Genomic DNA, 57,671 nt, shown 5'->3' with positions numbered 1-57,671 from the left:
ACTTTCCCAGAAGACTACCAAGCTGAAAACTTGGCTGGTAAAGCAGCTCAGTTCAAAATCACTGTGAAGCAAGTTGAAAAATCAAAACTTCCAGAAATTGATGCTGAATTCTTAAAAATCTTCGGTGTAACTGAAGAAGAAGGCGTTGAGAAATTAAAAGCTGACGTTCGTAAGAATATGGAACGTGAAGTTCGCAATGGTTTACGTAACCAAGTTAAACAAGCTGCTTTTGATGCACTTGTTGCTGCGAACGAAGTTGAAGTTCCAACTGCAATGGTTGCTCAAGAAATTGACCGCCAACGTCAACAAATGGTTCAACAATTCACTCAACAATTTGGTGGTGCAGGCGCTCAATCTTTTGACAAGAGCATGCTTCCTGACGAATTGTTCAAAGAACAAGCAGAGCGTTCTGTTAAGCTTGGCGTATTAGTAAGCAAAGTTTTAGCTGATGCTAAACTTGAAGTTGACCAAGCTCGCGTTGATGCTTACATCGACGACATGGCTTCTTCTTACGAAGATCCAACTGAAGTGATTGAATACTTCAAAAATGATGCTCAACAACGTGCTCAAATCGAAGCAGTTGTATTAGAAGATCAAGTTGTTGATCACATCTTAGCTGGTGCTAAAGTGACTGACAAAGCTGTATCTTATGATGACTTATTGAAAGAACAACAAGCTCGCCGTATGGGCTAATCTTTTTAGAAGTTAGAAAAAGGCGCTTAGGCGCCTTTTTTGTTTTTCTTTATGTGGTCAATTTGAGTGCGACATTAAGTACTTAGGTATAAATAATATAATATTTCAGTGCGAACCTTTTGCAATTTGAGAAATTATCCCGCATATTGTTGCCATAGGTTAAGTCACAAAAAATTTAGGAATAAATAACGTATGTATGTTCCAACAATTGAAAATGCTTTAGTTCCTGTTGTGGTTGAACAATCTTCTCGCGGCGAACGTTCTTTTGATATTTATTCACGACTTTTACGTGAGCGCGTCATTTTTTTAACAGGTGAAGTTGAAGATAACATGGCAAATCTAATTGTTGCCCAAATGTTGTTTTTAGAAGCTGAAAATCCTGATAAAGATATCCACCTTTATATCAACTCTCCAGGTGGATCTGTGACAGCGGGCATGGCTATTTATGACACGATGCAGTTTATTAAACCTGATGTCGTAACATATTGTATGGGCCAAGCTGCTTCAATGGGTGCATTCTTATTAAATGCTGGTGCTAAAGGCAAACGCTATTGTCTAGAAAATGCCCGTGTCATGATTCACCAACCATTAGGTGGTTTCCGCGGTCAAGCATCGGATATTGAAATTCATGCGCGTGAAATTCTATTTATTAAAGAACGTTTAAACCGCTTAATGGCAGAGCATAGTGGTCAAGACTACGAAACTGTTGCTCGTGATACTGACCGTGATAACTTTATGACAGCACAGTCTGCTAAAGAATATGGTTTGGTTGATCAGGTGTTAAGTAAGCGTCCATAAGGACCTTCTTATATAAATAACTTGAGATGTTGAAAAAGATCTCCATTTAGTTATTTATGCAGTGCATCTTGCCCTAATATTTAAGATTCTATTTGTGGAGTGAATATGTCCGAACATCCTCAAGGACAAAAACATTGTTCATTTTGCGGTAAAACGCAGTCTGAAGTCGGGAAACTGATTGCAGGTGAGGACGCATATATTTGTAATGAGTGTGTGGATGTCTGCTTAGACCTTGTACAAACCAGCCAACAGGTTGAAGCAGGGGACTGGGCGAGTAAGGCATTGCCAAAACCACATGAAATACGTGCTGCGCTTGATCAATATGTAATTGGTCAAGATCTTGCCAAAAAGACATTATCTGTTGCGGTTTATAACCATTATAAACGCCTAAAAGTTGGTCATAATGGCCATGTGTCTAAAGAAGTAGAAATTGCTAAAAGTAATATTCTATTAATTGGACCTACAGGTTCGGGTAAAACTTTACTTGCGCAAACATTGGCTCGCCTTTTAGACGTTCCATTTGCAATGGCAGATGCAACGACATTAACCGAAGCTGGTTATGTCGGCGAAGATGTTGAAAATATTGTACAAAAACTTTTGCAAAAAGCGGACTACGATGTAGAGAAAGCTCAGAAGGGTATTATCTATATTGACGAAATTGACAAGATTACTCGTAAATCTGAAAACCCGTCAATTACGCGTGATGTTTCTGGTGAAGGTGTACAACAAGCATTGTTAAAAATGATTGAAGGTACAGTGGCTTCTATTCCTCCGCAAGGTGGACGTAAGCATCCGCAACAAGAGTTTATCCAAATTGACACCTCGAATATTTTATTTATTTGTGGTGGTGCATTTTCTGGTTTGGAAAAAATTGTACAGCAGCGTCAAGAGAAAGGCGGTATTGGTTTTACAGCTGATGTTAAAAACAAAGATGAAACCAAAAAACTTGCTGAATTGTTCCGTCAGGTTGAACCAACCGACTTAGTGAAATTTGGTTTAATTCCAGAATTCATTGGTCGTTTACCAGTGATTGCGACACTTGAAGAGTTGGATGAAGAAGCATTAATGCAAATTTTGACTGAGCCAAAAAATGCATTAACTCGCCAGTATCAATATCTTTTCACTATGGAAAATGTTGATCTGATCTTTGAAGATTCTGCATTGCGTGCTATCGCGAAGAAAGCACTTGAACGCAATACGGGTGCACGTGGTTTACGTTCTATTATGGAGAACGTGCTGCTTGAAACCATGTACGATTTACCAAGTCGTACTGACGTTGGAACAGTCATTATTAATGAAGCAGTCATTAATGGTGAAGCAGAACCTGTTTATAAAGCAGAGCGTCAACCTAAAGAAGCTGCAACGCATGAAAGTGTTGCTAAGGCAGATTTAAAGGTTATTGATTCGAAGTCTGCATAGAGATTTCATTCATCTAAAAAGCATGAATCGCGCGAGTGATTCATGCTTTTTTTGTTTTCAATTTATGTGCGTGGTGTTAATCTTAAAAATACAAAATACGCATAGTTTTGCGTTGTAAAAAATAAATCAAAAACAAAACGCTTTGAGGGATGCCATGCGTTATTTAATCGTATCTTTGTGCTGTGCCGGACTGTTTGTGGGCTGTCAAAGTTCATCTCATTTAGAAAAAAATACGGGTGAATTGACTGCAACCTTACCTAAAGTTGATGTTGAAAAAGAACCTGGTTTATTTGATCAATATCATGTGGGTGGTTTTGCTGTAGGTGGTTGGGTTAATCAAAAGTTGGGTCAGACTTTTGTTCCAGTCAAACCACAAAATCAACAAGCTGCTGTTGTCTATCTTTACCGACCAGACACGAAATGGAATCGTCAGGAAATTGCAGCGATAAATCTCTTTGTGAATGGCAAGCGTATTCCGAGTCTATTACATAATCATTATTACTGGATTGAATTGCCAGCAGGCACTTATCGTCTTTCTGCAAGCCGCCCTTTACTTGGTATTCATTTTCAAGAACCGAAATATATTGATATCACTGTTGAGGCGGGAACGTCTTATTATTTGAAATATGATGAAGAGAACAAAATGGACCGTGGTGAACACACTGGCCCATTTATGTTAATGCAAGACAATATTGGACGTAGAGAGATAGCATTTACTGAGCTTAAATCTTCTAGCTACAACTTTGTGGCTGAAGATGCTTCAGGAAAGATTCGATATAAACCACAGGAATTAAAGCCAGCCAAATATGATGAAAAATCAGATGTACATCTGATTAAGCCATTTAAATTATGGAATCCTTTAACTTGGTAAGGGCCTACAAAAGATAAAGAAAAGTTAAGACTTTTCTTTATCTTTCATGAGTGGGGCAAGAATTTTAAGCATTTCTTCTTGCATATGATCCCTTGCTTTAGGGTCATTAAAGGTCTGTTGTCCTAACTCCATCATGTATTCTGAAATTTGTCCCATAATCTGCACATTTTTACGTGTAATTGATTGGCCTTCGGGAGTTTTTAAAAATTTCAGATTAGCCTGAACTTCCTCTTCAGTATAAGTCTTTAAATAAATATCTTGTAAGGCTTGGGCAGTTTTAGGGTTGCTAATGAGCTGGTTGCTCGAATCTTTTAGAAGAGAACCTAACTTCTTCGCGGCCTCTTTTTCTTTTGGGCCTAAAGTTTTGATACCCGTGATATTACTAACGATCTGTTCTGCCTGTTGATCATAGTAAGGCGTTAATTCATTAATTGATTCTTTAAGTAGGTAATCAATTTGGCTCATTTGCATGAGTTCTTTGACTGAACTTAATTTGGCAGGAGAAGCAAATAAGCTTGTTGTAATACAGCTTAAGCAGAGACTGATTGAAAGATTTTTAAGAATAGGGCGAATAGTCATGAAATGACCTATATTCAATATATGGCGAGAGAGTGCATTTATTAATAGCACAGATTGAAGAAGCAATTGTTACAATTCTTTTCAGATTTTAAAATAAAAAAAGAATGCTAAAAAAAAGCACCGAATTCGGTGCTTTTCTTGATTAGCCAGCTGCTGCATCGACTACTGGAATTTTTCCAATTTTCGCTTGCCAGATTTTTGGAGCTACTGCGTGAATTGAAGTACCGTTTACATCAACTGCAACAGAAACAGGCATATCTTCAACTACGAATTTGTAGATTGCTTCCATACCTAAGTCTGCAAACGCAACCACTTCAGCTTCACGAACAGCTTTAGATACGAGGTAAGCCGCACCACCAACTGCCATTAAGTAAGTTGCTTTGTTGTCTTTGATTGCTTCAATTGCTGTAGGACCACGGTCAGCTTTACCGATCATACCGAATAGACCAGTATGTTCGAGTACTTTACGTGTGAATTTGTCCATACGTGTTGCAGTTGTAGGACCAGCAGGACCAACGACTTCATCACCCACAGGATCAACTGGGCCAACGTAGTAAATAAATTTACCTTTAAGATCAACTGGTAATTCTTCACCGTTGTCGATCATTTCAACCATACGTTTGTGTGCAGCATCACGACCTGTGTACATTGTTCCGCTAAGAAGTAATGTATCACCCGGTTTCCAAGAATCCATTTCTTCTTGAGTAATGGTATCAAGGTTTACGCGCTTAGATTGTGAAGAGTCCCAAGTTACTGAAGGGTAGTCTTCAAGTTTTGGTGCTTGAATATGAGCTACACCTGTACCATCAAGCTGGAAGTGAGCATGACGAGTAGCAGCACAGTTAGGGATCATACCAACTGGTTTACCAGCAGCATGACATGGGTAATCTTTAATTTTAATATCAAGAACAGTCGTTAAACCACCAAGACCTTGAGCACCAATACCAAGTGCGTTTACTTTTTCAAAGATTTCGATACGAAGTTCTTCGATTTTGTTCTCTGGTCCACGGCGAAGTAATTCGTCCATGTTAATTTCTTCCATGAGCGCTTCTTTAGCAAGCATCATGGCTTTTTCAGCAGTACCACCAATACCAATACCGAGCATACCTGGAGGACACCAACCTGCACCCATTGTTGGAACAGTTTTAAGAACCCAGTCAACAATCGAGTCAGATGGGTTAAGCATTGCAAGTTTAGATTTGTTTTCTGAACCGCCACCTTTAGCAGCAACAGTAATATCTACTTTGTTACCCGGAACGAGTTTGTAGTGAATTACAGCAGGGGTATTATCTTTTGTATTTTTGCGACCAAATGCTGGGTCAGCAAGTACAGATGCACGAAGAACGTTGCTGTTTTCAAGGTAACCTTGGCGAACACCTTCGTTTACCGCATCGTCTAAGCTCATTGTTAAATCAAATTTAACATCTAAGCCCACTTCAAGGAAAACATTAACAATACCAGTATCTTGGCAAATTGGACGATGACCTTCCGCACACATGCGAGAGTTAATTAGAATCTGTGCAATTGCATCCTTTGCGGCTTTGTTTTCTTCGCGATCATAAGCACGGCTCATCGCTTGGATAAAGTCTTGCGGGTGATAGTACGAAATAAACTGTAGGGCGTCCTTGATTGATGTAATCAAGTCATCTTGTTTGATAATCGTTGTCATACCAAAAAATCTCTTGAGCGGGCTGTTAGCTAGCGGGCTAAATTATATGACAAAAAGACAGGGTTGTGGGAGATTGGTTGATCTTTTGACCGAAAGTCGCATAAGAACATATTGAGGTGATTTAAAAGCCAGAAATCGGAGAGTTATTTATTTTTGAATGATTAAAATAAAAAAAGCCATTTGAGCGGACATCAAATGGCGAGAGGTAGTAAAGGTTAAAATTATATTAATTATTTGGCAGCGGCTTGCTGTTCTGCCTGAATTGCGGTTAATGCAATGGTAAAGACGATGTCATCTACTAATGCTCCACGAGACAAGTCATTAACAGGCTTGTTTAGGCCTTGCAGCATTGGTCCAACGCTCACAACATTTGCAGCACGCTGTACTGCTTTGTAAGTGGTATTACCTGTATTTAAATCTGGGAAGATAAATACATTTGCACGGCCAGCAACGCGTGAGTCTGGTGCCTTTTGACGTCCCACACTTTCAACTGAAGCTGCATCGTATTGAAGTGGACCATCAATCAGTAAATCAGGACGACGCTGCTGAGCAATTTGAGTTGCTTGCTGTACTTTTTCAACATCTGCACCTGTTCCTGAGGTACCAGTTGAGTAGCTGATCATGGCAATACGTGGGTCAATCCCAAAAGCTTTCGCTGAGTCAGCAGACTGAATTGCAATTTCAGCAAGTTGCTCTGCTGTCGGGTCTGGGTTAATTGCACAGTCACCATACACATAGACTTCATCTGGTAAAAGCATAAAGAAGATTGATGAAACTAGTGAATAATCAGGGGCTGTTTTGATGAGCTGGAATGCTGGGCGAACTGTATTTGCTGTGGTGTGTACCGCACCTGAAACTAAACCGTCGACTTGATCCAAAGCTAACATCATGGTGCCAAGCACTACGGTATCTTGAAGCTGTTCTTTCGCTTGAAGCTCGTTGAGTTTACCTTTACGTAGCTCAACCATTGGTGCAACGTATTGGTCACGAATACTATCAGGGTCAACAATTGCCAATTCGGCAGGTAATTCAATGCCGCGTGCTTTTGCAACATCCTGTACTACATCTGGTTTAGCCAGCAAAATACAGTCAGCAATACCACGTGCCTGACAAATTGCTGCAGCCTGAATGGTGCGTGGTTCATCACCTTCGGGTAAAACAATTCGTTTTTTCGCTGCAATCGATTTTTGCACCAGTTCGTGACGGAAAGCCGATGGCGACAGGCGAGGGGTAGCTGCATTGTTGCTGTGCTGTTTAAGCCATTCAACATCAATATGACTTGAAACAAATCGGGTCACTTGCTCAGCACGTTCAGTATCATCTGTTGGAATTTCATTGCCAAAATTAGATAAACGCTGAGCGGTTTCAAGTGTGTTTAAACGGGTATGTAAAATCGGCAACCCTTGTTTAATCGCACTTTGACAAAACTCTAAAAGCTCAGGTGCTGGCGCTTCTCGTTCTGTAAGTACTAAACCCGCTAGAGGAATACCATTACTAGTTGCCAAACTACTTGCAAGTAAAACGTCGGTACGCTCAGATGCGCTAATAATCAACTCGCCTGCAATGAACTTATTCAGTTCATATTCAATGCTTGAAGCAATTAAACTCGAATGCAAAATACGACGTGTTTTTGCTTCACCTTGATGTACCCATTGCCCATCAATGACATTTGCAATATCGAGAGTTCTTGGCACGCTTAGCGTGTTACTAAATGGAACCAGTCCAATGATTGGTAAATCGCTTGAGCCGAAATAACGATTATATTTTTGCAGTTCGGTCGTAAATTTTGCGATTTCTTCAGTCGGTCTTAATGATGGATCAAAAGCAACAGGAATTTGTGCTGTTTCTTCAGTTAACCCACGGGTACGCATAAAGAGTACACCAGCAGTACGATTTGAAGCTGCGCCGCCAAATTGACGTAAATGAGCATCTACTTTTTCTGCGGCTTTTTTCGGGTTTTGAATATCTGCTGTGCTGACCAGCACGACTTCTGCATCAAGTGCTTGTGCAAGACTTGCGTTGAGTTCACTGGCGAAGTGGTCTTGTCCGTTAGGTAATAAGCCTTCCACAATAATGACATCGTGGTCTGCTGCAACGCTACGGTGAAGACTAACAGCTTCTTCAAGTAATTCATCTACTTCCCCAGCGGCAATAAGCTGAGTTAATTTTTCATGCGAAATAGATTGAACAGTTTTACTTTGAAATAGATGACCAAATAATGAAGTGGTTCGGTCAAGATGCTCTTGGTCTTCTTGAGAAAATGGTTTTAAAAAGCCTGCTTTAATCCCGTTACAATCAAGTGCGTAAATCATGCCTAAACAGGCAGAGGTTAAGCCAACCCCTTCGCCTGTAGGAATCAATAAAATTGTATTCATATAAACCTATAAATAAATATCGAGTTTTCGCTGAGCTCTAATTAAGCAAGGCTTGCTACAGATGCTGTATTTTCTGCCGCTTCAACAACTTGACGAGTTTCTTTAGCAATACGACCTTCTTCATCTGTTGGAATGACCCAAATTTGTGGTCCTGTTCCATTGTCGATTCGGCCTTCAGTGCCACGTTTTAAGTTATTGTTTTGATCTTTATCAAGCTGCAAACCAAAATGAGGTAAATAAGCTAAGGTTTTTTCACGAATATAAGCTGAGTTTTCGCCAATACCACCCGTGAAGATTAAGCCGTCTAAAGTTGGTAAGCCACAGCTTAATGCAGCAAGTGATTTTGCAAGGCGATAGCTAAACACTTCAATTGCAAGACAAGCATCTTCATTACCATTTTCAGCAGCTTCAATCACTGTACGCATGTCATTAGACAGTTGAGATAAGCCTAGTAAGCCACTTTCGTTATTTAAAACTTTATCAATTTTTGCTAAATCCCAACCGAGGTTTTTCGCAAGGAAGCTATGTAAGCTTGGATCAACATCACCACTACGGGTTCCCATCACTACGCCTTCAAGTGGAGTGAGGCCCATAGAGGTATCAACACTTTGTCCATTCCACACTGCGCAAGTTGAACTGCCGTTTCCTAGATGCGCTGTTAGCCATCCACCTTTTTTCAGGCTACCTGCGAGTTCACTCGCTTTGTCAGACACATAGGCGTGGCTTGTACCATGGAAACCATAACGGCGGACGTTGTGGTCAGTATATAAAAACTTAGGAATTGCATAACGGTATGCATGCGGTGGCATGGTCTGATGGAATGCAGTATCAAATACGGCAACCTGAGGTAATTCAGGAAATAGACGTACGGTTGCGTCGATACCAATTAAATGTGCTGGGTTATGAAGCGGAGCCAAAGGCGTTGCTGCACGAATACGTTCAATAATTTCAGGAGTGAGTAATTCTGCTTTAGTTAAACTACCACCGTGTACAACACGATGTCCGATTGCTTGCGGTTTGTAGTTGGCAAGACGTGCAAGTAAAGTTTCTAAAGCTTTGGCATGGTCAGCATAAGGAATTGAAAGTTCCAGTGGTTCACCACCAACTGTAACTCCCTTAATACGAGCATCAGCTGCCCCCAAGTTTTCTGCTAAACCGTAAATACGGTCTTCACGACGCTCTGAAACCAGTGCGTATTTAATAGATGAAGAGCCGCAATTGATAACTAATACTGATATAGCCACGTTGAAATACCCAAGTCCTGATTTAAAATAGTTTTCCTAACTTCCTGTTCAAGATGTATTATTTTTTCATACAGATTGAACGGGTTGTCATGTTTTAACATGTGTTGTTTTTCTGTCCAAGATAGACTTTAGCCCATTAGACTTAAGCACTATCGACCATCAAATTATTTGTAACTAATATTTGTCCAGTATAAAGCTTAACCACTGTATTCCTTGTTTTTTTTATACGCATAGAAACGAGTTTTTTGTATATATTTATGAAAAAATAAACCCGAACGAAGGATGAATTTTAAATGGTAGAAACCAAACCGTTATTGAATAAGTGAGCTGGTTCTTTAAGTTAAATTTTAAGCATGTATTACAAATAATATACGTAATTGAAATTAAGTTTTGATGGTATTAAGGGCGTGAAAAAAGAACCTAATATGGATTTATAAGTACTAAAAATTAGAATGAAAGGCTCATCATTTATATATTGTTAAATATATTTTATTATGTTGATTTACAATAAATTTACCGTATTTTTGAGATTTGGTTTAGCTGTAAATATACCTAAATATTAAATAAGTTTTTTGTCTAAAATATAAACTCGTTATGTCTTTAAAGCTTGTACTGAGGCCATTACAGCAGCATTGGCTGGGGTTGCATGTCGCTTTTTGCCTGAATAATATTGTTCATCCTTTTTTCAAATGATCATAAAAAATATATCATTTGGTCTATTTTTCTTTTCCGGCTTATCCGGTTGTACAGGAGCGTCCAGCATGGACTTGCCGAATCCAATATTGGCAAAAGTGACCGAGCGTGTAATCGCCCGTAGTCAAAAAACTCGTTCTGCATATTTACAACGTATTGAACATGCACAAGGCAAATTTCCTGCTCGTGGGGCACTTTCATGCGCCAATCTGGCTCATGGTTTTGCCAGCATGGAAGACAATGAAAAATTAATTATTAAAGTAGGTCGTGAACCAAATATTGGTATTGTGTCGTCATATAACGAAATGTTGTCGGCTCATGCACCCTATAAAACATTTCCAGATTTAATTAAAACAGCCGCTCGTGAAAATGGTGGCGTGGCACAGTTTGCAGGTGGTGTTCCTGCAATGTGTGACGGTATTACCCAAGGTAATGCTGGTATGGAACTCTCATTGTTCTCTCGTGAAACGATTGCAATGAGCACAGCGATCGCATTGTCTCATAACATGTTTGACGCAGCTTTGTGTCTAGGTGTTTGCGACAAGATCGTGCCGGGCTTGCTCATTGGGGCTTTGCAGTTCGGCTATTTACCTACTATTTTTGTGCCAGCTGGCCCAATGACGAGTGGGCTATCTAACGATGAGAAAGCTAAAATTCGCCAGCAATTTGCAACGGGTCAAGTTGGTCGAGATGCTTTGCTAGAAGCTGAGTCAGCTGCTTATCACGGACAAGGGACTTGTACTTTTTACGGTACAGCCAACAGTAACCAGATGCTGATGGAAGTCATGGGCTTACATTTGCCAAGCGCTGCATTTGTTCATCCTCACACACCATTACGTGATGCACTTACCGCAGAAGCTGCGATTCGTGTACTTGATTTAACAGTTGAGCGTGGAAACTACACGCCGATTGGTCATGTTGTCGATGAAAAAGCAATTATAAACGGCATCGTGGCGTTACTCGCTACAGGTGGTTCAACCAACCATACTTTGCATTTAATTGCGATTGCTCGTGCCGCTGGCATCTTGATTGACTGGGATGACTTCGATGAATTGTCAGCTGTTGTTCCATTGCTCGCAAAAATCTATCCAAATGGTAAGGCCGATGTAAACCATTTCCAAGCTGCGGGTGGGGTTGCTTTCCTCATTCGTAACTTACTGGAAGCTGGCTTGTTGCATAACGATGTAACGACAGTGGCTGGTAAAGGTTTGCAACATTACACAAAAGAACCAAAACTGATTGATGGCAAGCTCACTTGGGTTGATGGTGTGGTTCAAAGCCTTGATGACAAAGTTCTACGTAGCATTGACGAGCCGTTTCAACCAGATGGCGGCTTGCGCTTAATGCAAGGTCGCCTTGGTCGTGGTGTTATCAAGATTTCTGCTGTTGCGCCAGAGCACCGTAAAGTTAAAGCTCCGGCAATCGTGTTTGATTCTCAAGAAGCAGTACAAGCAGCATTTGATCGTGGTGAGTTACACCGAGATTTTATTGCAGTCGTTCGTTTCCAAGGTGCGCGTGCTAACGGTATGCCTGAATTGCATCGGTTAACGCCTGTGTTGGGTGTTTTACAAGATCAAGGTTTCCACGTTGCTTTAGTTACTGATGGACGTATGTCTGGTGCTTCAGGCAAAGTTCCTGCGGTGATTCATTTATCTCCAGAAGCCTTGCTAAATGGGCCGATTGCTAAAGTTCAAACAGGCGATATGTTGATTATTGATGCTGAGGCCGGCGTACTTGATGTTGAAATAGATGAACAGACTTGGCAGTCGCGTCCTGTTGCGCAGCCAGAACATCAGGCAGAAAACGAAGTTGGCTTTGGCCGTGAATTATTTGGTGTTTTCCGTGCTGCTGCTGCGCCAGCTGAACATGGAGCATCTGTATTTGGTGCATTGGTTGGTGAAACTTCACCAGAGCAGATTTGAATCAAAGGAACTGAAAAATAATGATTAAAATTGAAGATATCGTCAAATTAGGCCCAGTCATTCCTGTATTGGCATTTGATTCTGCTGAGCAAGGTGAAGATGTATCACGTGCTTTACATGCTGGTGGTGTAAAAGTCCTTGAAATTACATTGCGTACCGCTGCGGGTCTTGCTGCTATTGAGCGTGCGAGCCAATTGGCGGATGACATTGTGGTAGGTGTGGGAACAATTACTAAGCCAGAACATTGTGCTCAAGCTAAAAAAGCAGGTGCTCAATTTGGTGTTTCTCCTGGTTTGACCAAAGATTTGCATTTGGCTGCACAAGATGCTGGCTTACCTTTACTACCGGGTGTGATGACACCAAGTGACCTGATTCAGGCGATTGAGTTGGGTTATGAGATTGTGAAGTTCTTTCCAGCTCAACAAGCAGGTGGAGTTGAGATGCTAAAAGCATTTTATGGTCCATTTCCAAACTTACGTTTTTGCCCGACTGGCGGAATTACGGCAGAGTCAGCGCCAGATTTCTTAAAACAACCAAACGTAGTGTGTGTAGGTGGTTCATGGTTAACGCCTAAAGCTGCTGTAGCTGCACAAGATTGGGCTGAAATTACTCGCTTAGCGCAAATTGCGAGTCAGTTGAGAGCACTGTAAATGTAGTCAATATTTATAAAAAATGAAGTGCATTCTATGTGCTTTAAGGCTGTATTGAGGTGGCCAGTTTGTGCTGGTCACACCTAAATATAAAAATTTAGTGTCTTAACAGTAGGATTACTGTGGTTGAAGACCTTTGTTTGGGCAGTGTGCCTAAATAGTATTATTCCAAGGAGAAGTATCACATGGAGACCGTTCAGGGTGGCATGTTGCTTATCTACACTGTAATCGCGATTATTGCATTGGTTGTCATGATCGCGAAGTTCAGAATTTATCCATTTCTTGTTCTTATTATTGTTTCACTCGGTTTGGCTTTGGCTGTTGGCATGCCAATGGGCGATATTGTTAAATCATACGAAGCTGGTACTGGTAAAACCTTGGGCCACCTTGCGATTGTAATCGCACTGGGAACAATGCTCGGAAAAATGATGGCCGAGTCGGGTGGTGCTGAGCGAATAGCAATTACCTTAATTAAATGGTTTGGTGAGAAAAATATTCACTGGGCCATGATGTTTATTGCGCTTATTGTTGGTCTTCCCGTATTTTTCGAAGTAGGTTTCGTTCTACTCATTCCAATTGCGTTCAACATTGCTAAGCGAACTGGTAAATCTTTACTGGTTGTTGGCTTGCCAATGGTCGCTGGTTTATCTGTTGTGCATGGCTTAATTCCACCACATCCGGCGGCATTGTTGGCTGTACAAGCCTATCATGCGGATATTGGTAAAACGATTGCGTACAGTTTAATCGTCGGTGTGCCAACAGCAATTGTTGCTGGGCCATTGTATGCACTTTGGATTAATAAGTACGTCAAATTGCCTGAAAATAACCCGTTAGCAAAACAGTTTATTGAAGCAGATACAAATAGAACTCGTGAGTTGCCAAGCTTTGGGATTACCTTATTTACGATTATGCTGCCAGTAGTGTTGATGTTAATCGGAAGTTGGGCAGATCTGTTCTTTGCGCCACAGACTTTCGCAAATGATTTACTACGTTTCATTGGTACTTCTGATATCGCATTGCTTATTGCTGTACTGGTCAGCTTTATTACTTTTGGTACGATGCAAGGCTTTAACCGTGAACAAATTGAAAAATTCTGCGGCGGATGTTTAGCTTCTATTGCCGGAATTATGTTGATTGTTGGTGCAGGTGGTGGTTTTGGTGGCATTTTACGTGACACAGGGATTTCTAATGAGATTGTGTCCACAGCCTTAAAGGCAAATTTGTCGCCATTATTGTTGGGTTGGTTTGTTGCAGCATTGATTCGTTTGGCAACAGGTTCTGCAACGGTAGCTATGGCTACAGCATGTAGTATTGTTGCTCCAATTGCAGCTACGGCTGGTGTCGCTGTTAGGCCAGAACTTTTAGTACTTGCTACAGGCTCAGGCTCATTGGTTTTCTCACATGTAAATGATGCGGGATTTTGGTTAATCAAAGAATATTTTGGTATGACCGTGGGGCAGACACTCAAGACTTGGTCCGTATTGGAAACGATCATTTCAGTATTGGGTTTATCTTTCACGCTACTGCTTAGCACTATTTTATAATTAAAGGTGAGTAATCCATGATTGTGATTGCAATGGGTGTCTGTGGAACAGGTAAAACCCTAATTGGTGAGTTGTTGTCAGAGCGTTTGGCTTGTGAGTTTCTTGACGGTGATACGCTTCATTCGGCTGCAAATAAAAGTAAGATGAGCCAAGGGATTCCTTTAACTGATGATGATCGTCTGCCATGGTTACAGGCGATTCGTCAGGTGATTGAAACCAAACAAAGAGATGGTGAAACAGCTGTATTTACATGTTCATCTTTAAAACGTATGTATCGCGATATTTTGAGAGGGCAAGACCAAAATATTAAGTTTGTGTACCTCAAAGGCTCTTATGAATTATTACAGGAAAGACTTGCAGCAAGATCAGGTCACTTCTTTGATCCATCATTGCTACAAACCCAGCTTGATACATTAGAAGAACCGGATCTTCATGAAGCAATAATGATTGATATTGCTTTGACACCTGAACAGATTGTTGCGCAAGTCATGCAGCAACTTGGTGTAGTTAGTGATGTCTGCCAAGAATAATCATAGAAAATTTTAAATAATAAAAATAAAAACGCCTGATATTGATCAGGCGTTTTTTTTGAAGTGTTAAATCGGTTATTGGCGAATTTGACCGTCACCTAACACAATCCATTTCTGAGAAGTTAAGCCTTCTAAACCAACTGGACCGCGGGCATGAATTTTATCTGTAGAAATACCAATTTCTGCGCCTAAGCCATATTCAAAGCCATCAGCAAAACGAGTTGAAGCATTAATCACAACTGAGCTTGAATCTACGCGAGCCAAGAACTGACGAGCCAACGTGTAGTTTTCAGTCACGATTGCATCGGTGTGATGTGAACCATATTTGTTGATATGGTCAATTGCTTCATCAATGCCACTCACTACCTTAACTGCAAGAATTGGCCCTAGATATTCGGTGTACCAATCTTCTTCTGTCGCTGGTTTTACAGATGCGCCCAAAATACGGCGTGTTTCTGGACAACCGCGAAGCTCAACTTGTTTTTCAGCATATAGTTCAGCAATGCGTGGTAAGAAAACATCTGCAATTTTTTCATCAACGAGCAGAGTTTCCATCGCATTACAAACGCCATAACGATGTGTTTTGGCATTTAAAGTAATTGGTAAAGCTTTTTGCAAATCTGCTTGTGCTTCAACGAATACATGGCAGTTACCATCAAGATGCTTAATGACCGGAATACGCGCTTCGTTAGTTACACGCTCAATTAAGCTTTTGCCACCACGTGGAACGATTACATCTACATATTCAGCCATGGTAATAAGATGACCAACTGCCGCTCGGTCAGACGTGTTAATCACTTGAACTGAATCTTCAGGTAGGCCAGCAACTTTTAAGCCATGCTTAATCGCTTCAGCAATTGCTTTATTTGACTCGAGTGCTTCTGAACCGCCACGTAAAATAATGGCGTTGCCCGATTTAATGGCTAAAGATGCAGCTTCAAGGGTTACGTTTGGACGTGATTCGTAAATCATCCCAACAACGCCTAAAGGCACACGCATTTTTCCAATTTGAATGCCTGTGGGGCGATATGCAAGATCAGTAATTTCCCCAATTGGATCGACAAGTGCAATCACATCTTTTAGCCCTTGCAACATTCCTTTAAAGCGTGCGGGCGTAAGTTCAAGACGATCAAGCAATGCGCTGTCGAGCTGATTGCTACGACCTTTATCCATGTCGATGTGATTCGCTGCCAAAATTGCTGCCTGATTATTTTCTAAAGCAGTATAAATAGCAGAGAGTGCATGGTTTTTTAGTGAGGTAGAAGCACTTGTAAGGACACGAGAGGCCTGACGTGCTTGTTGCCCAACTGTTTGCATATATTGTTCAATTGAATCTTGCATAGCATTTTTTAATCATTTACCAATGAGTAAGATAGTAGCAGTCAAATGCGGAACAATGAATGGCTTTTTTTGAAAAATGTGACCGCCATAAAAAAACATTTAAATATTTTGCAAACTATTAGCGACTTAAACAAGATGAGCGGTCATTTGAGCGATTGCGTATATTTCACACAATTGTTTAGAATGTTATTGTGCAATACAAACTAATACAAATTTTAAAGTTTTGTGCATAAAAGATTACGTGTTCAAGAAGGAACTCTTGCAGCATAAAAAAATTACAGCAAGGAGGAAGCAAGGATATGAATTCCATTATTCAAATGGATTCGGAGATCAACCAAGCTTATGCCGGTTTTGGCTTTTTCGATATCTACCATAGAGATAGTTTTAAACAACCTGCTCGTACCACATGGATTGACGGCTGGAAAATTGAATATATGGCGATTGCCGACCCAAAAACGATTCACAATACGCCAATTGTGATTGTGGGCGGAGCTTTCCAGAATTTTAATTCTTATAAATATTGTGTTGAACAATTGTTTGAAAGTGGTCCGGTCATATTAATTGATTTACCTTCTATGGGCGCAAATCAGCAAATTACCAATCGGGACACCGGAGTATCAGCGGGTACTTTAGAGCTACCTGATTTGTCTAAAATGTTGGGGCGCTGGTTAGATATTGTTGGACTACAAAAAGTTTCTGTGATGGGAATGTCTTTGGGGTCAGTAATCGCCTCTTGTTTTGCTTATTATCGTCCAGAATTAATGGATCGCATGATTTTGATGGGGGTTATGCAAAAGACCCGAAAAAGTTGGCGAATGATTTTGGAAGAGTCGCTTAAGCTCATGCAAGAAAACCGCATGGAAGAGTTTGGGCAAGCTGTAATTTTATATTTAGTTAATCATGCAAAATTAGATAAAACCCGTATGTCACCAACAGCCAAAAAATTATTTTTTAGGCAAATGGCTGAGTTTACGGGTACAGAGCGAGAACGTTATGAAATTAACTGTAATCGTCTTTTGCGGTTAACTGATGTACCCATTCCAGAGTGTAAAACGCTAGTTGCAGCAGGGCAGTACGATAGTTTTACTCTGCCTCATGAAAATGCAAACTTTGCTTTGCAATGCCCAGATATGGAATTTGCACTTATTGCAAACGCAGATCATGTACCTCAATTGCAGCGCCGTAAAGAAACCATGAGTTTGTTCACTTCATTTTTAAAAGGTGAATCTATCCAAAATTTGGATGGCATTATTCCTATGACACGTGAACAAATGCAAAAAATGGAACGCCGTGGTGAAGAGCGAGTTCGGGTTTTGCAACCAAAAACTCAACTTACTCACCGAGAGTCTGATGTGCAGGTTTCTGTAACGATCGTTGATGTCACTTTCTTCGGTATGTATTTAAAAATGGATGATGTTTCGCAGCTTGATTTTGTGAATGACCATCCACGTGATTTAGCACTACATTTAAAAGATGAAGAAGGTAGCTTTGCAATTGAGTGCTTAATTTTTGAAAGTACAGAGCAGGGGATTCGAGCTTTATTTAAACATGGTAGTTTCGAACTTGCTGATCGTTTAAGCCGTTTTATTGCTCGTCAAAAACAAGCAGTTTAATAATATAGTTATAGATGGAAGCTCGTTTATTTCGAGCTTCCATTTTTTATATTGGTTATTTTATTTGCGCGTGAATAGTCCAGACCAAGTCACCTAAATGTTGCTCATGATTATCTTGAGAAACTTGTCCAAAGAAAATTTGTGGTTGTTCCACGCTAACTTGATCGAACTCTGTATCTTTAAAAAAGTCTTCAACTTCTTTGGGACTTTTGAAGTGAAAACTAAACGAGCTTCGAGACATTAATTTCAATAACTTACTGCTATTCCAGATAATACTGGCAAGTTTGTTTTTAACTGGTTCAGGGTAGAGGTCAGTTAAATAATGGAACTTTTTAAAAGAAGTGCCATAGTGAGCAATTGATTGAATCAGCTGTTTTAATAAATTTTTATCAAAATAATTAATTAAACCTTCACTAATCACAACCAATGGGCGGTTCGGGTCAAATACTTCAAATGCTTGTGCAAAAGCTTCTGTAAATAAATCAACTGATAAAACTTCAGGTGCATTTTTTTCAATTTGCTGTAACGCATTTTGTTTGGTTTGTGCCATATCGGGTAAATCAAGCTCCCGATAGGTAATCGAAGGGTAATGCTGTCTAAACCACCAGCCACGTGGAGACAGGCCACATGCTATTTCTAGAACTTGTAAATCAGGACTTTCTTGAATGAGTTGTTCTAAGTGATGATCAAGCATGGTATGGCGTTGTTTGAGCGTCGTGCGCATGCTGCCGCCCACATATTTCTCTGCCCAAGACTCTATCGGATGAACCAAATATGCTAATGATTTGCCTTTGGCTGTAGCAAGTGCTTCATGAGAGATCCCCATTTGATACCAGATATAGCCTGTATAATGGGCTGTAAAAGAGATATGGCGGTGTTTTGAAAGTTGTTGTGTCATTCGTCCTGAGCTCGATTTATTGTTTTTCTGTGATCTTCATTGCCTAAGCACTATAAGATCTTGAATTGAAATTACGTCATTTAAGTTGATTAATACATCACGACGGAGTTTTACTATTTTAAATGTTTCATATCGGGATTAACCTTCGGTTCGACCTACTTTTGTTTTGGCAAAAGTAGGCAAAACCTGAGGTATGAATAGCAAAGATTAATTATCTTTGCCGTACCGTAAAACGAAAGCTATGCTTTAGTAAATGCTACGCACTTCGTTTGTCTTGCGCAATGCGAAAGCGCTAACGCTTTTGCATTGCTCAGGTTGCAGATGACGCTCCTACGTATTCATAATTTAGATCGAATTTTTAAACTCTTCAATGGCTGTTTTGACAGCTTGCCACTCGTCGCCAAGCGATAAGGTTTCACCAATCTGAATTTGTGGAATTTGACCACGCATTCGTTCAAGGCGTTCTTGGTTTGGTAGCTCTAGGTTTGCAATACCTTCGAGAGCTGTACATGCTGCACTACGGTCGTTACACACAAGTCCCATATCACAACCAGCAGTTAAAGCAGCTTGAATACGTGCATCTGCGCCACCTGCTACACATGCAGCTTGCATGCTTAAGTCATCAGAGAAAAGTACACCATCAAACTTCAAACGGTTGCGTAGAACTTCTTGAATCCAGAACGGTGAAAAACCTGCTGGATTTGGATCGATCTGATCATAAATCACATGTGCAGGCATGAGCGCATCAAGCTGAGGCATAAGCTTAATGAAGCTTTGCATGTCATGGTTGTAAATTTCGTCATAGCTACGGCTATCGATTGCAGCTGCAACATGAGAGTCGGCTTTTACGGAACCGTGACCGGGAAAGTGTTTGCCCGTGTTTGCCATTCCAGCTTTTTTCATGCCTTGCATAAACGCGCCTGCAAGTGGGGCAATATCCTCAATATTTTTAGAGAAACCACGGTCACCGATCACATCACTAATTGCATTGAGGTCTAAAACAGGCGCAAAACTAAAATCGATACCTACAGCCAAGACTTCAGTTGCCATGAGCCAGCCGCACTGTTCAGCTAGTTCAAGTGCTTTTTGAGGTTGAGTAATATAGAGGTCACCAAAACGACCCATGGCCGGTAATAAGGTAAAACCTGATCTTAGGCGCTGAACTCGCCCACCTTCTTGGTCGACAGCAATTAAAATATCTGGACGAATTTGACGCATGTGGTCCGTTAAGGCACGGACTTGTTGTGGAGATTCAATATTTCGTGCAAATAAAATCATGCCACCGACTTGCGGAGCGCGTAATAGTTCAATATCTTCTTGAGTAAGTTCTGTGCCGGCGATGTCCAGCATCAATGCGCCAATCATATTGGTTCCATTTGAATTTTGATTGAAAAACAATAAGCGAATTTTGCAATGTTTTGCTACATTTTGTCAGTACAGAATATGATAAAACTACACGGTATAAACAATTTAGTTGGTTAAGATTTTGAATCTGCTTAGTTCATATCGAAAACAGAGCGTGTAAGATAGGAACACCCAAGGAAGTATTAAAAATTTATGAAACTTCAAACTATAGCTTGTGCAGTAGCGATCGCGACTGGCGGTTTATTCTTCACTCATACGATGAATGAAGCGAGAGCAGCAACCAATACTGCTGTGGTTTCTCAATCGATCCAGCCAACGCAAGAACAGGCTTTGGTGGCTCGCCAACTGGCAACTTTAGTTGATCGCCAACATTATTTGAATATGCGTCTGGATGCGACGACATCAAATCGTATTCTTGATATGTATTTAGATAGTCTTGATCCGGATCACTCTCTATTTTTAGACGCTGAAGTTCAAAATTATAAAAAACTATATGGTTCAAATTTTGGTGCTTCTTTAAAAGCGGGGAATTTGACTGGACCGTTTGCCATTCACCAGCAATATCGCGAACGCTTAAAACAATTTTATGAGTTCATGTTGGCCGAGCTGAAACAGCAGCAAAATTTAAAACAGCCAAATAGCTATATTGAAGTTGATCGTGAAAAAGCGCCGTATTTTAAAACGTCTGCTGAGCAACAAAATCACTGGCGTAAAATGTTGGTTTCACAGTTAATCAATTTAACGATTAGCCGTGAAGAAGAGCAAGCGAAACAAAAAGCGCTTAAAGAAAATCCTTCACTTGCTGATGGTCAAGATTTAACTGGCCCAGAAGATTTAACACCAGCTCAGACCTTAACTAAACGTTATACGCGTCAACTTGAAAGAATTAGTCGTGTGAAAAGCGATGATGTGTTGGACAAAACATTGAACGCCATGTTGGCGACTTATGATCCACACAGTAACTATTACCCGCCAATCGATGCGATAGAATTGAATCGCCAAACCACCTTGCAGCTTGAAGGTATTGGTGTGTCGATTCGTCCAGAGCGTGGCAATGAAGATTACACCAAGATTGAAACCATTGTAGAAGGTGGTCCTGCAAGTAAGTCTGGTCAAGTGAAATCAGGAGATCGAATCGTTGGTGTCGCCCAAGAAGGCGAGAAAATGATTGATGTGGTTGGTTGGACAAGTTCTGAAATTGTTGGACTCATTCGTGGTAAGCGCGGAACTAAAGTTACGTTAAAACTTCTTGGTGCTGGCGCATCAATGAGTCAAGCACGTAATGTGACCTTAGTGCGTGATGTGATTCAAGAAGAAGATGCTGGTGTTCGTTCACGTACAGTTGAAGTGACACGTGATGGTAAAAAGCATGTGTTGGGCGTAATTGAAATTCCATCATTCTATTTTGACTATCGTTCACGTCGTGCGGGTCAACAATACCGTTCAGTTTCTGAAGATACTGCCAATGCTTTTGAAGCGTTAAAAGCGAAGAAAGTAGAAGGTATTATTATCGACTTGCGTAATGACCCAGGTGGTTCATTAGAAGAAGTTGCACGTATGCTGGGTCAAGTGATTAAGTCAGGTCCAGTGGTTCAAATTCGTGATGGCAATGGCAACGTAAGTGTTTTTGAAGACAACGATGGTGGTCAGCAAGTTTACACAGGTCCACTCGCTGTAATGGTGAACTTGGCATCGGCATCTGCAAGTGAGATTTACTCTGCTGCAATCCAAGACTATGAGCGCGGTATTATTATTGGTAGTACAACGACTGGTAAGGGTACAGCTCAGGTGCAACTTGATACTCTGGCATACGGTCAAGCGACTTTAACTCAGCGTAAGTTCTACCGTATTACAGGTGGTAGTACGCAAAATAAAGGTGTAGTGCCAGACATTAAACTCGTCGATATCTATAACGAAGAGTTTGGTGAGCGTAAATCGAAGAATGCGTTGAAGTGGGACACAATTCCTACAGCGCCATTTAAACGTGAAGGCTCTGTGCAACCTTATGTGGCCAAGTTGTCTCAATTCTCTGAACAACGTGTTGCTAATGATGCCCAGTTTAAATATCTAAATAAACGTACCGCGATTGCCAAAGTTACGAGTGATCAGAAACAAGTGGTGCTTGATATTGATAAACGCCGTGCAGAATTACTTGGTTTAGAGAAACAAACTTTAGATGCAGAAAATGAACGCCGTGCTGCAACTGGTCAAAAGCCTTTTGCAAACTGGGAAAGTTATCAAGCTTCATTAGATGCTCTAGCTGAATCTCGCGCTAAAATGAAAGCATCGCAACGTCCAGCGTTACCAGAGGAAGAAACTTTTGTGACTGAAGCTGCAAATGTACTCATGGACTATGCAAAATTGCAAAATCGCTAAGTATTACTAGGTCTTAATAGAAAAGCATGCTGTTATCAGTGTGCTTTTTTTATTTTTCATGTCAGTAAACTGTCACGCATTTATCATCAAAATGTCAAAAAAACTGCTTAATCTTTAAGCATGAAAATAAATACACTGATGGATGGCGCTATGCAAAGCTCATACGCGACAGCACTATTAAAACAACAGCAACTTCCTGAAAGCTTCCAATTCTTTTTTAAACAAAAGCAGCAGCTATCTAATACGCACTCATTGCATGATTTGGTGCGCCCACGTTTAAAAATTGCGATTGTAACGGAAACTTGGCCACCTGAAATTAATGGTGTGGCACTTTCATTATTACAACTATGCCAAGGTTTACAAAAACAGGGGCATAAGATTTTACTGATTCGTCCAGAGCAAAAAGCAAAATGCCATGACTTTACGCCAGAGCAAGAATGTCTGGTGATGTCGCAGGCGATTCCCAAATATCCGACTTTGCAATTTGGTTGGCCACAATATTTAAAAGTATCGAAAGCTTTTGAAAAGTTTGTACCTGATGTGGTTCATATTGTGACCGAAGGACCGTTAGGTTTAACTGCCATGCAAGCTGCTAAGGCAAAAGCTATTCCGGTTTCTAGTGGCTTTCATTCGCCATTTCAAGATTTTAGTCGATTCTTCGATTTGGCTTTTTTGGTTAAACCGATTCAAAAATACCTGTGCTGGTTTCACAACAATACTCAAGTAACTTGTGTGCCAAGTAAAGATACACAAGAAGCATTACGCGGTTTTGGCATTACTTGCCCGCTGGTTGTTGTTGGACGCGGCGTAGACACAGCGAGATTTACACCAAAGCATCGCTCTGAAAATTTGCGAAAGCAATGGGATGCCGATGAGAATACTCGCGTTATGCTTTATGTGGGGCGTTTGTCGCCAGAAAAAGAAGTGCAAGTGCTCATTGATAGTTATGCCAACTTACAAACTGTTCAGCCCCACAAAACGAAATTGGTTATTGTGGGAGATGGCCCGGATTTTGCTCGTTTAAAGTCATTACCTGAAGCGAAGGGTGTTATCTTTACCGGAAGTCTGAGAGGTCAAGATTTGGCTGCTGCATATGCAAGTGCAGACGTATTCGTATTTGCGAGTCAAGTTGAAACGTTTGGTAACGTAGTTTTAGAGGCAATGGCAAGCGGTTTACCAGTTATAGCGTATGATTATGCATGTGCACATCAATACTTAACCCATGGTGTGAATGGCTGGTTAAGCCCACTTGGACAAAAAAGCCACTTTATACAACAAATTTATCAGCTTCCTTCAGTACAACAACTTAGAGAAATGGGCGTGCAAGCCTGTCATAAAGTACAGCAAAGCGGTTGGCAACTTCCGGTTCAGCAATTGGAGCAGGCATTTTATCAGGTAGTGAAGGAGCCCTCGGTGGACTTCACCTAAGTATCCTAAAATAGGAGAATGACCATGAAATTTAAGAATGCAAAAATAAAAATACTCGATTTAGATTTAAGAGGCTGTTTATATCTTAACAATTTCTCTCACTCACAGCGTGTTGCCCTTTTCTTCAAAATCATCAGTCGTGTGGGTGACGGTCCATTTTGGTATCTAATGCTGGCAATCGTGTGGGGGATGCAAGGCATCACCTATAGCCTACAAATCATCTACTTGTTATTAGGTGGTTCTATTGGCACGGCAATCTATAAATTTTTAAAACATAAGACAACACGGCCTCGTCCTTATCAAGTGCATCAGGTGATTGTGCTCGGTGAGAGACCACTTGATCATTTTAGCTTTCCATCGGGTCATACACTTCATGCAGTGATGGTGACAATTGTGTTGGGTTATATCCAGCCCGCTTTGCTTGCGGCGATGTTTCCTTTCATGGTGCTTGTAGCCTTGTCTCGTATGGTGCTTGGTCTTCATTACCCAAGTGATGTGATTGTCGGTGCACTTATTGGCGCGGCGGTCGCGGGTATGATTATCTTTATGGCTCCACTATTGAATATCGCTTTATAAGTATCGGTAATTTTTATCAGCTTAAGCTATCGATTAGGTTTGTGGATTTGCTAAAGTACACAGTTCGTGATTTAGCAGATTAAACAGATAGGAGCCGCTATGGGCTTACGTTGGACAGATACGATTGATATTGCCATTGAATTGTCAGAAGCACATCCAGAAGTTGATCCGCAATGGATTCGTTTTACCGATTTACATGCATGGGTGTGCGCATTACCAGACTTCAATGATGACCCAAATAAATCGACAGAAGGATTGCTAGAAGGGATTCAAATGGCCTGGATAGACGAAGTTCGCTAAAAACAGTAGAAAAAATCGCAACTTTTACACATTCAAAGCTGATTATTGCCTATGACATCGGTATAATGCGGCAAATTTTTCAATGTTTAAATTTTAAAATAAAGGAGCCACTCATGGCTATTGAACGTACTTTGTCTATCGTAAAACCTGATGCAGTTTCTAAAAACCACATCGGTGATATTTTTGCTCGTTTTGAAAAAGCGGGTTTAAAAATTGTTGCGACTAAAATGAAACACCTTTCTCAAGCTGATGCTGAAGGTTTCTATGCTGAGCATAAAGAACGTGGTTTCTTTGGTGACTTAGTTGCATTCATGACTTCTGGTCCAGTTGTAGTATCTGTTCTTGAAGGCGAAAATGCAGTTCTTGCACACCGTGAAATCTTAGGTGCTACAAACCCTAAAGAAGCTGCTCCTGGCACTATTCGTGCTGACTTTGCTGTAAGCATCGACGAAAATGCTGCTCACGGTTCTGACTCAGTTGCTTCTGCAGAGCGTGAAATTGCTTACTTCTTTGCTGACAACGAGATCTGCCCACGCACTCGTTAATCGAAAGCATTCAAACCAGATAAGTGGTATACTACTTATCTGGTTTTTTTATTCTCTCAAGAGAATATTGTTTGATTCTTGAACAATATCTTCAGTTTTTTGACATGGTTTAGGTAAATACACATGAGTTCTGCAGAGGTCGTTTCATCTGAAAATCTTGATGGACAGCAGCAATCTTCGTCCAAGCTGGTAATTCCTGCTGCCGAAAATAAAGTGAATTTACTCGGCATGTCTCGTACTGAATTAGAAAAATTCTTTGAAGATATTGGCGAGAAAAAGTTTCGTGCCGGTCAGGTCATGAAATGGATACATCAATACTTCATTACTGATTTTGCTGAAATGACCAATATTTCAGGGAAATTGCGCGCGAAGCTTGAACAGATTTGTGAAATCAAAGCTCCTGAAGTGGTTCACCGTCATTATTCAAAAGATGGTACACGTAAGTGGGTTTTTCGTGTGGGTGATGGTGCAGGTTCTTTAGTTGAAACTGTATTAATTCCTGCCGAAGATAAAACAGGCTTGCGCAAGACTTTGTGTATTTCGTCACAAGTCGGTTGTGCATTAGACTGCTCATTTTGTTCAACAGGCAAACAAGGTTTCCAACGTGATTTAACGCCAGATGAAATCATTGGACAACTTTGGATGGCAAACTATTCTTATATGGAAGAAGTGCCAGTTGCCGAGCGTGAGCGTTCAGTGACCAATGTTGTGATGATGGGGATGGGTGAACCATTGCTCAATTATGATGCCGTATTAAGCTCAATGCAGATCATGCTTGATGACTTTGCTTATGGCATGTCTAAGCGTCGTGTGACTTTATCAACATCAGGTGTTGTACCTAAAATTGATCAACTTGCAAAAGACATTGATGTTGCTTTAGCAATTTCTTTACATGCACCAAACGATGAATTACGTAATGAACTAGTGCCAATTAATAAAAAATATCCATTGGCTCAGTTGATTGCAGCATGTCAGCGTTATATTGCTAAAGATGGTAATGAAAGTACGCGTAAACATGTGACTATTGAATATGTGATGTTAGAGGGTGTAAATGATCAGCCTGAACATGCACAGCAAATGATTAAATTATTAAAAAACTTACCAAGTAAAATTAATTTAATTCCATTTAACCCGTTCCCGCATGCACCATATGGTCGCTCGAGCCGAAATCGAATTATCTCGTTCCAAAAAACTTTGTCTGATGCTGGATTTGTGTGTACGATTCGTCAAACACGTGGTGATGATATTGATGCTGCATGTGGACAGTTAGTCGGTCAAGTCGCCGATAGAACTCGTCGTGCTGAACAGTGGCAGAAAAAAGTCACACAGCGTCAAGAGATTTTGCGTACACAGGGATAAAATTGAGGGCAGGCTTTGAGTACTCCAAAGTTAAAAACGGTATTATGTATGGGGGTTGCAGTTGCATTTCTGGTAAGTGGTTGCCAGACAACGCATGTGCAAAAGAAAGACCCAGAAAAAGCGGTAAAAGTGCGTACACAACTTGCTGCTGAACATATCCGTTCGGGTGACTTGGATTCGGCAAAGCGAGCTCTTGATCAAGCTTTAAGTGTAGATAGCCGCGATGCAACGGCAAATATGATGATGGGCATTTTACTACAGCAAGAAGGTAGTAAGCCGAACTTAGAAAAAGCAGAACATTACTTTAAACGAGCAATTTCATCTGAACTGGATAATGCTCAAGCACATAATAACTATGGTACGTACTTGTACCAAATGGAACGCTATAATGATGCGATCGAGCAATTTCGTATTGCTGGTACAACATTAGGTTATGACCAACGCTATCAGGCGTTGGAAAATCTAGGGCGTATTTATTTAAAATTGGGTGATGTTACGAATGCTGAAAAAACATTCAAACAAGCACTCCTTGCTAACCGCGATTCTTATATTTCAATGTTAGAGTTAGCGGAAATTTTTTATTTGCAGCAGCAGATTCCGGCTGCTACACAAATGTATGAACAATACGTTCGTACAGTGGGGCAGAAAAATCAGGGTGCAAGAGCACTTTGGATTGGTGTAAGAGTGGCTCGAGCCAATGCGGATAAAATGGGAATGCAAGTGTTAGTAAACCAGTTACGTGCTTTGTTCCCGGAAAGTCCAGAATATCAACGTTATTTGCAATTACAGTATAGTACTGAGGCCGTATGGAAATAAATCCTAATTCACAGCAGCCAACTGGCTCAAGCTTACCGACTTCTGCTTTAGGAAATATTCAACGTCCTGGTGAGTATTTACGTCAAATTCGAGTTGCTCAGAATAAAGAGTTAGGGCAAGTTTCTTCAGATTTAAACATGCCGGTTAAGACTCTAACTGCTTTAGAGCAAGATGATTACAAGTCATTGCCAGAAGCGACTTTTATTAAGGGTTATTACCGTTCATATGCAAAATATTTAAATACAGATGCGACGGCAATTATTCAGCGCTTTGATGAAATTTATGCAAATGATACTGGGCTTTTACCAAACCATGCCTTAAACAACTCACCGATTAAAATCATGGGTAAACTCCCTGGTTCTAATAGTGACCGTAATAAGAAATGGTTGAAGCGTGCACTTCTTGCAATCGTGGTTATTGCTGTTGTGTCATTAATTGTCATGGGTATTCAAAAATGGACTTCTAAGAAAGAAGATGCGGATTTACCTAAAGTAAATCAGTCTAGTGTTGAAGTTTTGCCTATGAAAGGAAATGCCACCTCAACAGTGGGTGATCAATTGGTGCTAAACTTTAACCGTCCAACGTCTGTTCATATTGTTGATGCAACAGGTAAAGTTTTGGCGACAGGCCGTCAGTCATCAACTTTAAACTTAAATGGCGAGTCTCCATTTCAGATTCGTCTTGATGATGCAACTGCGGTGTCATTAAGTTTAAACCAAGAACAGATTTCATTGTCTCCATATACGGTAAACGGTAAAGCTGAATTCCGTTTATCCCGCTAATACCATGAGTTGAGCGATACAATGATAGAGAACCCAATTAAACGTCGACCAACACGCAAAATTCGTGTTGGGTCGGTGTATGTCGGTGGCGATGCACCTATTAGTGTGCAAAGTATGACAAACACTGAAACTTGCGATGTTGATGCAACCGTTGCTCAGATTGAGCGTTGCGTTGATGCAGGTGCTGATATTATGCGTGTTTCGGTCCCATCTATGGAGGCTGCTGAGGCATTTGGCGCAATTCGTAAGCGCGTTTCAGTACCATTAGTTGCCGATATTCATTTTGACCATAGAATTGCCTTAGCAGTTGCAGATTATGGTGCAGACTGTTTGCGTATTAATCCGGGTAATATCGGGTCAGACCAGAAAGTTCGTGAGGTCGTTGCTGCGGCACGTCATCATGGTATTTCAATGCGTATTGGTGTGAATGCAGGTTCTCTAGAAAAAGATTTACAGAAAAAATATGGCGAGCCTACAGGGCAAGCACTTCTTGAATCAGCTTTACGTCACATTGATATTTTAGACCGCCTTGATTTCCATGAGTTTAAAGTTAGCGTAAAAGCCTCAAATGTGTTTTTAACCATGGATGCTTATCGCTTGCTTTCTCAGCAAATTGATAATCCATTACACCTTGGTGTTACCGAAGCGGGTATTTACCGTACGGGTACTGTGAAATCAGCGATTGCCCTTGGCGGATTATTGATGGAAGGCATTGGCGATACAATGCGTATTTCGCTTGCTGCCGAACCGGAAGATGAAATCAAGATTGGTTTTGATATCTTAAAATCGCTTGGTCTACGCTCTAACGGGATTAACTTTATTGCTTGTCCGAGTTGTTCTCGCCAAGAGTTTAATGTTATTCAAGTGATGCAAGCTTTGGAAGAACGTTTAGAAGATATTCGTACTCCAATGGATGTGTCAGTGATTGGTTGTAAGGTAAATGGCCCGGGTGAAGCAAAAGAAGCTGATATCGGAGTTGTTGGGGCTGCGCCTCGCTCATTGGTTTATCGTAATGGTGAGAAAAGCCATTTAATCGATACCGATCAATTGGTTGATGAAATCGAAACAATGGTTCGTCAACGTGTCCAAGAGCTTGAAGAAGCTAAATCTAAAGAAATTATTCGTAGTTCATCATGAGTTCAATTGTCGCAATCAAAGGTTTTAATGACGTCTTACCAACGCAAACAGTAGCGTGGAGACGTCTTGAGCAACATTTAGCATCGTTAATGGATGCTTATGGTTATCAACAAATTCGTTTACCAATCGTTGAACAAACGGGCTTGTTTAAACGTGCTATTGGTGATGCCACTGATATTGTTGAAAAAGAAATGTATACCTTTTTCGATAAAGGCAACCCACCAGAGTCATTAACTTTACGTCCAGAAGGTACAGCTGGTTGTGTTCGTGCCTTGGTTGAACATAATTTGTTGCGTGGCGCTACACCACGTGTGTGGTATATGGGACCTATGTTCCGTTATGAAAAACCACAAAAAGGGCGTTACCGTCAGTTCCACCAGTTTGGTGTAGAAACTTTTGGCGTTGCGACTCCTGACATTGATGCTGAATTGATTATGTTGACAGCTCGCTTATGGAAACGTATGGGCGTTGCTGATAAGGTTCAGCTTGAGTTGAATACTTTAGGCGAAACTGATGAGCGTACAGAGTATCGCAATGCATTAGTTGCTTTTTTAAATGAGCATAAAGATGCGTTGGATGAAGATTCTCAGCGTCGCCTAACAACAAATCCATTACGCATTTTAGATTCTAAAATTGAATCTACCCAGAAAATTCTGGAAAATGCGCCGAAATTGCATGATTTCTTAAAAGAAGATAGTTTGGATCATTTTAAGCAGTTACAAGATTATTTGACTGCTGCTGGCATCCAGTTTGTAATTAACCAGAAGTTGGTACGTGGTCTGGACTATTACAACAAGACTGTTTTTGAATGGACGACTACAGCACTCGGTTCGCAAGGCACAGTATGTGCTGGTGGACGCTACGACGGTTTAGTTGGTCAATTAAAAGGTAAGCCAGATCAATCTGTACCAGCTGTTGGTTTTGCGATGGGTATGGAGCGTTTATTGCTTCTGCTTGAGCAAGTTGAACAAGCTGAAGTTATTCGCGATTGTGAAGTCTTTTTGGTTGCAGAACCTGCTTATCAAACAAATGCTTTGATTTTAGCGGAACAATTACGTGACCAGTTAGAAGCTGCAAATAGCAGTATTCGAATCAAAACAGGTTCACAAGGCAGCATGAAAAGCCAGATGAAAAAAGCTGATCAGGCTGGAGCAATCTTTGCTTTGATTTTAGGGGAACGAGAGTGGGAAGCGCAGCAGTTTGCTATTAAAGAGTTAGCAACAGCTGAACAGTCACAAGTCGCAATTGCTGACCTCGTACCATTTTTAATCCAAAAATTTACAAAATAAACTGAACATCTGGAAAAGGACAATCACATGAGCTTAAGTGATGAAGAACAATTCGACAGCTTAAAGTCGTTCGCCAAAAAATATGGTTCTGCCATGATTAGCGGAATTCTCATTGCGTTGATTGCCTTTTTTGGGTGGACATACTGGCAAAAAAAGAATCTGGCAACTAGTCAGGTAGAAACTGCAAAAGTACAGCAGTTAATGGATGAGGCAAATGCGAGTGCCGATAATCCGAATGCTTTAAGTTCAGTAACTGCATCAGCAGATAAAATTGTAAAAGATGATATCGACTCTGTTCAGGCCATACAGACTCAGTTTGTATTAGCAAAATTAGCCTATGAAAAACAAGATTATGCTGCTGCTGAAAAAGCCTTAAAGAAAGTTGAAAATTCAAAAGTTAAAGATGAAGGTTTGATTCAAGTTGTAAAATTGCGTTTAGCAGATGCACAATTGGCGCAAAACAAATATGATGAAGCACTAAAAACTCTGTCTGGTAACGTCGATCCTGCATTTAAAGCAACGGTAGAAGAGTTACGTGGCGATATCTTTGTTGCTAAGAAAGATGTTGATTCTGCTAAAAAAGCGTATCAGGCAGCTTGGAATTCGTTACTAGAACGTAAACAAGAGCGACAAATTTTACAAATTAAACTCGAAAGTGTTGGCGTTTTAGTTGAAGATCCACAGATTGAGCGCCCAATTTTGGAAACACAGGTGGAAGAGTCTTAATGAATCAGAAATTCAAACTGCCTTTGGCAATTGCAATCGCATCGGCTGTACTGGTGGGATGTTCTAGTAATAAAGTAAAAGAAGTTAAACCAAATCCTCTACCGAAATTGACCGAGTCGAAAAAGACCTTAACGCCAGTGTTTTCGCGTAGTGTTTCTTCTACTGATAAAGCTGATCCATTACGTTTGCAACTTGATGCAAACGATGGTGTGGTTTTCACGCTTGATCCAAAAGGTGAAGTAGCTGCATATCGTGGTAAACAACGCATTTGGGAAAACAAAGTCAGCAAATTAGGCTTGAGCTCTGGTGTTGAAGCTGCTGAAGGAATTGTTGTTGTTGGTAACAGTAAAGGTCAACTCTTTGCACTAGATCAGGCAACAGGCGAACAGAAGTGGACTGCACAGTTATCTGGCGCATTGTTAAGCCCGTCATTGGTTCAATCTGGACGTGTTATTACCATTGCGAATGATGGTACTGTATTTGCGCATGATGCTACTTCAGGCCAACAAGTTTGGGCTTATAAGTTACCGAATGTTCAATTTAGTTTGCGTGGTCAGGCATCACCAGTAAGCCTTGATCCTCGTACTGTATTAATTGCTTCTGCGAATGCATATGTTTATGCAATTGATACCATTAGTGGTATTCCGCGTTTCCAACGTCGTGTTGCGGTAAGTGAAGGTCGTTCTGATATTCAACGTTTAATTGATATCGATGGTGATCCTACTGTAGCTGGACAGTTTATGGTAACGACCAGTTTCCAAGGTCAAGTGACTGTAACCGATCTTGCTTCTCAACGTGTCGTTTGGAGTGAAGATTCGAGCAGTACTAAACGTCCAGAAGTTTATGACAATAAAGTATTTGTCTCTTCAACAGATGGTAAGTTAACAGCTTACGATTTAGCATCTGGTGAAAAAATCTGGGAAAATGATAGTTTGTTAAATCGTCATTTAAGTAATCCAGTTGTGCTGGGACAAGATCTTGTTGTAGGTGATTTAGATGGCGTATTACATCTTGTTGAACCAACAACAGGTAAGTTAATTGGTCGTTCAAAAACAAGTGGTGAAGTTAACACATTACGTGTTATCGAGAATCAACTTTATGTTTCGACACGAAAAGGCGATTTAAGTATTTGGCAGAATCGTTAATTTCGTTCGCTTGTGCTAAAATAAGCGCTTAACAAATTATGCTGTTAAAAATATCGGGGTGTTTGAATTAAATCAGTTCAAAGCCCCGTCTTTTATTATGGTCATCTCTGACCTTAAAATATATCTCCTGTACTGTTTTTAATGCTCATGCCATGAGATATGGCTGGTCTTGAATTAAGGTTATTGTATGAAACCCGTTATTGCGCTCATTGGTCGTCCGAATGTCGGAAAATCAACGTTATTTAACCAGATTACCAAGAGTCGTGATGCACTTGTAGCCGACTTCGCGGGCCTGACTCGTGACCGTAAATATGGTGATGCGACTTATCAGAATAAGTCTTTCATTGTCGTTGATACTGGCGGTATTGGTGAAAATGAGGGCGGTATTGATAACTACATGGCCGAGCAGTCAAAAACAGCAATCAATGAAGCAGATATCATTATTTTTGTGGTTGATGCTCGTGCTGGTTTATTGGCTTCTGATGAGCAAATTGCCCGTGAACTACGTACTTTGGGCAAGAAAATTTATCTTGTTGCGAACAAGGTAGATGGCGTTCATGCAGAAGCGGCTTTGGTTGAATTCTACAAGCTTGGTATGGGGGAACCTTTACAAGTTGCTGCCAGCCATGGTCGTGGCGTGCAGCAAATGCTTGAAGATGTTCTTGAGAATGTTCCTGAAGACGAAAGTGAAGAAGAACATGACAAAGCAACAGGTTTACGTTTAGCTATTATTGGTCGTCCAAATGTTGGTAAATCTACCTTGGTCAATCGATTACTTGGCGAAGATCGTGTAGTAGCATTTGACCAACCTGGTACAACCCGCGATTCGATTTATATTCCTTTTGAACGTGATGGTCGTCAATACACATTAATTGACACAGCTGGTGTGCGTCGTAAGGGTAAAGTAGAAGAAATGATTGAGAAATTCTCAATTGTGAAAACGCTACAAGCAATTAAAGATGCACATGTGGTTGTGGTAGTTCTCGATGCTCGTGAAGGGGTTGTTGAGCAAGATTTACATTTAATTGGTTATGCGCTTGAAGCTGGGCGTGCCATGATGATCGCCATTAATAAATGGGATAACATGACCGAATATGATCGCAAACAATGTAAATTGGATGTTGATCGTCGTTTTGACTTTATTCCATGGGCGAAAGTACATCTTATTTCGGCATTGCATGGTACGGGTGTAGGGGATATGTACCCAACTATTCACCGTGCTTATGACTCATCGCATTTAAAAGTTTCACCTGCGAAATTAACCCAAATTTTGAATGATGCTACAGATGCACATCAACCGCCAATGGTGAGTGGGAAACGTATTAAAATGCGTTACGCGCATATGGGTGGACAGAACCCACCAACGATTGTGATCCATGGTAATAAGGTTGATAAGACTCCTGCGGATTATCGTCGTTACTTAGAAAACGTGTTCCGTAAAGTATATAAACTTGAAGGTACACCAGTTCGTATTGACTTTAAAACTTCTGAAAACCCGTTTGAAGGTCGTAAGAGTCAAATTGATGAACGTACTGCTGCGCGTCGTCGTCGCTACATTCAGAAATTTAAAAAAGCAGAGAAAAAATTTAATCGTTAAGCTTTTTAACGTTCAAAAACCCAAAGTTTTCTTTGGGTTTTTTATTGCAAATAAATGAGCACGTGCCAAGAGTTATGAAAAAGTGTGAGTATTAAACGTAATTTTTTGTAAATTTTATAACGAATGCTATAATCAGCATCTTTATAAAATAATTTATATTTCGACAGAATAACGCGGCTTAGGGTTCATTTTTTAGCATGGTAACATTACATCTTGCTCAGCTTATATTTACACATGCTCAGCCCTCCTACGCAGCTCTCGACTGCATCCCCGCGATGCAGCGTAGACGGTTATCGCCTTTAGCTAAACTTGCTTTAAATAGCGCGATCGGTGCATTAGATGGTAATAAAGCCGATTATATTGTTTGGGTGTCAAAATATGGTGATGAGGCCAAAACTTTAAATATCTTAAAAGATGTTTTAAATGAACAAACTCCATCACCTACACAATTTTCAACGTCTGTTCATAATGCAATTTCTGGGCTTTATTCTATTTTATGTCATGATGATACTCCCTCTACAAGCTTAAGCTGTTCATGGACTGAAAGTTTGATTGAGGTGTATGCACTTTTAAAGTCAATGACTGATATCAAGCGAGTCTTAGTCGTTGCTTATGATGAGCCATTACCTAATATTTATGCTGAGGCAGTCGATTTTCCTGCTTATGCTATGGCTGCTGTCGTTACTCTAGAGCAACCTAATTTACAAATTACTGCGTGGATGCATACAGATGAAGCAGATGCTCCTGCTTTTGCTCATTTTTGGCAGGATGCTGACCAGTTAACATCTGCATTTGGGTGGAACAAATGCTAAATCTTAAAAACCTCAAGCAAAAAAGTAATTATTGCTGGCGTGTGGCTGCTACTGGTTTTAGTTTTGCCAGTTTTGGACTGGGTGGTATAGCCATTGCCTCAGTGATTGCACCAGTACTAAATGCGACAACCTCTGATTCTGAAGAGCGTCAGCAGCGTGCACAAAATGTGATTAAACATAGTTTTAAAGGCTTTACCGAAATGATGGTCAAACTTGGCATCATGACTTATTCGGTAGAAGGCTTGGAAAAGCTACAAAATAGTCGTCAAGAGTTGGTGATTGCCAATCATCCGACTTTGATTGATGTTGTAGTACTAATTGGTATGATGCAGCAGGCTAATTGTGTTGTGAAGCAGTCTCTTTGGTCGAACCCATTTACCAAAGGACCCGTACAAAGCGCAGGCTATATTTTAAATGCAGGTTCTCAGCAGTTTGTTGAAGACTGTGTAAAGCGTCTAAAAGAAAACAATGCGGCTTCTCTTTTAATTTTTCCGGAAGGAACGCGCACTGAAAAAGGGATGACCCTCAACGAATTTCAGCGAGGCGCAGCCAATATTGCCATTCGCGCAAATGTACCAATTCGTCCAGTAATTATTACCTGCACACCATCCACATTAACCAAGAATGAAAAATGGTACCACGTACCATCTCAACCATTTCATATCGAGGTCAAGGTTTTAGATGCAGTGCAAGTATCAGATTTGTTAGACGATTTAACAGTAGGACCTAAACAAGTTCGTCAGTTAAGTCGTAGTTTTTATAAAATTTTTGATGAAGAGTTATCTTGAAATGAGCAATCTTGCTGATGAACTAAAGCAAATGATTATTGATGTTTTGGCACTTGAAGATATCACTATTGCGGATATTGATACAGAAGCGCCACTATTTGGAGAAGGTTTAGGATTAGACTCGATTGATGCACTTGAGTTGGGACTAGCTTTGAAAAAGCGTTACAACATTCATTTAAATGCAGAGTCGGATGAAACCAAACAGCATTTTAAATCAATCCAGAGTTTGGTTGCTTTAGTTGAAGCACAACAGAAGTCATAAGGAGCGTGATGATGTTATCTCAAGAGCAAGTATTAACTAAACTCCGTGAATGGATGGAAGATTTGTTTGAAATTGAACCGGAGTCTGTTCAACTCGATTCGAACCTTTATTCAGACCTTGATGTCGATAGTATTGATGCGGTTGATTTAGTTGTAAAAATTAAAGAGTTAACAGGTAAGCAAGTAAAGCCTGAAGACTTTAAAAATGTGAGAACCGTACTTGATGTTGTGACGGTTATTCAGAACATGACTGCTGAATGAAGTTTATTCTTAAAGGGATAATAACAGCACTTTTTGTGCTGTATCCCTTTATTGTGGGTTGGAGTTTGACACACGGTCAATTCATTTGGGTAAGCCTATTACTCATCGGGTTGGGTGTCGTCAGACTTTTTGGTAAAGGTAACTCTTTATTATGGCCTTTAACCGGTTTTGCTATTGTTTGTGGCAGTCTGAGCTTATTGTCACATAATCATGCGTGGTTAAAGTTATATCCAGTTGGTATGAGTTTAGGCGCATTAATTATTTTTTCGCTGACACTCATCAAGCCGCCGTCTATGATTGAGCGCTTTGCCCGACTCGTTGAACCTGATTTACCTGATTCTGGGGTGCAGTGGACCAGACAGGTGACTAAAGTTTGGTGTGTTTTCTTTTTTTGTAATGCACTGATTGCGTTAAGCACTGTGCTTTTTACCTCAACTCAGGTTTGGGTCATTTATAATGGCTTTATTTCTTATGTGCTGATGGGCATTTTGTTCCTTGGTGAATTTATTTTGCGTAAGCGACATCAGCGTTTACATTCTTCAAATCATTAATTAAAAACTATGTATTGCCATTTTCAGAAATTCATCGATTCAGCTCAGCCACTTTGTATAGACGATGCTCTGCACTCGACCAGTTTTAATTACTTTTGGCAGGATGTGGCCTTACAAGCTACTGCAATTGCTCAAATGGAAAATCTAACTTGGGCTTTATGGGAAGCGGATAGCTATGAATTTCTGGTTTTATTCTTTGCTGCTTTGCTAGCGAAAAAACAAGTACTTTTACCACCAAATCGAGTACGTGAATTAGAACAGGATTTTGCAGCACAGCAGGTTTATTTTTTAAAGCGCCAAAATACTGAAAAAGTTGTTCCTTCATCTTTAACCTTAGACGATGCTTTTTTAGAGCAGGCGCAACTCTATTTTTATACATCAGGTTCAACTGGTGAACCTAAAAAAATTCCAAGGACACTCAAACAATTACTCAACGAAGTCCAAGGGTTAAGTCAAAGCTTTAGTTTTGATGAACATGCAATCGGGATTGCAACGGTCAGTCATCAACATATTTATGGATTACTGTTTAAATTACTGCTACCACTTGCTACTGGTCGAAGTTTTTATGTGCCTCAAATGGCATTCCCAGAAGATGTGGTACAAGCTCAAAAACAATTAGAAACGTTGGGATTAAGCAATTATTTGATCTCAAGTCCTGCATTATTAAAACGTTGGACAACCGATGTCATTTTACAACACTGCCAAATGGTCTTTAGTTCTGGTGGCAAGCTAGAAAGTGGTGTTCGCCCTTTCTTAAATCGTCCGATTATTGAAGTTTTGGGAAGTTCGGAAACTGGTGGTATTGCCCATCGTGCTAAAGATGAAGATGCTTGGATTGCATTTAGTAATGTGGCTATTCGGATTGAAGAGCAACAGCTTATGGTCAAGAGTAATCATGCCTATGAGGATGATTGGATTAGCACAGGTGATGGCGCTGCATGGACCGATGCAACATGTCAGACCTTTAAGTTGATGGGGCGTACAGATCGAATTGTAAAACTTGAAGAAAAGCGCTTGAGTCTAGACGCGATTGAGCAAAGTATTCAGGCTCTAGATGTCGTAAAACACTGTCATGTATTGGTACTTGAGCATGAGCAACGTCAAATATTGGGTTGTATTGTTGTTCTGACAGAACAAGCTCGTGAGCAATTACAACAGCACGGTAAGTCCGCTTTTGTCAGCCATTTAAAACAACAATTAAAAGACAGCTTGGAAACAATCGCGATTCCTCGTCAATGGCGTTTCCTTAGCCAGTTACCACAAAATACTCAGTCCAAACTCAATAAAAACTATTTGAAAACTCTATTTAAGCCTATGTTACAACCCGTGGTGCTGTCACAGTCTCAAAATTCAGATGACTACATTTGGGAGTTGGAATTTCCACCTGAATTAGCATGTTTTAAAGGGCATTTCCCAACACAACCGATTTATCCTGGGGTTGGGCAAATAGGCTTTTTACAACATTTTGCTAAATCAATTTGGTCTGATTTGAGCTGGTGTCAGGGGTATGAGCAGTTAAAATTTCAAAACCTGATTCGTCCGTATGCCGTGGTACAACTCAAGCTTGCTCGAAAAGAGCATAAAGTGAGTTTTGAACTACGTGATTCAGAACAGATTCTGGCTTCAGGGCGATTATTATTTGCCTTGCAAACAGAAGTAGAGGATTAAAAATGCAGTCCAATTACGGCTTTGTTGTTCCGGTTTATAATCATCCACATTATTTAGCAGATTTGATTTCTTATCTGGACAGTTTTCATCTACCGATAGTGTTGGTCAATGATGGTAGTGATGATGCGTGTAGCCAAATTTTAAAAGCATTGGCCGAGCAATATTCCCAAATTCACTTAATTGAACATGAGGTGAATAAAGGTAAGGGACAAGCCGTAATGACTGGTTTACGTGCAGCCTATGAGCTTGGTTTAAGCCATGCATTACAACTCGATTCAGATGGTCAACACTGCTGGGATGACATTCCAAAATTTATTGAGCAGTCTCGACAACATCCAGATGCAATGGTAATTGGTCAGCCATACTTCGATGCCTCTATTCCCAAAAAGCGCTTATATGGCCGTTACATTACTCATTTTTGGGTTTGGTTAAACAGTTTGTCTTTTGAAATTAAAGACAGCATGTGCGGGTTTCGCGTGTATCCGCTCGAGAGCACAGTAAAGGTGTTAAATAGTGCTAAATTTCAGCCGCGTATGGGCTTTGATAGTGAAATTTTAGTGCGTTTAAAATGGGAAAATACCCCTTTTATTAATGTCCCGACACCTGTGGTTTATCCAGAGCAGGGTATTTCTCATTTTCATGCTTGGCGAGATAACTTAGGTCTGAGTAAAGCACATGCAACTTTGTTCATGGGCATGCTGATTCGCCTACCGAAGCTGTTAAAGCAAAAACTGCAAGGTTAATTATGACAGATTCAGCTTCACCAAAATGGAACGACATTAAAGAGCGAGGCGGTATGTTGCCCCTTATGCTCGTGTTGTGGTTTTACCGTTTTGGTGGACGTTGGTTATGCAAGTTGGTGATGTACTTCGTTATTATGTGGTACTGGTTATTTGCTGCCACTGCACGACAGGCTTCCTTACTTTATTTACAAAAACTGCATCATTTTGCTGGATCACAGTCGCCTTTTAGCCACCAACCAAATTGGACAAATAGCTATGCGCATTTCATGCAATTTGGCGAATGTATTTTAGATAAGATTGAGGGTTGGCTAGGTAATATTCCTGAGCAGGAACTGCAAGTTTTTGGGCACGATAACTTCTCTCAGCATTATCAAAAAGGTGCTCTGATTATTGTCTCTCACTTTGGCAATATTGAGTTGCTTCGAGCCATTAAGTCAGAGCATCCGCAGAAAATTAATGTGCTGGTTTACCAAAAGCATGCGACAAAATTTAATGAGTTTTTGAAAAAAATAAATGATAAGGCCGATGTTTGTCTTTTATCAGTTGATGAGCTGGGTATTGAAACTGCCATGCTATTGCAAGACAAAATGCAGCAAGGCGAGTGGGTCATTGTGGCGGCAGATCGAGTGCCTGTGCAGTCAGATCGTGTACAGCATGTTGATTTTTTAGGAGAGTCAGCAGCTTTCCCACAAGGTGCATGGATTTTAGCAAATTTACTCAAAGTGCCTGTTATTGCGGTGTTTTGCTATCGAGTACAACAGCAGTTTCAAGTGCATATTCATTCAATTGCTGAACAGATCAATTTACCTCGTGCTAATCGTATTGAAAGTATGCAAACCATCACTAAAACCTACGTTGCCGTACTAGAACAGCATTGTCTGCGTGCCCCTTATCAATGGTTTAATTTTTATAATTTTTGGACGAAATAACATGCGTGTGTTAACCGTAGGTGAACAACCACTGAGTATTGAAGATGTCGTTTCTGTAGCCAGAGGCGAATGTCAGGTTGCTTTACCAGAAACGTCTGAGTGGCGTGAACTGATTCAAAAAGGTGCTGATTTTCTCGATCAGCTCCTTGAAGAAGAAGGGGTTATCTACGGGGTGACCACGGGTTATGGTGATTCATGTTTGGTTGAAGTGCCATTACATCAGGTTAATGAACTACCGCTACATCTTTCACGCTTTCATGGTTGTGGTTTAGGTGAAAATTTAGATGTCATCACTGCACGTGCAGTAGTTGTGACACGTTTATGTTCATTGGCTCGCGGTTATTCAGGCGTGTCGTTAGCACTACTTGAGCGCTTGGTTTGGTTGCTGAATGAAAATGTAATACCAGTCATTCCCTCTGAAGGTTCAGTCGGGGCAAGTGGTGACTTAACACCGTTGTCTTATATTGCGGGAACTTTAGTCGGCGAGCGTGATGTCTATGTCGATGGGCAAATTGTTCCTGTTGCTCAAGTCTATATTGAAAAAAATATGCTGCCTTTAACGCTTAGACCTAAAGAAGGTTTGGCGCTCATGAACGGCACTGCGGTGATGACGGCAATTGCTTGTTTGAACTATAAAAAAGCAGAGCAAATTGCACTTGCAAGTACTTTAATTACTGCTCTAAATATATTGGCATTAGAAGGTAATCCTAGTCATTTTGATGAAGTACTGTTTGCACAAAAACCGCATCCGGGACAGCAGCAAATTGCCAAGCAATTACGTGACTGGCTGAACAGTGAAGTACAAACAGCACATCAAAGTCCACGCTTGCAAGACCGTTATTCGTTGCGCTGTGCACCACACATCATTGGTGTTTTTGAAGACTCAAAAGTATGGTTACGTCAGTTTATTGAAAATGAACTGAATTCAAGTAACGACAATCCATTGATTGATCCAGTCGGTATGCGTGTGTTGCATGGCGGTCATTTTTACGGTGGACACATTGCACAAGCAATGGATAGCTTAAAAATTATGATTGCCAATATTGCTGACTTGATGGATAGACAGATTGCACAACTAGTCGATCATAAAATGAATCATGGTTTACCACGTAATTTAACGGGTGCAACGGCTGAACGTTTGCCACTGAATCATGGTTTTAAAGCGGTACAAATCGGAGTATCGGCGTGGACGGCTGAAGCCTTAAAAAACACTTTGGCAGCTTCAATTTTTTCACGTTCAACCGAATGTCATAACCAAGACAAAGTTAGCATGGGAACTATTGCTGCGCGTGATGCGAGCCGAGTAATTACCTTAACACAGCAAGTCATTGCAGCGCTGTGCTGTGCAAGTGTGCAGGCGATTCACTTGAAAGGCCTCACCACACAGTTAAGTCCAACATTGCAGGCATTTATGCAATGGACCTTACAAAGCTTTGCATTTGTCGAAGAAGACCGACCATTACAAACCGAATTACAACAGATTGTTGATCGTTTAGACCAACTTGAACTGTTTAATCAACCAGAATTTATGGGATAAGGTGAGCCAATGCATGCAGATGTAATCATTGAAATTCCATTTCATGATGTCGATACCATGAATGTGGTTTGGCATGGACACTATTTAAAATATTTTGAGATTGCGCGCTGTAAATTGCTCGATCAATTTCATTACAACTATATGCAGATGAAAGAATCAGGCTATGCATGGCCTGTGATTGAAAGCCATGTTCGCTATGCATACGGTATTGAGTTTGAACAAAAGATTCGGGTTCGGGCCATTTTAAAAGAATGGGAAAACCGTTTGAAAATTGATTATTTGATTTTTGATGCTGAGTCAGGAAAACGTTTAACCAAGGGTTATACCACACAGGTAGCGGTGAATATTGAAGCTCGTGAAATGTGTTTTCAATCGCCACAGGTTTTGTTTGATCGCTTGAATGCATGGTCTGAGTTTCAACCGAAGAGGAATACGTGATGTCTCAATTCATCAAAACTTTAGGTTTAGGTGCTGCTGTTTGGATGAGCAGTTTAAGTGCGGTCTATGCAGCGCCAACACAGATCACTCAAATTTTTCAGCAATTGTCACAGTCTCCTACGGTTCGTGCTGATTTTGAACAGCAAAAAAAATTGCCATCGTTGAATAAAACTTTTGTATCGAACGGCTCTTTGTTGTTCTCAAAATCTTATGGTGTAGCGTGGCAAATCAAACGACCTGTGCAAGCAGATTTGATTGTTACCCCAACCAAATTGGTACAGAAAACTCAGCGTACATTTAGCCAAATACAAGTTGATCAATCGCCATATAGTTCGGTCGCGACTTTATTCTTACAACTCATGTCTGGTAATGAACAGGCTTTGGCAAAGAATTTTAATGTGGTAAGTGCGAATTATAGTCCAGCGGGTTGGAGCATGAGCTTAACTCCGAAAAGTAGCTTGTTTAAAAAGTTATTTGTGCGTGTTGATGCTCAAGGTCAACAGTACGTCAACCAAATCGTGATTACCGAGAAAGCGAATAATTTAACGACCATTCGCTTTAGTCACCAGACTTCTCAACCGACGACTCTAACGGCTGCTGAGCATGCGATTTTCCAACTGGCAAAATAAGTTCACCGCGCTTTGGTTAATTGCTCTGCTATTGGTTGCTGTGGGGCTTGGCGTGACGTGGCTGAATAAAGATATTCATATTCAAACTAATATTTTTGCGTTATTGCCTAAAGTTCAGCAAGACCCAGAACTTGCACGTACTCAGCAGTACATGAATGAGCAACTCAACAATAAAGTATTTGTGGTGGTAGATGCCAAAGATGAAGCTGCGATACAACAAGCGACTCATTTCTTAACAGCGCAGGCCAAGCAAAGTCAGTTGTGGCAACCGTTGAAGCCACAACTTGATTTTGATCAATTTGCAAAACAGTTGTATCAACATCGCACAGGCTTGTTGAGTGCTCAAGATCAAGCCTTATTGCAAAAAAAGGACTATGCTGCGCTGACTGAACAAAGTCTGATGCAGATGATGAGTCCAGGCATGCCTGTCACTGCCGAGTCACTTAAGCAAGACCCGCTATTATTGTTCCCTCGTTATGCTATGCAGTTGGCAACCCCGTCACAACAAGATATTGAAATGGAGCAGGGCTTTGCCACGATTCATCATGAGCAAGGTATCTCTCGGCTTTTCGTATTACAGTTGACGCAAAGCCCATACAATATTGATTACCAAGAACAGACCTCTACTTGGATTGAGCAAACTAAGCAAAAGTTAGCTGCAATGGGATTAAAATCTCATTGGACTGGAACTATTTTATTTTCAAATTTTGGGACGCAATCGGCTAAACAGGAAATCTCAACCATTGGTGTTGGCTCGACACTGGGATTAATTTTTCTGGTTTGGTTCGGCTTTCGCTCACTGCGACCTTTGGCGACCGAGTTTATTGCAGTTTCGACTGGAAGCTTTGTAGCATTTGCGGTCACACATTGGGTGTTTGGTGAAATTCACCTGATGACATTAGTGTTTGGTGCAAGTCTAATTGGTGTCTGTGTCGACTTTTCATTTTATTTTATGGCGATGCAATCGCAGCATAGAAAGCTTGGTGGTTTTCAAATTTTAAAACCACTATTACCAAGTTTGTTTATGGGCTTAATGACCACATTGGTTGCTTACATCTTTTTGAGTTTTACTCCGTTTCCTGGGTTCAAGCAAATTGCAGTCTTTTCAATTGTAGGATTAACTGCGGCATGGATCAGCAGTGTACTGCTATTACCAAGATTACCTGCACTCAATGCCCAACCAGCAATAAAAGCATTGTCGTGGATTGGACAAGCACGGTTATGGTTTCAACAGCGTGCCAAAATTCGTTATGGCTTGATTGCAGTCATTTTAGCAGTAGGTACAGTGAGTCTTTTCTATCTTAAAAGTAACGATGATATTCGTAATTTACAAGGTATGGACGCGAGTTTAAAGCAGCAAGACCAAGCGGTTCGTGAGCAATTTGGTCAGCAACAAAGTAGTGATTATTTTGTGGTGCGTGCAGCATCGGCAAATGAAATGCAGCAACAAGAGCAGCAACTGATTGGGCAATTACAACAGTTGCAAAAAAACGGAAAAATCAGTGGATTTCAAGCTTTAGGTCAATGGGTTCCACCATTGGCAGAGCAGCAAAATAATCTACAACTATTAAGAAATATTCCAAAAGCGACTTTGCAGCAGTATGCACAAAGCATGGGGCTAAATGTTAATGATGTTTTACAGTGGCAACAGCAACTGGCGACACAACCGTTATTAGATTTTTCTGTATTTAAAGATCACCCATTAGCTTTTTTACAACCTCAAGCCAATGAGCGATTAGTGATGGTGACAGGGGTAAAACAACCTGAAGTGTTAAAGCAGCTTCAGAATGAGCATATACATTTCCAGCAACCGATTACCGAGATGTCGCAAATGTTTGCTGAACATCGAGTACTGGCTCAACATCTTCTGATTTATGCCTTAATTGGTCTGGCGGTTGGTTTAGCGCTTATTTATGGACTAAGTTCGATTGTGCCATTGGTTCTGCCAGTCAGTTTGGCTTTACTGAGCACTTTTGCTATTCAGGCATGGTTAGGTGTCGAGATTAACCTATTTAGTATTATGGCGACTTTCCTGATTATTGGGATTGGTGTTGACTATGCAATTTTCTACCGACATGGACATGATCATCCACAAGTAGTTGGAATGGCATTATTTTTATGTATGATGTCGACCTTACTCGGCTTTGGATTACTTTCATTTAGCCATACTTATGCAATTCATTGTTTTGGTTTAACGGTTTTATTCGGGGTTATTTTCTCGTTTATCTATGCGACTTTACTCACCCCAGCAGATGAAAAACATATTGTAAATTTACAAGACCATTCATAATTTGAATAAATTAAAAAGGAAGTTGTGCTATGAGCACTATAGAAAAAATTGATGTCGTGATTATTGGGGCTGGGCCATCAGGTAGTTCTGCTGCTGCACTTCTTCGAAAAAAGGGCTATACCGTTACGGTCATTGAAAAACAGCATTTCCCTCGTTTTTCGATTGGTGAGTCATTGCTACCACAGTCTATGACATTTTTAGAAGAGGCTGGTTTATTAGAAACAGTCCGTGAGCATGTTGAGCAATATGCTTTTCAATTTAAAAATGGTGCGGCTTTTCTACGCGGTAAACAGCGTAGCTTTTATGACTTTACAGAAAAATTTACGGATGGTCCGGGAACAACTTGGCAAGTTCGCCGTGCAGATTTTGACAACCTACTAGCAAAACAGGCTCAAGTTTATGGCGCAGATATACGCTTTGGGCATGAGGTTTTAGATGTTGATGTTGCATCTGAACAGCCTGTACTTACAGTAATTGATGAAGAACAACAGCGTTATCAGATTCAAACTAAATTCTTGTTAGATGCGAGTGGCTTTGGGCGGATTTTGCCAAAGTTATTAGATTTAGAAAGCCCATCAAATTTTCCGGTACGACGTGCGCTGTTTACCCATATTGAAGATGGAATTACAGATGATCCAGAGTTTGATCGTAATAAAATTTTAATTACTGTCCATGAAAAAGATCACCGTGCATGGTATTGGCTGATTCCATTTGCAGATGGACGGGCTTCTTTCGGGGTTGTTGCAGAACAAGATTTTTTTGATAAATACACGGTCAAAAATGCTGAAGATAATGAACCTGAGGCAATGTTTAAGCGTATTTTGGGTGATGAACCAAGCTTGTCACATGTCTTGCGCCATGCAAAGTTTGATACACAAGTACGTACTTTGGTGGGCTACTCAGCGAATGTAAAACATTTGGCAGACCGTAACTATGCGCTATTAGGTAATGCGGGTGAGTTTCTTGATCCGGTCTTTTCATCAGGTGTGACGATTGCTCTTAAATCTTCAAGTTTGGCGGTTCCTTTGGTTGAGCGAGTTTTGCAAGGTCAGCAAGTCGACTGGTTAGAAGAATATGAAAAACCATTACGCCGCGGCATTCAGGTATTTCGTGCCTATGTTGAGTCATGGTACGAAGGCGAGTTCCAAGATGTAGTGTTCTCGCAAAATCAGAATGAAGGTATTCGCCGTATGATTTCTTCATTATTGGCTGGTTATGCGTGGGATGAAAAAAATCCAATCCATAAAAATGCCAAACGTAGACTCAGCACCTTGGCAGAATATTGTCGTGAAGGCTTGGCGCAAGAACAGGTACTTGAGGGATAACCATGCAACGCAAATGGGCAACGATATTACTCAGTAGCTTTATATTTTTAAATGGTTGTCAGGTTATGCCACATGCTAAAGGGCTGCAAAGTCCTCTATGGCAGGCTCAGACTTATCAAAGGCAAGATCAAGTTGAAGTTCAGTGGAAGCAGCAAAGTTTTAGCTTCTTGTTATATCAACAGCAAAAGGGTGCTGTACTGGATATGGTCGCTTTAAGCCTGACAGGCCAGCAATTATTTAAGTTACAGTTTGATGGGCATCGGGTTCATGTTGAACAGCGTATTGATCAAATGCGTTTATTGCCTTTTGAGTTTGTGGTGCGTGACCTTTTGTTTGCGACATACCCTCAGTTTTCGCATTTAGGGCAGCAAGCTGTAGAGATGAAACAACAAGCAGACAAGCAGGTTGTTTATATTGAAAAGCAACCTGTGTTGCAGCTTAAACAGGGACAAGGAAGCATTGAATTGATTAATGAACAAGTCCCTTATACCATGACGTTGAGTTCGATTGAGAACACCTTACAGTCAGAAGAAAGTCCTACGCCATGAAACATTTACCTTCAGAAAATGCAGCTCCAATGGCAGTAGGCATACAATTTAGTGTTGGTTTATCTGCATTAGGCTGCGAACTTAATCAAATTAAACAGGCATTAGAACAGCCGCAGCAAACCTTGAGTTTGCGTAATGATTTAATCGCTGATCGTGATGTTTGGGTCGGACAATATACGCATCCATTATGTTCGAGCGTACCTGATGCTTTGTGGTCTGTAGATTCACGTAATCTACGTTTTGCATTAACCGCATTATCTGAAATTGAAACAGAGTTAAAAGCCTATACAGCATCCTTTGAAAATAAACGTTTGGCGATTGTGGTGGGCACATCGACTTCTGGTATTGCAGATAATGAATTATTACTTAAGCAATATTTTCAAGGGCAAACCGATCTATCGATATCTCATTATCCTCAAGAAATGAGCTGTTTAGCGAAAGCATTACAGCAGTACTTAGGATGGGAAGGGCCAGCATATACGATTTCGACAGCTTGTTCTTCAAGCGCTAAAGCATTAGCTGCAGGGCAGAGATTACTTCACGCAGATTTAGCCGATGTTGTGCTAGTCGGTGGCGTCGATACCTTGTGTAAGTTGACTCTAAATGGGTTTAATAGCCTAGAAAGTTTATCTGAACATATTTGCCAACCCTGCGGTCTAAACCGTGATGGTATTAATATTGGTGAAGCCGCTGCGTTTTTTGTACTAAGTAAAGAACAAGCACCTGTCATGTTAATGGGGGCGGGTGAGTCCATGGATGCATGGCACATTTCAGCCCCGCACCCTGAAGGTAAAGGTGCCGCTTTAGCTATGCAACGTGCATTAGATATGGCACATATTTCCGCTCAAGAGGTGGGTTATATCAATTTGCATGGAACAGCAACTCCACAAAATGATGCAATGGAAATTAAGGCTGTAAGACAAGTTTTTGGGGATTACCCAGTGGCTTTAAGTAGTACAAAACATAAAACGGGACATTGTCTAGGTGCAGCGGGTGCCATCGAAGCTTTTGTTTGTGAGCAAGTTTTAAAAGATCAAAGTTGGTTGCCTTTACATCAAAGTGTTGAGATTGATCCAGATTTGGCTGACCAAAACTATGTGCAAGAAGCTGAACTAAAACAATCCATTCGCTATGTCATGAGTAATTCTTTCGCTTTTGGGGGAAGTAATATTAGTCTTGTTTTTGGAGTGAAGCCCTAGTGAAACTGGATGCAATTCAATATATTCCTCATGAGCAACCGATGGTATTTATTGACCATTTAACCGAGGTTGCAGAAGGGCGAGCGCAAGCAGAACTCACGATTACGCCAGAGCTGATGTTTTGTGAAGCAGAAGGTTTGCCGACATGGGCAAGCATTGAAATTATGGCACAAACGATTAGTGCTTATTCAGGCTGGCAAGGTCAGCAGTCAAAACAAGCGCCAAAAGTCGGTTTTTTATTGGGAACGCGTAAATTAAATTTACCAATCCCTTACTTCGCCTTGGGTTCACGATTGATCATTCAAATAGAACAACAATATTTTCATGAAGGACTTGGGCAATTTTCCTGTGAAATTCAATATGCTGAGCACTGCATTCAAGCAACGTTAAGTGTATTTGAGCCAACAGAATCACCATTTGAATAACCACAAAGAATTAGGAATACATTGTGACAAGACGAATTTTAGTAACAGGTTCAAGTCGAGGAATTGGGAAAGCGATTGCATTACAACTAGCAAAGGCTGGTTTTGATGTGACCGTACATGCACGTTCGCGTCAGGCAGAGGCTGAGCAAGTCGTACAAGAGATTCAAGCATTAGGACAAAATAGCCATTATCTAATGTTTGATGTAAATGAACGCCAGACGGTTCAACAAATTTTAGAACAAGATGTAGAGAAGCATGGCGGATTCTATGGCGTTGTATTGAATGCAGGTCTTACCCATGATGGAGCTTTTCCTGCACTTACCGATCAAGATTGGGATGAAGTTATTTCAACGTCCCTAGACGGTTTTTATAACGTATTAAAACCATTAGTTATGCCAATGATTCATTTGCGTAAAGGTGGTCGTATTGTCACCTTATCTTCGGTTTCTGGGATTATGGGTAACCGTGGTCAGGTTAACTACAGTGCTGCAAAAGCAGGTTTGATTGGTGCGACCAAGGCTTTGGCACTCGAATTGGCGAAGCGAAAAATTACTGTGAACTGTGTTGCACCAGGGTTGATCGAGACTGAAATGGTGACAGAGGAAGTCAAAGAACATGCGCTTAAAATGATTCCGTTGCAACGCATGGGACAGGTCGATGAAGTGGCGAGTGTGGTGAAATTCTTGTGTTCAGATGAAGCTTCTTATGTAACCCGACAGGTTATTTCTGTAAATGGGGGACTCATCTGATGAAACGTGTGGTCGTGACGGGAATGGCAGGAATTACCTCTTTAGGTGAAACCTCCGATGAGATCTTTGCTCGATTTGACGCTGCCAAAAGCGGTATACGCTACATGCCAGAGTGGGAGCAATATGTTGATCTTCGGACGAAGCTTGCTGGCCCTGTTGAAACATTCCATGTTCCAAAACATTTTAACCGTAAGGTTACCCGTGGGATGGGGCGTGTAGCGCTCATGTCTGTGGTTTGTGCGGAAACTGCCTTACAAAATGCTGGTTTGCTTGGGCATGAAATTTTGTCTAGTGGCGAAGCCGGTGTTGCTTTTGGTTCTTCTGCGGGTAGCGTAGAGGCCGTGGGTGAGTTTGCTAGCATGTTGCTTCATCAAAGCATGAGTAAGATCAACGCAACAACCTATATTCGTATGATGGCCCACACAAGTGCGGTGAACATGACCGTATATTTTGGTCTAAAAGGCTTAACTTTACCGACCTCAAGTGCATGTACTTCTGGCTCTATGGCCATTGGGCAAGCCTATGAAGCGATTAAATATGGCAAACAACAGGTCATGATTGCAGGTGGTGCTGAGGAACTTAGTGCAGCAGGTGCAGCGGTTTTTGATGTATTGTTCGCGACCAGTGGCATGAATGACCAACCAGAAAAAACACCGCGTCCATTTGATGCTAAGCGAGATGGATTGGTGATTGGTGAAGGGGCAGGCTGTTTAATTTTAGAAGAATACGAACATGCCAAAGCTCGAGGTGCTCATATCTATGCAGAGGTGATTGGCTACGGTAGCAATACTGATGGTCAACATGTAACTAAACCAGACGCCGAGATGATGGGGCGCTGTATGCAATTGGCACTTAAAGATGCATCTGTAGACGCAAAAGACATCGCTTATGTAAATGCACATGGCACCTCAACTGATCAGGGGGATATAGCTGAAAGTCAGGCGACAGCAACAGTTTTAGGACGTAAACCAATCAGCTCTTTAAAAAGCTACTTTGGACATACGCTGGGGGCGTGTGGAGCTATTGAAGCTTGGCTGAGCATTGAAATGATGAATCGTGGCCGTTTCATTCCAACTTTAAACCTAGATGAAATCGACCCATTGTGTGGTGATCTGGATTATATCGTTCAGCAGCCGAGAACTTTGGATGCTGACATTATTATGAGCAATAACTTTGCTTTTGGCGGAATTAATACTTCGCTTATTTTTAAACGTGTTAAACAATAAGGAACACAACAATGTTAAATAAAAAACTTTTATTTGTAGCAATGCTAAGTGCGGGTTTTACTGCCACTGTTCAGGCTGGAGATGAAGTACATCAGTTAAATTTTAAAGAAGCTGTAGACCGTGCAGTTGCAGATGGGACTTTAGATGGTTCAGTAAAGTTTTATTTAAAGGGTACAAAGACTGGCGGTAAAATTATTCAAAAAGATGCGGTAACCAATAAAAAAACCAATGGTTTTGGTAAGTCAGCAGCAACGTCTTGTGACTGGGTTTTACGTTCAGCACTGATCCAAATGCAAAACAATGCTAAAGCACAAGGTGCAAACGCTGTTACCAATATTGTGAGCTATTTTAAAGCCAATGAAACTACAAGTACGACAACTTACGATTGCTATAAAGGTGCCATGATGGCGGGTGTTACCTTAAAAGGCGATGTGGTTAAGTTCTAATTAATTTTAAATAAGGTCGGGATAATGTCTAAACGTAATATTGAAGTCTACACACAGACATTGTCCCAGCTTCTTTTAAAATCTAAACAAGATTTTCCAGACTTTCGTACATTTAATCATTATAAAAAACAGCAAATACATAATATTAGAAACGAGCTGATAGCACAGAAATTACAAATTAAAATAACGGATTTGGAGTTTGCAAAGCATGAGCATGGCAAGCCCTATTTATTGAATCACGATTTAAATTTTAATCACTCTCATAGCCAACAATATTATGCTTTAGCGATGAGTCAGCATGTTAAAGATATCGGTATAGACGTTGAAGAGTTAGACCGTAAAGTACGTTTGGAAGCTCTAGCGCAGCATGCATTTCATCCTGATGAATATGCAACATGGCAAAGTCTAGAACAAGATAGAGAATATTGGTTTAAAGTCTGGACGACAAAAGAGGCTGTTCTAAAAGCTTCAGGCCTTGGTATCCGTTTAGATTTAAATACTTTAAATACTCAAGCACATCCTACAGACCGTGGCGGAATATGTTCTCATCCACTGATCGGGACATTTGCTTATCAAAACTTCGTTGTGGGTAATATGATTTTAACAGTGGCATGGCGCTCAGCATTATCTTGCCGTGGTTTTCAATTTCCTATAATTAAGCTTCATTCACTTGATGTTTAATAAGCGAATAGCAGACATAAAAAAACCGCGAATTACGCGGTTTTTTTAGTTTAGAGCAAGCTATAAAATTAAGCTTGACCTTCAACAGCTTGAGCGCGTTGCATATTCGCTTCGAACTCTGCATCAAAGTTGATTGGTGTAAGAAGTAACTGTGGGAAGCTACCTTTAGTCACTAAATCATTTACCGCTTCACGTAAGAACGGGAACAAAATATTTGGGCAATAAGCGCCTAAAATATACGGTAAGCGATCTTCTTCGATGTTATCAATCAAGAAAATACCTGATTGAGTGATATCTACAATGAACGCTGTTTCGTTGTCGTTATCGGCTTGTACCACAACTTTTAAAGAAACTTCAAAATGAGTTGGATCAATTTTTTCTGCAGCAGAAGAAAGATTGATATTGAGTTCAGGTTGCCATTGTTTAGTAAAAACCTGCGCCCCAGGAACCTCAAAAGAAATATCTTTTGTATAAATACGCTCTAAAGCTAATTGTGGTTGAACTTGTTGTTCTTCGCTCATTGTTTTTTCCTTAATATGGATGCGAGATTAAGCCAATAATTCGTCGAGTTTACCTTCACGCTCTAAAGCATAAAGTTGGTCAAAACCACCAATAAACTGATCGTTAATAAAAATTTGTGGGACAGTACGATGATTAGTGCGTTGCATTAATTCAACACGTACTTCCGGTGCTTCAACAGAAAGATTTACTTCTTTGTAAGCAACACCTTTACGCTCAAGTAACTGTTTAGCACGAACACAATACGGGCATACAGAAGTTGAGTAAACAATGACATTTGCAGCCATAATAATTCTCCTTAAGCTTTTGGTTTGCTTTTTACAAGAGGTAAGCCTTGTGCTTTCCAGTTACTAATGCCACCATCGAGTCGATAGCTGTCATGGTGAGCAACTTTTTGCAAAGCACTACCAGCGACTTGCCCGAGGTTGCAAATAAATACTAATGGACGGTCACTTGCTTTTAATTCATCAGCATGACTTGCAATTTGGCTGAAAGGAATATTGCGGCTACCACTAATATGACCTTCACGGAAGTCTTTACTATCGCGCAAGTCGATGAGTATGGCATTTTTCGCTTTCACTAAAATACCAAGCGACTGTGGTGAAATTTTACGACCGTTACGTTGACCTTCAAAAATGAAGAACAACACGACCAAGACTCCGAGCGTACCAAACAAAATGGGGTGATTCCCCATAAACTCTAACCAGCGTTCCACAAGTCACCTAAAAAAAATTAAAAACAAAATTGACCTAGAGTATAGCGTATATAGATGGTGATCAAAATCACCACTTCAAGGGCAAAGCGGACAGAAAATTAGTTTTTTTGCTGTGCTTCTTGAATCTCATCATTTAAACGCAAAAAGCTATCTAGGCGCCGTGGTAAAATTTCACCAGATTCTACAGCATGTTTTAACCCACAGTTCTTTTCATGAGTATGGGTGCAATTACGGAATTGGCAAGAACCCAAATGTGCTTCAATTTCTGGAAAGCCCATACGAATTTTTTCTAAATCAAGATGCCAAAGCCCAAATTCACGAATTCCCGGTGAGTCGATTAACGCCCCATTTTTACCGAAATTCATTAAACGTGTAGAGGTTGTTGTGTGCTGACCAAGTGCAGAGTTTTCAGAAATAATATTTGTTTTTTGCTCTGCTTCTGGAATGAGCACATTAATTAAAGAGCTTTTTCCTACACCTGACTGGCCAACGAAAGCTACTGTTTCGCCATCTAAACGTTCAGATAAAGCAGAGATATCTCCCTTTTTAGACTGACAAATCATCACCTCATAACCCAAAGTTTTATATTCTTCTAATAGTGTGAGAATTGGGTCATTTTCGGTTAACAAATCAGACTTATTGAGGACTAAAAGAGCAGGAATATTAGCATCTGCACAAGCAACTAAATAACGGTCAATTAACGTTGGTGCAGGTTCAGGAAGTGGTGAAAAGACAATCACAATCAAACTGATATTTGCTGCCACAGGTTTAACTTTGTGATAACGGTCTGGACGGGTAAGTAAAGAGGTACGAGGGTGAATGGCTGTAATAATACCTAAACCCGTGTTTGGGTCAGCTTGCCATTTAACTCGATCACCAGTCACAAGTAATTCTAAGTTTGTTCGAGTATGACAGCGCCATACGCTTTTGAGCTCGATAGGTTTCCAGAAAGGTTCTGGCTCTCCTTCGGCAACTTGAGGTTTTTCTGGGTGATGCTCAGGTACAGAGAGTGCTTGTACTTCAAGTTGGCGGCCATAATGTTGTACAACGAGTCCGTCCAGATCTTGTGAAGTATCAGCCTCTTCTTGGCGAGTTTTGTGCTGTTTTTCAATACGACGTTGCTGTTGTTCAGTTAAACGACGCTTACGAATTAAAGCCATTCATATCCCAAAAAAACCACTGTTTGAAGATGGCAAAAATAGCATGAAGCGGCTATAGAATTACAGCGCAGATGCAAGAAATTTGCTACTATTGATGTTTTTACGGCATTTTAGAACGTACATACATGAGCAGTACTTTAAATACACGATTAATTTGGATTGATCTGGAAATGACCGGATTAGATACCGATAATGACCAAATTATTGAAATCGCAACAATTATTACAGATGATCATTTAAATGTACTTGCCGAAGGTCCGGTTTTAGCCGTTCACCAGCCTGACCGTATTTTAAATGCAATGGATGAGTGGAATACCCGCCAACATGGGCAGTCTGGTCTGATTGAACGAGTTCGTCGCAGCAAATTAACAGCTCTTGATGCTGAGTTACAAACTTTAGAATTCCTAAAAAAATGGGTGAATCCAAAAGTTTCACCGATGTGTGGTAACTCGATCTGTCAGGATCGCCGTTTCTTACACCGTCTTATGCCTGAACTTGAGCAGTATTTTCACTACCGTAATCTTGATGTATCTACGGTAAAAGAACTTTCAAAACGCTGGCGCCCTGAAATCATGAGCGGTTTGAAAAAGAATGCATCGCATTTGGCAATGGATGATATTCGTGACTCGATTTCTGAGTTGAAATACTACCGTGAATATTTTTTTATCATGAACACTGACGGTAAAGATTAATGACTTTGCCTGAGTGATATGAAAGGGAGGCTATTGCCTCCTTTTTTATTGTTTAAAGGGGATTGTTACAATAATGCCGATCGCCTGATTTGGCTTTCATATTCATTTTGCTTAAAATGATGTTTTAAATTTTTATTATAAAAAGAGAGCATTTATGCAAAGTAATAACCCGATACTGACCCGTGTTGAAACGGTCAGTGACTATAGTCAACCGATGACTGTGCAAGGTGCGATTCAAAAATCTGTAATGTTGACAGTTATTGCTGCTGCGGTGGGTGTCGCTTTATTTTTCTATGCAGCCTTTACTGCAAATGTTGGCATTGCTTACGCGGCTTCAATTGTGGGTGCAATTGGTGGCTTGGTTTTAGCTTTAATTACAACGTTTAAACCAACGACCGCGCCAACATTGGCAATTCCGTATGCCTTATTTGAAGGGGCTTTTTTAGGTGGTATTTCTTTTACTTTCCAGTTGAAATACCCAGGTGTTCCTCTTCAAGCTTTATTAGCGACTTTCGTTACGACTTTGGTGATGTTTGGTCTATATAAGTTCCAAATTATACGTGCAACTGAAAAGTTCAAGTCAGTTGTAATTTCTGCATCTTTGGCGATCTTTATTGTATTTATCGTCCAGATGGTCATGCGTTTAGCATTTGGTTCAAGCGTTCCTTATATTTTTGAAAGTAACTGGTTAGGCATTGGCTTTGCTGCATTTGTTGCAGTGATTGCTTCACTTAACCTGATTTTAGATTTTGATTTAATTGAAACTAATGCAGCATATCGCGCACCAAAATTCATGGAATGGTTGTGTGGTATCGCATTACTTGCAACTTTAGTGTGGATGTATATTTCTTTCTTACGCTTACTTGGCTTATTGTCTGACGACTAAGATTGAATTCATCGAGAAGTCGCTCCTTATCAGGAGCGATTTTTTTTCGTGCGATTTTTGAAAAAAGATGCATTATGCAATTTCGAAAACCGCTGAATATTGGCATTATGCTTGAAATTGTTTTGAGTGAGATCGGCATGACACAAGGACTTTTAGCAGGTAAGCGCTTTTTGATTGCAGGCGTTGCTAGTAAATTATCAATTGCTTTTGGTATTGCACAAGCATTACACCGTGAAGGTGCAGAGCTTGCGTTTACTTATCCAAACGAAAAATTAAAAAAACGTGTGGATGAATTTGCTGAGCAATTCGGTTCTAAGCTTGTGTTTCCATGTGATGTTGCTGTTGATGCTGAAATTGATAATGCATTTGCAGAACTTGCAAAACATTGGGACGGTGTAGACGGTGTTGTGCACTCAATCGGCTTTGCACCTGCACACACGCTTGATGGTGACTTCACTGACGTGACTGACCGTGACGGTTTTAAAGTTGCTCATGACATCAGTGCATACAGCTTTATTGCAATGGCTCGTGCTGCAAAACCTTTATTACAAGCTCGTCAAGGCTGTTTATTGACTTTGACTTACCAAGGTTCTGAGCGCGTTATGCCTAACTACAACGTAATGGGTATGGCAAAAGCTTCTTTAGAAGCGGGTGTTCGCTACTTAGCATCAAGCTTGGGTGTTGATGGTATTCGTGTAAACGCGATTTCTGCGGGTCCAATCCGTACTTTAGCTGCTTCTGGTATTAAGTCTTTCCGTAAAATGTTAGATGCTAATGAAAAAGTTGCGCCGTTAAAACGTAATGTAACGATTGAAGAAGTAGGTAATGCAGCGTTGTTCCTATGCTCACCTTGGGCTTCAGGTATTACTGGTGAAATTCTATATGTAGATGCTGGTTTCAATACTGTAGGTATGAGCCAATCTATGATGGATGATGAATAAGTTTTAAAACTTATTTAGCCATAAAAAAAGCCGTAGTTGAAGTACTACGGCTTTTTTAATTGGTCAAGTTACTGAGGAAGTTCTTTTACAGGTGAACCACCTAAAGCTTGCATGAGGGTCACATACGCGTTGTATTGGCTTTGCTTGGTTTCAACGAGACTTAAGCGTGCAGTACGTGTGGTTTGCTGAGCATCGAGAAGTGTTTTTAATGCGACAGCACCATAACGGTAACGGACTTCGGTTAAACGTTCAGTTTTTTCTGCAAGTTCAACATTACGTTCCTGTAACGCTACTTGTTTGTCGAGTTCGGTACGACTCGATAAAGCGTTTTCTACATCAGCAAAAGCCTGATAAAGCGTTTGACGATATTGAATAATCGCTTTTTCATAATCCAGATTGCTAATTGCGATATCTTTCTTCATATCGTTATATTGCAAAAAAGGTAAGCTCAAACTCGCCCCAAGCGTCAAGGCAGGATTACGTAATAACTCTGTTAACGATGTGCTGCTTGAACCTAAACTGCTGGTTAAGCTAATTGATGGATAGTAGCTCGCTTTAGTGGCATCTTTAGTCGCTAATGCTTTTCTTAAACGTAACTCACTCGCTTGCAAATCAGGGCGGCGCGATAAAATATCGGCAGGTAAACCAGCACCAATTGCAGGTAGAGCAGTGCGTGGTAAACGCTTTGGCTCTTGAATGTTCAATTGTTGCAATGGCTCATGTAATAGCACTGCAATAGCCGTACGTGTTTCAACCAATTGTTGTTCAATCTGGCTTAAACTCGCTTTCTGGCTTTGTACCGATTGTTCTGCTTGAGTCAGATCTACACCTGAAACAGCGCCAGCTTTATATTGAATCTGCACCAAGTCATAAAGCTTTTGAGAGGTTGCGAGACTTTGCTGGGCAGTTGTGTAGCGCTCATTTAAATAACCGAGTTGCCAATAGAGTTTTGCAGTGGTTGCAATTAAACTT

58 protein-coding genes (2 of these 58 running past the window's edge) are annotated in these 57,671 nt (G+C 40.6%); 45 read left to right on the top strand and 13 right to left on the bottom strand.

The window, feature by feature from the left end:
- From tig to AOLE_RS17045, 4 genes are all read left to right on the top strand, one after another.
- Nucleotides 1–693: the 3' portion of a trigger factor gene (gene tig, locus AOLE_RS17060; RefSeq protein WP_004794757.1), read on the top strand. The gene continues 642 nt to the left of window position 1, outside the view; the window shows 693 of its 1,335 coding nt (coding positions 643–1,335); its start codon lies off the left edge, out of view; the stop codon is at nt 691–693.
- Between the two features lie 192 nt (nt 694–885).
- On the top strand, nt 886–1,491 hold the full coding sequence (clpP, locus tag AOLE_RS17055; RefSeq protein WP_003654845.1) for an ATP-dependent Clp endopeptidase proteolytic subunit ClpP: 606 nt from the start codon (nt 886–888) through the stop codon (nt 1,489–1,491).
- A gap of 105 nt (nt 1,492–1,596) precedes the next feature.
- A complete protein-coding gene (clpX, locus tag AOLE_RS17050) occupies nt 1,597–2,910 on the top strand; it encodes an ATP-dependent Clp protease ATP-binding subunit ClpX (RefSeq protein WP_005302193.1) in 1,314 nt (437 codons plus the stop codon).
- 154 nt (nt 2,911–3,064) lie between these two features.
- Nucleotides 3,065–3,781 (top strand): DUF2846 domain-containing protein, encoded by a 717-nt coding sequence (locus AOLE_RS17045; protein WP_013198989.1) that lies wholly within the window; start codon nt 3,065–3,067, stop codon nt 3,779–3,781.
- Between the two features lie 24 nt (nt 3,782–3,805).
- On the opposite strand, the gene AOLE_RS17040 is transcribed toward AOLE_RS17045, so the two are convergent.
- From AOLE_RS17040 to AOLE_RS20115, 5 genes are all read right to left on the bottom strand, one after another.
- Entirely contained in the window at nt 3,806–4,360 is a 555-nt protein-coding gene (locus AOLE_RS17040) for a DUF2059 domain-containing protein (RefSeq protein ID WP_013198988.1), read from the bottom strand.
- Nucleotides 4,361–4,502: 142 nt separating this feature from the next.
- Nucleotides 4,503–6,029: a fumarate hydratase gene (locus tag AOLE_RS17035; RefSeq protein ID WP_002115045.1), complete on the bottom strand. Its 1,527-nt coding sequence runs from the start codon at nt 6,027–6,029 to the stop codon at nt 4,503–4,505.
- A 230-nt stretch (nt 6,030–6,259) separates the two neighbouring features.
- Nucleotides 6,260–8,404 (bottom strand): phosphate acetyltransferase, encoded by a 2,145-nt coding sequence (pta, locus tag AOLE_RS17030; protein ID WP_005302202.1) that lies wholly within the window; start codon nt 8,402–8,404, stop codon nt 6,260–6,262.
- Nucleotides 8,405–8,445: 41 nt separating this feature from the next.
- Nucleotides 8,446–9,648: an acetate/propionate family kinase gene (locus AOLE_RS17025; protein ID WP_013198987.1), complete on the bottom strand. Its 1,203-nt coding sequence runs from the start codon at nt 9,646–9,648 to the stop codon at nt 8,446–8,448.
- Nucleotides 9,630–9,749, bottom strand: a complete 120-nt coding sequence (locus tag AOLE_RS20115; RefSeq protein WP_081399210.1) for a hypothetical protein — start codon at nt 9,747–9,749, stop codon at nt 9,630–9,632. The genes AOLE_RS17025 and AOLE_RS20115 overlap by 19 nt, the downstream gene beginning before the upstream one ends.
- A gap of 660 nt (nt 9,750–10,409) precedes the next feature.
- Between AOLE_RS20115 and edd the strand changes: the two genes are divergently transcribed.
- From edd to AOLE_RS17005, 4 genes are all read left to right on the top strand, one after another.
- Entirely contained in the window at nt 10,410–12,263 is a 1,854-nt protein-coding gene (gene edd, locus AOLE_RS17020) for a phosphogluconate dehydratase (protein ID WP_013198986.1), read from the top strand.
- 20 nt (nt 12,264–12,283) lie between these two features.
- Nucleotides 12,284–12,913 (top strand): bifunctional 4-hydroxy-2-oxoglutarate aldolase/2-dehydro-3-deoxy-phosphogluconate aldolase, encoded by a 630-nt coding sequence (gene eda / locus AOLE_RS17015; protein ID WP_005302210.1) that lies wholly within the window; start codon nt 12,284–12,286, stop codon nt 12,911–12,913.
- 185 nt (nt 12,914–13,098) lie between these two features.
- The gene (locus AOLE_RS17010) at nt 13,099–14,457 is read left to right on the top strand and encodes a GntT/GntP/DsdX family permease (RefSeq protein WP_004794740.1); all 1,359 of its coding nucleotides are present in this window, start codon (nt 13,099–13,101) and stop codon (nt 14,455–14,457) included.
- A 17-nt stretch (nt 14,458–14,474) separates the two neighbouring features.
- Entirely contained in the window at nt 14,475–14,987 is a 513-nt protein-coding gene (locus tag AOLE_RS17005; protein WP_013198985.1) for a gluconokinase, read from the top strand.
- A 75-nt stretch (nt 14,988–15,062) separates the two neighbouring features.
- Here AOLE_RS17005 and AOLE_RS17000 read toward each other — a convergent pair whose 3' ends face one another.
- Nucleotides 15,063–16,328, bottom strand: coding sequence for a glutamate-5-semialdehyde dehydrogenase (locus AOLE_RS17000; RefSeq protein ID WP_013198984.1), 1,266 nt, complete (start codon nt 16,326–16,328; stop codon nt 15,063–15,065).
- Nucleotides 16,329–16,627: 299 nt separating this feature from the next.
- On the opposite strand from AOLE_RS17000, the gene AOLE_RS16995 reads away from it, so the two are divergent.
- Nucleotides 16,628–17,941, top strand: coding sequence for an alpha/beta fold hydrolase (locus AOLE_RS16995; protein ID WP_013198983.1), 1,314 nt, complete (start codon nt 16,628–16,630; stop codon nt 17,939–17,941).
- A gap of 55 nt (nt 17,942–17,996) precedes the next feature.
- Here the strand turns inward: AOLE_RS16995 and AOLE_RS16990 are convergent, their stop codons facing one another.
- Together AOLE_RS16990 and nagZ are read right to left on the bottom strand one after the other, a co-directional pair.
- Nucleotides 17,997–18,839, bottom strand: a complete 843-nt coding sequence (locus tag AOLE_RS16990) for a class I SAM-dependent methyltransferase (RefSeq protein WP_013198982.1) — start codon at nt 18,837–18,839, stop codon at nt 17,997–17,999.
- Between the two features lie 345 nt (nt 18,840–19,184).
- Nucleotides 19,185–20,204, bottom strand: coding sequence for a beta-N-acetylhexosaminidase (nagZ, locus tag AOLE_RS16985; RefSeq protein ID WP_013198981.1), 1,020 nt, complete (start codon nt 20,202–20,204; stop codon nt 19,185–19,187).
- Nucleotides 20,205–20,396: 192 nt separating this feature from the next.
- Between nagZ and AOLE_RS16980 the strand changes: the two genes are divergently transcribed.
- From AOLE_RS16980 to AOLE_RS16820, 33 genes are all read left to right on the top strand, one after another.
- Nucleotides 20,397–22,580 (top strand): carboxy terminal-processing peptidase, encoded by a 2,184-nt coding sequence (locus tag AOLE_RS16980; RefSeq protein ID WP_004794726.1) that lies wholly within the window; start codon nt 20,397–20,399, stop codon nt 22,578–22,580.
- Nucleotides 22,581–22,718: 138 nt separating this feature from the next.
- Entirely contained in the window at nt 22,719–24,008 is a 1,290-nt protein-coding gene (locus AOLE_RS16975) for a glycosyltransferase family 4 protein (protein WP_081399209.1), read from the top strand.
- Nucleotides 24,009–24,032: 24 nt separating this feature from the next.
- Nucleotides 24,033–24,584, top strand: a complete 552-nt coding sequence (locus AOLE_RS16970) for a phosphatase PAP2 family protein (RefSeq protein WP_013198979.1) — start codon at nt 24,033–24,035, stop codon at nt 24,582–24,584.
- Between the two features lie 99 nt (nt 24,585–24,683).
- Nucleotides 24,684–24,884 (top strand): Fe-S cluster assembly protein IscX, encoded by a 201-nt coding sequence (gene iscX / locus AOLE_RS16965; protein ID WP_003654869.1) that lies wholly within the window; start codon nt 24,684–24,686, stop codon nt 24,882–24,884.
- A gap of 113 nt (nt 24,885–24,997) precedes the next feature.
- Nucleotides 24,998–25,429 (top strand): nucleoside-diphosphate kinase, encoded by a 432-nt coding sequence (gene ndk / locus AOLE_RS16960; RefSeq protein WP_003654870.1) that lies wholly within the window; start codon nt 24,998–25,000, stop codon nt 25,427–25,429.
- A 123-nt stretch (nt 25,430–25,552) separates the two neighbouring features.
- Nucleotides 25,553–26,788 (top strand): 23S rRNA (adenine(2503)-C(2))-methyltransferase RlmN, encoded by a 1,236-nt coding sequence (gene rlmN / locus AOLE_RS16955; RefSeq protein WP_005302240.1) that lies wholly within the window; start codon nt 25,553–25,555, stop codon nt 26,786–26,788.
- A gap of 15 nt (nt 26,789–26,803) precedes the next feature.
- A complete protein-coding gene (gene pilW, locus AOLE_RS16950) occupies nt 26,804–27,604 on the top strand; it encodes a type IV pilus biogenesis/stability protein PilW (protein ID WP_023274324.1) in 801 nt (266 codons plus the stop codon).
- Nucleotides 27,595–28,386 carry a helix-turn-helix domain-containing protein gene (locus tag AOLE_RS16945; protein WP_005302244.1) on the top strand — a complete coding sequence of 264 codons (792 nt, stop codon included), beginning with the start codon at nt 27,595–27,597 and terminating at the stop codon, nt 28,384–28,386. Before pilW ends, AOLE_RS16945 begins: the two co-directional genes overlap by 10 nt.
- Nucleotides 28,387–28,407: 21 nt before the next feature.
- On the top strand, nt 28,408–29,523 hold the full coding sequence (gene ispG / locus AOLE_RS16940; RefSeq protein WP_004698760.1) for a flavodoxin-dependent (E)-4-hydroxy-3-methylbut-2-enyl-diphosphate synthase: 1,116 nt from the start codon (nt 28,408–28,410) through the stop codon (nt 29,521–29,523).
- Entirely contained in the window at nt 29,520–30,812 is a 1,293-nt protein-coding gene (hisS, locus tag AOLE_RS16935) for a histidine--tRNA ligase (protein WP_013198977.1), read from the top strand. The genes ispG and hisS overlap by 4 nt, the downstream gene beginning before the upstream one ends.
- A 27-nt stretch (nt 30,813–30,839) precedes the next feature.
- The gene (locus tag AOLE_RS16930) at nt 30,840–31,538 is read left to right on the top strand and encodes a YfgM family protein (RefSeq protein WP_004794712.1); all 699 of its coding nucleotides are present in this window, start codon (nt 30,840–30,842) and stop codon (nt 31,536–31,538) included.
- A complete protein-coding gene (gene bamB, locus AOLE_RS16925) occupies nt 31,538–32,683 on the top strand; it encodes an outer membrane protein assembly factor BamB (RefSeq protein WP_013198976.1) in 1,146 nt (381 codons plus the stop codon). Before AOLE_RS16930 ends, bamB begins: the two co-directional genes overlap by 1 nt.
- Before the next feature lie 187 nt (nt 32,684–32,870).
- A complete protein-coding gene (der, locus tag AOLE_RS16920; protein ID WP_004794708.1) occupies nt 32,871–34,280 on the top strand; it encodes a ribosome biogenesis GTPase Der in 1,410 nt (469 codons plus the stop codon).
- Between the two features lie 197 nt (nt 34,281–34,477).
- Complete coding sequence (locus AOLE_RS16915) at nt 34,478–35,092, top strand: beta-ketoacyl synthase chain length factor (protein ID WP_013198975.1); 615 nt, start codon at nt 34,478–34,480, stop codon at nt 35,090–35,092.
- Nucleotides 35,077–35,880 (top strand): lysophospholipid acyltransferase family protein, encoded by an 804-nt coding sequence (locus AOLE_RS16910; protein ID WP_081399207.1) that lies wholly within the window; start codon nt 35,077–35,079, stop codon nt 35,878–35,880. The genes AOLE_RS16915 and AOLE_RS16910 overlap by 16 nt, the downstream gene beginning before the upstream one ends.
- 1 nt (nt 35,881) lies before the next feature.
- Entirely contained in the window at nt 35,882–36,142 is a 261-nt protein-coding gene (locus AOLE_RS16905) for a phosphopantetheine-binding protein (RefSeq protein ID WP_000067033.1), read from the top strand.
- A gap of 5 nt (nt 36,143–36,147) precedes the next feature.
- Complete coding sequence (locus AOLE_RS16900) at nt 36,148–36,402, top strand: acyl carrier protein (protein ID WP_080649511.1); 255 nt, start codon at nt 36,148–36,150, stop codon at nt 36,400–36,402.
- Nucleotides 36,399–36,953, top strand: coding sequence for a COG4648 family protein (locus tag AOLE_RS16895; protein ID WP_004794699.1), 555 nt, complete (start codon nt 36,399–36,401; stop codon nt 36,951–36,953). Before AOLE_RS16900 ends, AOLE_RS16895 begins: the two co-directional genes overlap by 4 nt.
- 9 nt (nt 36,954–36,962) lie before the next feature.
- Nucleotides 36,963–38,621 (top strand): AMP-binding protein, encoded by a 1,659-nt coding sequence (locus AOLE_RS16890; protein WP_013198973.1) that lies wholly within the window; start codon nt 36,963–36,965, stop codon nt 38,619–38,621.
- Nucleotides 38,622–38,623: 2 nt separating this feature from the next.
- On the top strand, nt 38,624–39,364 hold the full coding sequence (locus AOLE_RS16885; RefSeq protein ID WP_013198972.1) for a glycosyltransferase family 2 protein: 741 nt from the start codon (nt 38,624–38,626) through the stop codon (nt 39,362–39,364).
- Between the two features lie 2 nt (nt 39,365–39,366).
- Nucleotides 39,367–40,293 (top strand): LpxL/LpxP family acyltransferase, encoded by a 927-nt coding sequence (locus tag AOLE_RS16880; RefSeq protein ID WP_013198971.1) that lies wholly within the window; start codon nt 39,367–39,369, stop codon nt 40,291–40,293.
- Nucleotide 40,294: 1 nt separating this feature from the next.
- Nucleotides 40,295–41,830 carry an HAL/PAL/TAL family ammonia-lyase gene (locus tag AOLE_RS16875; RefSeq protein ID WP_013198970.1) on the top strand — a complete coding sequence of 512 codons (1,536 nt, stop codon included), beginning with the start codon at nt 40,295–40,297 and terminating at the stop codon, nt 41,828–41,830.
- Between the two features lie 9 nt (nt 41,831–41,839).
- On the top strand, nt 41,840–42,268 hold the full coding sequence (locus AOLE_RS16870) for an acyl-CoA thioesterase (protein ID WP_003654902.1): 429 nt from the start codon (nt 41,840–41,842) through the stop codon (nt 42,266–42,268).
- The gene (locus AOLE_RS16865) at nt 42,268–42,897 is read left to right on the top strand and encodes a LolA family protein (RefSeq protein ID WP_004794688.1); all 630 of its coding nucleotides are present in this window, start codon (nt 42,268–42,270) and stop codon (nt 42,895–42,897) included. The genes AOLE_RS16870 and AOLE_RS16865 overlap by 1 nt, the downstream gene beginning before the upstream one ends.
- Nucleotides 42,872–45,187, top strand: coding sequence for an MMPL family transporter (locus tag AOLE_RS16860; RefSeq protein WP_013198969.1), 2,316 nt, complete (start codon nt 42,872–42,874; stop codon nt 45,185–45,187). The genes AOLE_RS16865 and AOLE_RS16860 overlap by 26 nt, the downstream gene beginning before the upstream one ends.
- A 29-nt stretch (nt 45,188–45,216) precedes the next feature.
- Nucleotides 45,217–46,512 carry an NAD(P)/FAD-dependent oxidoreductase gene (locus tag AOLE_RS16855; RefSeq protein WP_013198968.1) on the top strand — a complete coding sequence of 432 codons (1,296 nt, stop codon included), beginning with the start codon at nt 45,217–45,219 and terminating at the stop codon, nt 46,510–46,512.
- 2 nt (nt 46,513–46,514) lie between these two features.
- The gene (locus AOLE_RS16850) at nt 46,515–47,060 is read left to right on the top strand and encodes a DUF3261 domain-containing protein (RefSeq protein ID WP_013198967.1); all 546 of its coding nucleotides are present in this window, start codon (nt 46,515–46,517) and stop codon (nt 47,058–47,060) included.
- Nucleotides 47,057–48,259, top strand: a complete 1,203-nt coding sequence (locus tag AOLE_RS16845) for a beta-ketoacyl-[acyl-carrier-protein] synthase family protein (RefSeq protein ID WP_013198966.1) — start codon at nt 47,057–47,059, stop codon at nt 48,257–48,259. The genes AOLE_RS16850 and AOLE_RS16845 overlap by 4 nt, the downstream gene beginning before the upstream one ends.
- Nucleotides 48,259–48,684: an ApeP family dehydratase gene (locus AOLE_RS16840; protein ID WP_000762337.1), complete on the top strand. Its 426-nt coding sequence runs from the start codon at nt 48,259–48,261 to the stop codon at nt 48,682–48,684. The genes AOLE_RS16845 and AOLE_RS16840 overlap by 1 nt, the downstream gene beginning before the upstream one ends.
- Nucleotides 48,685–48,707: 23 nt before the next feature.
- Nucleotides 48,708–49,433, top strand: a complete 726-nt coding sequence (locus AOLE_RS16835) for a 3-ketoacyl-ACP reductase FabG2 (protein WP_013198965.1) — start codon at nt 48,708–48,710, stop codon at nt 49,431–49,433.
- Entirely contained in the window at nt 49,433–50,659 is a 1,227-nt protein-coding gene (locus AOLE_RS16830; protein ID WP_013198964.1) for a beta-ketoacyl-ACP synthase, read from the top strand. Before AOLE_RS16835 ends, AOLE_RS16830 begins: the two co-directional genes overlap by 1 nt.
- 11 nt (nt 50,660–50,670) lie before the next feature.
- Nucleotides 50,671–51,105 (top strand): hypothetical protein, encoded by a 435-nt coding sequence (locus tag AOLE_RS16825; protein ID WP_013198963.1) that lies wholly within the window; start codon nt 50,671–50,673, stop codon nt 51,103–51,105.
- Between the two features lie 24 nt (nt 51,106–51,129).
- On the top strand, nt 51,130–51,786 hold the full coding sequence (locus tag AOLE_RS16820) for a 4'-phosphopantetheinyl transferase family protein (protein ID WP_013198962.1): 657 nt from the start codon (nt 51,130–51,132) through the stop codon (nt 51,784–51,786).
- Between the two features lie 68 nt (nt 51,787–51,854).
- On the opposite strand, the gene secB is transcribed toward AOLE_RS16820, so the two are convergent.
- The 4 genes from secB to rsgA form a co-directional block, all read right to left on the bottom strand.
- Nucleotides 51,855–52,307, bottom strand: a complete 453-nt coding sequence (gene secB / locus AOLE_RS16815) for a protein-export chaperone SecB (RefSeq protein WP_003654925.1) — start codon at nt 52,305–52,307, stop codon at nt 51,855–51,857.
- 27 nt (nt 52,308–52,334) lie between these two features.
- Nucleotides 52,335–52,592 carry a glutaredoxin 3 gene (gene grxC, locus AOLE_RS16810; RefSeq protein ID WP_002114715.1) on the bottom strand — a complete coding sequence of 86 codons (258 nt, stop codon included), beginning with the start codon at nt 52,590–52,592 and terminating at the stop codon, nt 52,335–52,337.
- Between the two features lie 11 nt (nt 52,593–52,603).
- On the bottom strand, nt 52,604–53,020 hold the full coding sequence (locus AOLE_RS16805; RefSeq protein ID WP_004794673.1) for a rhodanese-like domain-containing protein: 417 nt from the start codon (nt 53,018–53,020) through the stop codon (nt 52,604–52,606).
- 98 nt (nt 53,021–53,118) lie between these two features.
- Complete coding sequence (gene rsgA, locus AOLE_RS16800; protein ID WP_005302303.1) at nt 53,119–54,180, bottom strand: small ribosomal subunit biogenesis GTPase RsgA; 1,062 nt, start codon at nt 54,178–54,180, stop codon at nt 53,119–53,121.
- Nucleotides 54,181–54,305: 125 nt separating this feature from the next.
- On the opposite strand from rsgA, the gene orn reads away from it, so the two are divergent.
- The 3 genes from orn (at nt 54,306) to AOLE_RS16785 (ending at nt 56,699) form a co-directional block, all read left to right on the top strand.
- Entirely contained in the window at nt 54,306–54,872 is a 567-nt protein-coding gene (orn, locus tag AOLE_RS16795) for an oligoribonuclease (protein WP_013198961.1), read from the top strand.
- Nucleotides 54,873–55,026: 154 nt separating this feature from the next.
- Nucleotides 55,027–55,758: a Bax inhibitor-1/YccA family protein gene (locus tag AOLE_RS16790; RefSeq protein ID WP_004794670.1), complete on the top strand. Its 732-nt coding sequence runs from the start codon at nt 55,027–55,029 to the stop codon at nt 55,756–55,758.
- A 137-nt stretch (nt 55,759–55,895) separates the two neighbouring features.
- The gene (locus tag AOLE_RS16785; protein ID WP_023274323.1) at nt 55,896–56,699 is read left to right on the top strand and encodes an enoyl-ACP reductase FabI; all 804 of its coding nucleotides are present in this window, start codon (nt 55,896–55,898) and stop codon (nt 56,697–56,699) included.
- Between the two features lie 68 nt (nt 56,700–56,767).
- Here AOLE_RS16785 and AOLE_RS16780 read toward each other — a convergent pair whose 3' ends face one another.
- Nucleotides 56,768–57,671, bottom strand: the 3' portion of a protein-coding gene (locus AOLE_RS16780) for an efflux transporter outer membrane subunit (protein ID WP_081399375.1). It continues 491 nt past the right edge of the window; only the last 904 of its 1,395 coding nucleotides appear in the window; the start codon falls outside the window, past its right edge; it ends in the stop codon at nt 56,768–56,770.

It is taken from the genome of Acinetobacter oleivorans DR1, assembly GCF_000196795.1.
Classification (GTDB): domain Bacteria; phylum Pseudomonadota; class Gammaproteobacteria; order Pseudomonadales; family Moraxellaceae; genus Acinetobacter; species Acinetobacter oleivorans.
Note: the sequence above shows the minus strand (reverse complement) of the source record. Positions and strands in the feature narration are given on the sequence as shown.

Excerpts from the sequence above, each read along its gene's own strand:
- AOLE_RS16865 (WP_004794688.1), top strand. The coding sequence starts at position 42,268 with ATGTCTCAATTCATCAAAACTTTAGGTTTAGGTGCTGCTGTTTGGATG.
- AOLE_RS16820 (WP_013198962.1), top strand. The coding sequence starts at position 51,130 with ATGTCTAAACGTAATATTGAAGTCTACACACAGACATTGTCCCAGCTT.
- AOLE_RS17040 (WP_013198988.1), bottom strand. The coding sequence starts at position 4,360 with ATGACTATTCGCCCTATTCTTAAAAATCTTTCAATCAGTCTCTGCTTA.
- AOLE_RS20115 (WP_081399210.1), bottom strand. The coding sequence starts at position 9,749 with ATGTTAAAACATGACAACCCGTTCAATCTGTATGAAAAAATAATACAT.
- der (WP_004794708.1), top strand. The coding sequence starts at position 32,871 with ATGAAACCCGTTATTGCGCTCATTGGTCGTCCGAATGTCGGAAAATCA.
- AOLE_RS16990 (WP_013198982.1), bottom strand. The coding sequence starts at position 18,839 with ATGACACAACAACTTTCAAAACACCGCCATATCTCTTTTACAGCCCAT.
- AOLE_RS16930 (WP_004794712.1), top strand. The coding sequence starts at position 30,840 with ATGAGCTTAAGTGATGAAGAACAATTCGACAGCTTAAAGTCGTTCGCC.
- secB (WP_003654925.1), bottom strand. The coding sequence starts at position 52,307 with ATGAGCGAAGAACAACAAGTTCAACCACAATTAGCTTTAGAGCGTATT.
- nagZ (WP_013198981.1), bottom strand. The coding sequence starts at position 20,204 with ATGATTGGCGCATTGATGCTGGACATCGCCGGCACAGAACTTACTCAA.
- AOLE_RS16995 (WP_013198983.1), top strand. The coding sequence starts at position 16,628 with ATGAATTCCATTATTCAAATGGATTCGGAGATCAACCAAGCTTATGCC.
- AOLE_RS16895 (WP_004794699.1), top strand. The coding sequence starts at position 36,399 with ATGAAGTTTATTCTTAAAGGGATAATAACAGCACTTTTTGTGCTGTAT.
- AOLE_RS16875 (WP_013198970.1), top strand. The coding sequence starts at position 40,295 with ATGCGTGTGTTAACCGTAGGTGAACAACCACTGAGTATTGAAGATGTC.
- AOLE_RS16830 (WP_013198964.1), top strand. The coding sequence starts at position 49,433 with ATGAAACGTGTGGTCGTGACGGGAATGGCAGGAATTACCTCTTTAGGT.
- AOLE_RS16890 (WP_013198973.1), top strand. The coding sequence starts at position 36,963 with ATGTATTGCCATTTTCAGAAATTCATCGATTCAGCTCAGCCACTTTGT.
- ndk (WP_003654870.1), top strand. The coding sequence starts at position 24,998 with ATGGCTATTGAACGTACTTTGTCTATCGTAAAACCTGATGCAGTTTCT.
- AOLE_RS16845 (WP_013198966.1), top strand. The coding sequence starts at position 47,057 with ATGAAACATTTACCTTCAGAAAATGCAGCTCCAATGGCAGTAGGCATA.
- edd (WP_013198986.1), top strand. The coding sequence starts at position 10,410 with ATGGACTTGCCGAATCCAATATTGGCAAAAGTGACCGAGCGTGTAATC.
- hisS (WP_013198977.1), top strand. The coding sequence starts at position 29,520 with ATGAGTTCAATTGTCGCAATCAAAGGTTTTAATGACGTCTTACCAACG.
- AOLE_RS16785 (WP_023274323.1), top strand. The coding sequence starts at position 55,896 with ATGACACAAGGACTTTTAGCAGGTAAGCGCTTTTTGATTGCAGGCGTT.
- rlmN (WP_005302240.1), top strand. The coding sequence starts at position 25,553 with ATGAGTTCTGCAGAGGTCGTTTCATCTGAAAATCTTGATGGACAGCAG.
- AOLE_RS16980 (WP_004794726.1), top strand. The coding sequence starts at position 20,397 with ATGAAACTTCAAACTATAGCTTGTGCAGTAGCGATCGCGACTGGCGGT.
- AOLE_RS17000 (WP_013198984.1), bottom strand. The coding sequence starts at position 16,328 with ATGCAAGATTCAATTGAACAATATATGCAAACAGTTGGGCAACAAGCA.
- AOLE_RS16855 (WP_013198968.1), top strand. The coding sequence starts at position 45,217 with ATGAGCACTATAGAAAAAATTGATGTCGTGATTATTGGGGCTGGGCCA.
- AOLE_RS16870 (WP_003654902.1), top strand. The coding sequence starts at position 41,840 with ATGCATGCAGATGTAATCATTGAAATTCCATTTCATGATGTCGATACC.
- AOLE_RS17035 (WP_002115045.1), bottom strand. The coding sequence starts at position 6,029 with ATGACAACGATTATCAAACAAGATGACTTGATTACATCAATCAAGGAC.
- AOLE_RS16850 (WP_013198967.1), top strand. The coding sequence starts at position 46,515 with ATGCAACGCAAATGGGCAACGATATTACTCAGTAGCTTTATATTTTTA.
- AOLE_RS16915 (WP_013198975.1), top strand. The coding sequence starts at position 34,478 with ATGGTAACATTACATCTTGCTCAGCTTATATTTACACATGCTCAGCCC.
- AOLE_RS16905 (WP_000067033.1), top strand. The coding sequence starts at position 35,882 with ATGAGCAATCTTGCTGATGAACTAAAGCAAATGATTATTGATGTTTTG.
- AOLE_RS16825 (WP_013198963.1), top strand. The coding sequence starts at position 50,671 with ATGTTAAATAAAAAACTTTTATTTGTAGCAATGCTAAGTGCGGGTTTT.
- AOLE_RS16860 (WP_013198969.1), top strand. The coding sequence starts at position 42,872 with ATGCGATTTTCCAACTGGCAAAATAAGTTCACCGCGCTTTGGTTAATT.
- clpP (WP_003654845.1), top strand. The coding sequence starts at position 886 with ATGTATGTTCCAACAATTGAAAATGCTTTAGTTCCTGTTGTGGTTGAA.
- AOLE_RS16970 (WP_013198979.1), top strand. The coding sequence starts at position 24,033 with ATGAAATTTAAGAATGCAAAAATAAAAATACTCGATTTAGATTTAAGA.
- AOLE_RS17005 (WP_013198985.1), top strand. The coding sequence starts at position 14,475 with ATGATTGTGATTGCAATGGGTGTCTGTGGAACAGGTAAAACCCTAATT.
- AOLE_RS17045 (WP_013198989.1), top strand. The coding sequence starts at position 3,065 with ATGCGTTATTTAATCGTATCTTTGTGCTGTGCCGGACTGTTTGTGGGC.
- iscX (WP_003654869.1), top strand. The coding sequence starts at position 24,684 with ATGGGCTTACGTTGGACAGATACGATTGATATTGCCATTGAATTGTCA.
- AOLE_RS16945 (WP_005302244.1), top strand. The coding sequence starts at position 27,595 with ATGGAAATAAATCCTAATTCACAGCAGCCAACTGGCTCAAGCTTACCG.
- eda (WP_005302210.1), top strand. The coding sequence starts at position 12,284 with ATGATTAAAATTGAAGATATCGTCAAATTAGGCCCAGTCATTCCTGTA.
- bamB (WP_013198976.1), top strand. The coding sequence starts at position 31,538 with ATGAATCAGAAATTCAAACTGCCTTTGGCAATTGCAATCGCATCGGCT.
- orn (WP_013198961.1), top strand. The coding sequence starts at position 54,306 with ATGAGCAGTACTTTAAATACACGATTAATTTGGATTGATCTGGAAATG.
- AOLE_RS16885 (WP_013198972.1), top strand. The coding sequence starts at position 38,624 with ATGCAGTCCAATTACGGCTTTGTTGTTCCGGTTTATAATCATCCACAT.
- ispG (WP_004698760.1), top strand. The coding sequence starts at position 28,408 with ATGATAGAGAACCCAATTAAACGTCGACCAACACGCAAAATTCGTGTT.
- clpX (WP_005302193.1), top strand. The coding sequence starts at position 1,597 with ATGTCCGAACATCCTCAAGGACAAAAACATTGTTCATTTTGCGGTAAA.
- AOLE_RS16790 (WP_004794670.1), top strand. The coding sequence starts at position 55,027 with ATGCAAAGTAATAACCCGATACTGACCCGTGTTGAAACGGTCAGTGAC.
- pta (WP_005302202.1), bottom strand. The coding sequence starts at position 8,404 with ATGAATACAATTTTATTGATTCCTACAGGCGAAGGGGTTGGCTTAACC.
- AOLE_RS16880 (WP_013198971.1), top strand. The coding sequence starts at position 39,367 with ATGACAGATTCAGCTTCACCAAAATGGAACGACATTAAAGAGCGAGGC.
- rsgA (WP_005302303.1), bottom strand. The coding sequence starts at position 54,180 with ATGGCTTTAATTCGTAAGCGTCGTTTAACTGAACAACAGCAACGTCGT.
- AOLE_RS16975 (WP_081399209.1), top strand. The coding sequence starts at position 22,719 with ATGGATGGCGCTATGCAAAGCTCATACGCGACAGCACTATTAAAACAA.
- grxC (WP_002114715.1), bottom strand. The coding sequence starts at position 52,592 with ATGGCTGCAAATGTCATTGTTTACTCAACTTCTGTATGCCCGTATTGT.
- AOLE_RS17010 (WP_004794740.1), top strand. The coding sequence starts at position 13,099 with ATGGAGACCGTTCAGGGTGGCATGTTGCTTATCTACACTGTAATCGCG.